Here is a 57671-nt window from a genome sequence, read left to right as displayed (position 1 = left end):
TGTCGATCGGCATCCTGGTGATGCGCAAGATGATGAACTTCGATGTCTAGAACGGGATGCGTTCGAATTGAACCCTGCATCCCGCTCTATCTGTTTTAGCCGTGCGACGCCAAGTGATTCACTTGGCTGCAAAATACTCCGGGATTGAGAGCGCATGACCGAACATGTCGTCAAAACCTTTACCGACCCGGCATTTCTCATTGCCATGCTGGTCGCCATCGCGGTGTTTGCGACCGCCCTCACACTGCTGCCGGCCTTCGGCGGGAACCAGCTCAAGACGCGCATGAAATCCGTGGCGCTGGAGCGTGACGAGTTGCGCGCCAAGCAGCGCGCGCGGCTGGCCGCGGAGGCCGATCGGCGTCGCAAGGGCCTGCGTGAGGAACAATCGATCGGCATGCGCAACATCGTCGACCGCCTCGATCTGAGGCGTGCTTTGGCGGATGAAGGCACGTTGCAGAAGCTGAAAGTGGCGGGCTTTCGCGGACAAAACCCGCTGACGCGCTTCCTTTTCTTCCGCCTGGTCCTGCCTTTTGTCGGCTTCGCGCTGGCTGCCGTATACCTGTTCGTGCTCGGCGGATTGCCCGAGCAGCCGCCTTTGATCAAGATATTCGTCTGCATCGTCGTTGCTTATGCGGGCTTTTACGCGCCGGTGCTCTATGTCAACAACCGGGCCACCAAGCGCAAGCAGTCGATCCAGATGGCTTGGCCGGACGCACTCGACCTGATGCTGATCTGTGTCGAGTCGGGTATGTCGGTGGAGGCGGCGCTCCACAAGGTCGCCGACGAGATCGGCGCACAGTCGGTAGCGCTCGCCGAAGAGTTCATCCTGACCAATGCCGAGCTTTCCTATTTGCAGGAACGCAAGCAGGCTTACGAAAACCTTGCGAGCCGCACCGGCCTGGAGTCGGTGAAATCGGTATCGCAAGCGCTGGTCCAGGCCGAGCGCTACGGCACGCCGGTGGCGCATGCGCTGCGCGTGCTTGCCGCCGAAAGCCGTGACATGCGCATGAACGCCGCCGAGAAGAAGGCCGCGGCCTTGCCACCCAAGCTCACCGTGCCGATGATCCTGTTCTTCCTGCCGGTGCTTTTTGCCATCATTCTAGGCCCGGCAGGCATCCAGGTCAGCCAGCGCGGCATCTTCGGCGACGCGTCGAAAACCAGCAGCCCGTAAGCAACCTGTCGAAGCCAAAGAGAAAGCCGCGCTGCCGACGCCGCGCGGCTTTTGATCTGAACGGGCGCCACCGCATCGGCCGGAAGTCGGAAGCGATTTTCGGAAAGCACGACGCGTGGATTCAAAGTGCTAGCTGTGAGCGTACTTTGTGCGTCCAGGTGGACGCACGTGGCTCTTGGTGCCCGTAGCTGCTATTGTCAGTTGGTGGCGGGCTTTGCCTTGTCCTGGTCCTTGAGCTGGCTCCAGGCATTCTGCTGGGCAAGCATCTGGCGAAGATAGGCCACGTTCGCCTGCGCCTGCTCGGGTGACAATTCCTGCGAAGCGATCTTCTCGGCCTCGTCGAAACGGCCCTGCAGGCCGACGACCAGCGCCAAATTCTGGCGGACCCGGCTGTCCGCGTTCGGCTGCTGGGCGGCCGTGCGCATATAGGTTTCAGCCATGCGCAAATCGCCCTCCAGCACATAGGACATGCCAAGGTTGGAAAGGATCGAGGGTTCGTTCGGCTTCAGCTCGAGCGCCTTGCGGTAATCCTGGCGCGCTTCGTCCTTCTGGCCGAGCTGGTCGAGAATGGCAGCTTCCGCCGATACCAGTCGCCAGTCCGGATACTCCGGCGTCTGCGCGCGGCGCACGGCATCGAGTGCCGGCTCGAACTGCCCATTGGCGGCGAGCGCCTTGCCATAGGCGGCAAGCACGTCGCGGTCCTTTGGCAGGGCGATCGCCAGCTTGCGCATCACCGCCAGCGACTGGTCGGCATCGCCATCCATCTGCAGCGCCGCTGCATAGTTCGTCGCGATCCGCTTGTCGTTGGGGTTCTTGGCATAGGATTCGCCAAGCCTGGTCGTTGCGCTGTGCAATTCGCCGGCCGACATGGTTTCCAGCGGTTTGCTGCTGAAACGCGCGATCGAGCCGGTGGTGAATTTGCTGGTTCCGCAGCCGGCGACGCTGGCTGCAAGCGCCATCATGAATGCCGTCGTGATCAGCCGTTTTCCCGTGGCGTTCATCATTCGGTTGGTCGGCATCAACATCGGCCTCTATCCGTGCGCGCGGCCATTGCGTAGCCGTCTTCCCACCCAAAGAAATATTCTGTTAACCCTAACGGACAGTTAAGAAACGCCGACTCGAAAGCCGGAGACCATTCCATGCCTGTCGAACTCATCGAGACGAAACCGAAGAACGCGCTGCCGGTGCATCTGGTCGCCAGGGACGGTCTGCAGGCAGCGGACCTTTCGCCATCGTCGATCGCCTGGGCGAGGGCCAACGGCTTCTCCGGCGAGGCTGGCAGGACGTTAATCGTACCCGGTGAAAATGGCGCGCTGGCCGGCGCGCTGTTCGGCACCGGCGATGGCGAGGGCGCGCTCGCCATCGGCGCCCTGGCGAGAGCCTTGCCGGAAGGCGACTGGCATTTCGCCTCCGCATTGGCCGACCCGGAACTCGCGGCGATTGCGCTGGTGCTCGGTGGCTATGTCTTCACCCGCTACGGTAAGAAACCGGGCAAGACGCTGCGCTTCGCGTTGCCGCACGGCGCCGATGCGGCGCGCATTCGCCGTATCGCCGACGGTGTTTTCCTGACGCGCGATCTCGTCAACACGCCGACCAGCGACATGGGGCCGGACCAGTTGGAGGCGGCGGTTCGGACACTGGCCGCGGCGCACAAGGCCGAAGTATCGGTGACCAAGGGCGACGATCTGCTGACGCAGAACTTCCCCATGATCCACGCGGTCGGCCGTGCATCGGCCGATGCGCCGCGCCTGATCGATATGGCCTGGGGACCGAAGAACGCGCCGAAGGTGACGCTGGTCGGCAAGGGCGTCTGCTTCGACACCGGCGGCCTCGACATCAAGCCGTCATCCGGCATGCTGTTGATGAAAAAGGATATGGGCGGCGCCGCCAATGTTCTTGGCCTCGCTTCGATGATCATGGCTGCCGGGCTGAAGGTTCGGCTGCGCGTGCTGATCCCGGCGGTCGAGAATTCGATCGCCGGCAACGCCTTCCGGCCCGGCGATGTGCTGGCGAGCCGCAAGGGCATCACCGTCGAGATCGGCAACACCGACGCCGAGGGGCGGCTGGTGCTGGCGGATGCCCTGGCGCTGGCCGATGACGAGAAACCGCAATTGCTGGTCGACATGGCGACCCTGACGGGGGCCGCGCGCGTCGCGCTCGGTCCCGACCTGCCACCTTTCTACACCGGCGACGATGCGCTGGCATCCGAACTGGCGGCGGCCTCCGTCGCGGCCGAGGATCCGCTGTGGCGTATGCCGCTGTGGCGCCCCTACGACGCAAAGCTGTCGTCGAAGATCGCCGACATCAACAATGTCACCACTGACGGGTTCGCCGGTTCGATCACCGCTGCGCTGTTCCTCAAGCGCTTCGTCGAGAAGACCCACCGTTGGGCGCATTTCGATATCTTCGCCTGGAATCCGGCCGATCGTCCCCATGGTCCAGCCGGTGGCGATGCGCAAGGCATCCGCGCGCTGGAGAGTGTCATCTCCAAACGTTTTAGCTCATAGCCAACGAAGATTCGCGACTGAAACGGAACCGAAACAATTTGCCGCCATGCTGGCCGGATGTCGATCGCGATGCGTCCGAGCCAGGCCATGCGACTGTGGCAGCAGGTGATGCTGTCGCAGGTGCGCGAGGGCGCGCCTGATCTTACCATGCGCCAGACGGCGATCCTGTTCACCATCTATCTCGATCCACCGCCGCATACGGTGCGCGGGCTGGCCGCGCGGCTCAACGTCACCAAGCCGGTCATCACCCGGGCGCTCGACACGATGGGCGGGCTGAAGCTGGTCTCGCGCCACCGCGACGAACTCGACAAGCGCAACGTGCTGGTCAAGCGCACGGTCGAAGGCGCGCTCTTTGTCGAGCGCTTTGGTGATGGTATCATCGCCAGAGCCCAGGAACTGCCCATCTAGGGCAAAAGATCAAACGCCAAATAAAACAGACAAGATAGAACAGAGTTGCCGATTTGACCGCCCGCGACGCCCGCCTCCACGCCTTCCGATCCGATCTCGCCGACGCCAGGCTGAAGGGCGAGGTCGCCGCCGAGCGCTTTATCGCCGGCCGGCCGGCGCGGATCACCGCGTCCGTGGCCGACATACGCAAGGCGCCGCGCCCCGACGCCGGCGTCAATACCCAAGCCCTGTTCGGTGACGATGTCCTCGTCTTCGAAAACGCTGAAGGCTGGGCCTGGATCCAGGCCGAACGCGACGGTTATGTCGGCTATGTCGCCGACACTGTGCTGGGAGCGCGGGATCACACGCCGACTCACGTCGTTTCGGTGCCGCGCACCTTCCTCTATCCCGGCCCGGATTTGCGGTTTCCCATCACCGGACAATTCTCGATGGGATCGGCGGTAACGGTGACCGGTGCTGCCGAAACGCGCGGCACGCACTATGCGCTGCTGCCATCCGGCGAGGCGATCATATCGGGCCATTTGCAGCCAGTTAGCGAGGTGGCCGCCGACTATGTCGCCGTCGCGGAGACGTTTCTCGGCACACCTTATCTGTGGGGTGGCGCCTCCAGCTTCGGCATCGACTGTTCCGGCCTCGTGCAATTGGCGCTTCGCATGGCCGGCAGGCAGGTGCTGCGCGATTCCGACATGCAGGCGGCGACCATCGGCGAGCCGCTCGACCCCGGCACGGATTTTGCCGGGCTCAGGCGCGGCGACCTGGTGTTCTGGAAAGGCCATGTCGCCGTCATGACCGATGCCAAGACCATGATCCACGCCAACGGCCACACCATGCTGGTCTCACGCGAAAGGTTCAAGGATGCCGTTGCCCGCATCGGCTATCTCTATGGCGAGCCAACGGGGTTTCGGCGTCCTTAGAGCGAATCTCGATCCCCATTTGTTCCGAATCTGCTTGGCGATTGCCCGCCGTCGCGCTACCTCTAGCGCGTGACAGAGCAGCCACGCCTCGCCGACCGGAATGCCGCCGTTCTCCTGCCCGAGCTATTCGTCAAATGGTTCGCGGAAAAGGGCTGGTCGCCGCGCGCTCATCAGATCGAGTTGCTGGCAAGGGCGCAAGCAGGGCAGTCGGTGCTGCTGATCGCGCCGACCGGCGCCGGCAAGACGCTGGCCGGGTTCATGCCGTCGCTGACCGAGCTGGCCAATCGGCCAAGGAGGAAACCGGGACAGGCGCATCGTGGCATCCACACGCTCTACATCTCGCCGCTGAAGGCGCTGGCCGTCGACATCGAGCGCAATCTCGGCAAGCCTGTGGAAGAGATCGGCCTGCCCGTCACGATCGAGACGCGCACCGGCGACACCCCCGCCCACAAGCGCCAGCGGCAGAAGCTGGTGCCGCCCGACATCCTGCTCACCACGCCTGAGCAACTGGCGCTGCTGATCGCGGCGCCCGATGCCCGGCGCTTCTTCGAGGATCTGTGCTACGTCATATTCGACGAGTTGCATTCGCTGGTGACCTCGAAGCGCGGGCATCTTCTGGCGCTCGGCCTGGCGCGGCTGCGCAACTATGTGCCTGGCCTGCAGACGATCGGGCTTTCGGCCACTGTCGCCGAGCCAGACGAATTGCGCAACTGGCTGGTCGGCCAGAACCCACCCAAGACCTTGAAAAGCCCCGCGATGGCCGGGCTGATCACCGTCGCCGGCGGGGCGAAACCCGACATCTCCATCCTCGACTCGCAGGAGCGCGTGCCGTGGTCCGGCCATTCGGCGCGTTACGCCATTCCCGAAATCTACGAGGCGATCAAAAAGCACCGCACCACGCTTCTGTTCGTCAACACCCGCAGCCAGGCCGAATTGCTGTTCCAGGAGCTGTGGCGGGCCAATGAGGACGCGCTGCCGATCGCATTGCATCACGGCTCGCTCGATGTCGGCCAGCGCCGGCGGGTCGAGAAGGCGATGGGCGAGAACGCGCTGCGCGCCATCGTCGCCACCTCGACGCTTGATCTCGGCATCGACTGGGGCGATGTCGATCTGGTCGTGCATGTCGGCGCGCCGAAGGGGGCGAGCCGGCTGGCGCAGCGCATCGGCCGCGCCAACCACCGCATGGATGAGCCGTCCAAGGCGATCCTGATTCCGGCCAACCGTTTCGAGGTGCTGGAATGCCGGGCGGCTCTCGACGCCAACTATCTCGGCGCGCAGGACACGCCGCCATTGATCAAGGGCGCGCTCGACGTGCTGTCGCAGCATGTGCTGGGCGTCGCCTGCGGCGCGCCTTTCAATGCCGATCTGCTGTTTGAAGAGGTGCGCGGCGCCGCGCCCTATGCGGCCTTGGAACGCGAGACCTTCGACCGCGTCGTCGATTTCGTCGCCACCGGCGGTTATGCACTGAAAAACTACGAGCGCTACGCCCGCATTCGCAAGACGGTCGACGGGCTGTGGCGTGTCTCTCATCCGCGCATCGCGCAGCAATATCGCTTGAATGTCGGCACCATCGTCGAAATGCCGGAGCTCAACGTGCGCTATGTCAGGCAGGGGCGGGGCATGGCCGGGCGCGGCGGCCCGGTGCTCGGCAAGATCGAGGAGTATTTCGCCGAAACCTTGCGCCCCGGCGACAATTTCCTGTTTGCCGGCAAAGTTCTTCGCTTCGAGGGCATCCGCGAGAACGAATGCGTCGTCTCCAACGGCGCCGGCGCCAACATCATCGTGCCGTCCTATGCCGGCGGAAAATTCCCGCTGTCGACCTATCTGGCCGACCAGGTGCGCGGCATGCTGGCCGATTCCGGCCGCTGGCAGGCGCTGCCCGAACAGGTGGCCGACTGGCTCAGGCTGCAGAAGGAAAAGTCGGTGCTGCCGAAGCGCGGCGACCTCTTGGTCGAGACCTTTCCACGCGGCAACCGGCATTACATGGTCGCCTATCCATTCGAAGGCAGGCTGGCACATCAGACGCTCGGCATGCTTTTGACGAGGCGGCTGGAGCGCGCCGGCGCCCGCCCGCTCGGCTTTGTCGCCACCGATTATTCGCTGGCGGTCTGGGCGCTGGACGATATGGCGGCGCTGTTCAAGGCGAAAAAGCCCTCGCTCGGCGCGCTGTTCGATGAGGACATGCTGGGCGACGATCTCGAAGCCTGGCTGAACGACAGCTGGATGCTGAAGCGCACCTTCCGCACCTGCGCGGTCATCGCCGGGCTGATCGAGAAGCGCTTTCCCGGACAGGAGAAGAGCGGCCGTCAGGTGACCGTGTCGGCCGATCTGATCTACGACGTGCTGCGCAGCCACGAGCCGGACCATATCCTGCTGCAGGCGACGCGCACCGATGCTTCGGCAGGATTGCTCGATGTCAGCAGACTTGCCGAGATGCTCTCGCGCGTACGCGGTCGAATCGTGCATAAGCATCTGGAGCAGATTTCGCCGCTGGCGATACCGGTGATGCTGGAGATAGGCAAGGAACCGGTCAATGGCCGCGCCAACGAGACCTTGCTGATGGAAGCGGCCGATCTGGTCGAGGAGGCCATGGGCCGAGGATAGAAGCAATTCCAGGAAAAGTGTGTAGCGGTTTTCCCGGGAAAAACGCGTAGCGCTTTCCCTGGGGAATTGCAAAAAACACAAGACAAGGGTGACGAGGGGATGAACTTTTCGCTGGCGCGCGCATCGCTGATCGCCGAGGCCGACATGGTCGGCATCGCCGGCGAGCGCGCGGTCTGTGACCCGCGCGGCGTGCTCTATTTCCCCGATCTGCGGCTGCTCGCGGTCTCCGATCTGCATCTCGAAAAAGGATCTTCTTTCGCCCGGCGTGGGGCGCTGATTCCGCCTTACGACACCGGCGCCACCTTGCTCAGATTGCAGGCGGTGATCGCCGATTACCAGCCCGCGATCGTCATCAGCCTGGGCGACTCTTTCCACGATGGCGGCGGCGCCGAGCGCATGCATCAAAGCTTCCGCGAACGCCTGGAAGCGCTGATGGCGGGCCGCGACTGGTTCTGGGTCGCCGGCAACCACGATCCGGAGGCGCCCGCCGATCTGCCCGGTGACACGGTGCGCGAACTCGCCATAGGTTCGCTGCTGTTCCGGCACGAACCCTCCAAGGTGCGTGTCGAGGGCGAAATATCAGGCCATCTTCATCCTTGCGCGAGAATCGTACAGCGTGGCCGTTCGGTGCGGCGGCGCTGCTTTGCCGGCGATGGCGGCCGCATGATCATGCCGGCCTTCGGCGCCTATACCGGCTCGCTCAACGTGCTCGATCGCGCCTATGCCGGGCTGTTTCGGCTGGAAACACTGATGGCTTATATGCTGGGCGCCGAGCGCATTTTTGCGATCTCCCGCTCGATGCTGCGGCCGGGCTGATACCGACCTACCGACCGTAGTAGAGTGTCACGGTATGCTTCGCCTCGGCGAAGAACAGCCAGCGCTCGACCAGCATGCCGACGAACTGGACCACAGCCGCGAGCGCCGACAACACCGGCGCAAACGGCCATGGCAAGACGAACGCGGTAACCAGAAGCAGGACAGGCAAGGCGAAAGCCAGCAATTGTATGATCTGTCGCAGCTTCGCGGCGTGCTTGCGCGCGATGCGAAAGCCCATTTCCTTGAGCAGATAGTTTTCCTCGGTGTGCGGCCATTCCAGCGACCGCACCGTGCCACCGGCCAAGCCCGTCGCGGTGTTGGCGGTGGTCGGGATTTCCAGCCGGCCATTGTAGCGCCAGGTCGCCAGCTTCCAGCCCCAGCCGACCAGGGTGAGGAGCAGCGAGAACGCCACCATAGCCTTTGAGCCGACGGCAAAGCCCTGCAGCAGCGCGTTCAAAAGCACGCTGCCGGTCATCGCCGAGAAGATGAGATAGGCTGGCAAGGTGAAACGGCTGTGCCATTGGGCGATCGGCTTCAGCGACGCATAGATCATGCCGGTGGTGCTGACTGTGACGACCGCGCCGACGGCCGCCAGCAATCCGGTGACAGCCACCCAGCCATCCGTGCGGCCGAGCAGAACCCAGCCCATGCCGAACAGCCCGGCCGGGACAAAGGTGGCGACCGACGCAACGCCTTCGCGCGACAACCAGGAGCTGCGCCATTGCGAGAAGGCGCGCCATGCCCGCTCCGGCCGGCCGAGGTGACCGGTCGAGGACAACAGGCCGGCGGCGATCAGGCCGAGCGCCAGCCCCATGCTGATGAGCCCGAGCCAGAAATCGGCCGGGATCGCACCGATGCCGGCAAGCACGCCGAGCAGCGCCAGCAGGCCGTAACCGGCGCCCGTGGCGGTGGTGAAGAAGACGACCGAGAAGGCTGGATGCATGGATGTCAGTTCGAAAGCATGCGGTCGACCCAGCCGAGGAAACCGCCTTCGGCCCGCACCGGCTCCAGCGCCGATGCCGTCACCGATGCGGCGTGCGTGGTGTGCGCGCGTGGCGGCAGATACTTGTTGGTCGGGTGATAGCCCATCTCCGGCATCAGGTCGACGCCGCCGCGCTCAGCAACCAGTTGCGACACCGCCGACAAGGGATCGCCAAGGTCGCCAAAATGCCGGGCGCTGGTCGGGCAGGCGGCGACGCAGGCCGGCACGCGGTCTTCCTCGGCCAGATTGTCGTTGTAGATGCGGTCGACGCAGAGCGTGCATTTCTTCATCACGCCGACATCGGTGTCGAATTCGCGCGCGCCGTAGGGGCAGGCCCAGCTGCACAATTTGCAACCGATGCATTTGTCCTCGTCGATCAGCACGATGCCGTCCGAGGCACGCTTGTAGGAGGCTCCCGTCGGGCAGACGGTGACACAGGCCGGCGTCTCGCAATGCAGGCAGGAGCGCGGGAAGTTCACCGTGCGTCCGCCCATCTCGGTCGTGTGCTCGTAGCTGTGGACACGGTTGAACCAGACGCCGTCGACATTGCCGCCATAAGGGTCGATGTCGGTCAGCGGGGCCATGTGGCCGCCGGTGTTCCACTCCTTGCAAGCCGTCACGCAGGCCTGGCAGCCGACGCAGGTGTCGAGGTCGATGACCAGGCCGAGCCTCTTGTCGGTATGGGTGGGAAGGCAGGTCATTCGGCGGCTTCTCTTTTCATACGGAACTCGGCGCCGAAACGGAGTATGTCGGGCGAGGGTTCGAAATGCGGCGGCTGCCGGAAGCGCTCGAATTGCGGCTCGGTGAAGCCGGCTTCCTCAGCCGCGCATTTGACGATGCGCACCCTGAGGTCGAACCATGCCGCCTGTCCCGTGACGGGGTCGGAGTTCGAATAGCGCTTGCCATTCGCATCGGCCGAGGTCTGGTCGCCGATGATATGATTGAGCAGGAAGCCGCGATTGCTTTCGGCGGCGTCGTCCTTCAGACCCCAACTGCCGCGCCGCTTGCCGATGGCGTTCCAGGTCCAGACCGTGTCGGGATTGACGCCGTCGACCAGCTTGATCTGCCCCTTCACCCGGCCGTTGATGCTCTCGACCCACACCCAGTCGTCATCGACGAGCCCGAGGCTTGATGCGGTCCGATGGTACACGAACAGCCTGTTCTGGCTGGTGATTTGTCTGAGCCACGCATTCTGCGAGCCCCAGGAATGATACATGTGCATCGGCCGTTGCGTCAGCGCATGCAGCGGATATTTCTGGAGGTCGACAGCCGCTTCCTCGAACGGCGCGTACCAGAAGGGCAGCGGGTCCATATAGGTCTCGATGCGGTCGCACTCGGCTTCCGGCGGCAGCACCCTGCCATGGCCACGCGCCGCCAGGCGGAAGCGCTGCATCGGTTCGGAATAAAGCTGGAAGACGATCGGCTCAGTCTTCGGGATAAAACCCATCTGCTCGGCGAAGTCGAGATAGGAGCGGTTGGCCATCTTGTAATAACGCTGGTCGGCGGAAAAGTCGTGGTGCCAGAAGCCGCCATTGTCGATGTAGCGCTGCAACTGGTTCGGATTGGGCTCGCCCTTGCCGATCGAAGCGCCGTCCTTGCCGCGCCAGCCGGCAAGCGGTCCGATGCCGGGCGTGCGCTCGTGATTGACGATATAATCGGCATAGTCGCGGTATCTGGCAGCGCCATCCTCGTCGACGAAACCGGGCAGTCCGAGCCGCGCGCCGAGCTCGATCAACACCGACTGGAACGGCCTGACGTCGCGATCCGGCTCGACCACGGGATGGCGGATGGCGTCGCCCGGCCCGTCGGCATGGCTGATCGGCCGGTCGAGCAGGCTGATGCAGTCGTGCCTTTCGAGATAGGTCGTGTCCGGCAGCACGAGATCGGCGAACGGCACGGTCTCGGAGTAATAGGCATCGGAATAGATGATGAAGGGGATCTTGTAGTTGCCGGCCTCGTCTGCGTCGGTCAGCATGGCGATGGTCTCGACGGTGTTCATCGAGGAGTTCCAGGCCATGTTCGACATGTACATCAGCAGCGTATCGATGGGGTAGGGATCACCCGCCCAGGCGTTGCGGATCACCGTGTGCATCAGGCCGTGTGCTGCGAGCGGCGCATCCCAGGAGTAGGCCTTGTCGATGCGAACAGGCGTGCCGGCTTCATCGACCAGCAGGTCGTCCGGTCCGCAGACGAAGCCGAGCGGCATGCCTTCCAGCGGCGTCATCGGCTTGACATGCTTGCCCGCGGGCTTCGGCCCCGGCGGCGCCGAGCGAGGATAGGGCGGCTTGAAACGGAAGCCGCCCGGCACGTCCACCGTTCCGAGCAGCACCTGCAAGAGATGGATGGCGCGACAGGTGTGGAAGCCGTTCGAATGAGCGGAGATGCCGCGCATTGCGTGCATGGCGACGGGCCGCCCCTTGATCGTCTCGTGGCGGCGCCCGGCCCAGTCGGTCCAGGCCACCGGCAATTCGATCGTCTGTTCGAAGGCAACATGCGCAAGTTCGGCGGCGATCCGGCGGATCGTGTCTGCGGGAATGCCGCAGCGTTCCGCGACGGCGTCGGGTGCATGGCTCTCATGTAGATAACGGTCGGCGATGAGCTGGAACACCGGAACGCAGCGGCGGCCGTCGACAGTGAAGTTGCCGGTCAGCGCAGGTTTCGCATCGGCGTCCGTGGCGTCGGCGGGGGTCTTGGCCACCCTGTCCCAGGCCAGCGGGTTACCGGCGCCGTCGCGCACGAACAGCCCGTCATCGGCCGCGCCCGGCTCCTGAATGACGAGGACATGCGCGTTGGTATAGCGCAGCAGATAGTCGAGATCGACGCGGCCGGCCTTCAGCAATTCATGGATGAGGGCGAAGACGAACAGGCCGTCGGTGCCTGGCCGGATGCCGATCCAGTCGTCGGCGATGGCGTTGTAGCCGGTGCGGCACGGATTGATCGAGACGACCTTGGCGCCGCGCGCCTTGAGCTTGCCCAAGCCGATCTTGATCGGATTGGAATCATGGTCCTCAGCGACGCCGAACAGCATGAAGTATTTGGTATTGTCCCAGTCGGGTTCGCCGAATTCCCAGAACGAGCCGCCGATCGTATAGAGGCCGCCGGCCGCCATGTTGACCGAGCAGAAACCGCCATGGGCGGCGAAATTCGGCGTGCCGAACTGGCTCGCCCACCAGCCGGTCAGCGATTGCGACTGGTCGCGTCCGGTGAAGAAGGCGAGCTTCTTCGGATCGGTCCGCCGAATAGCCGACAGCCGCTCCGTTGCGATCGAAAAGGCTTCCTCCCACTCGATCTCGCGGAATTCACCGGAGCCTCGCGGACCGGTGCGCAGCAAAGGCTTCTTCAGCCGCGCCGGGCTGTAATGCTGCATGATGCCGGAGCTGCCCTTGCCGCAGATCACGCCGCGATTGATTGGATGGTCCTTGTTGCCATTGATGTAGCGGACCTTGCCGTCCTTGATGTGGACGTCGATGCCGCAGCGGCAGGCGCACATGTAGCAGGTGGTCTTGGCGATGCTGTCGGAGACGTCGGGCGAGGTGTCGACGCCGTCGCCCTCGTCGGGCGCGCGCGTATCGGCGAGCGGCCGTTGGGACGGTGCGGAATTAGCGCCGCGCGGCGGTCCTTGGATCATGGGTTGCTTTTGTTGTCCGAGTATTTGGCTCGCGTCTTTGGCCCGGGACCACGCATGTAATGTTCTTCCGGGTGGTAGCCATCGCCCGCGAGCCGCCGCCGCAGGATGCGGGTCCAACTGGCGAACAGGGATCTGAAGCGCCCTATCAATTTCTAAGCCTTTGTCACTCGGCCGCGATTTTTTTCTAACTTCGCTTCAAAATTTAGAACAAACCAATCGATCTGTCTAACAACTTGCTCTTGTAATTCCAATCGAATTTGCTTCTTAATTCGGCATGACCCTGGATCAATTGCGCATCTTCGTAGCCGTCGCCGAGCGCGGCCATATGACCAAGGCGGCCGAGCTTTTGGGCATCTCCCAATCGGCGGCGTCTGCCGCTATCCGTTCCCTCGAGCAACAGCACGGCGTCCAGCTATTCAATCGGGTCGGCCGCAACATCGAGCTTGCCCAGGCCGGACACCGGTTCTTGCCCGAGGCCAAGGCCGTGCTCGAGCGCGCCGCTGCCGCCAGCAATGTGCTGGAACATGTCTCGCAGACGATCACCGGAAGCCTCTCCATCGCTGCCAGCCAGACCATCGCCAGCTACTGGCTGCCGCGCCGGCTGGCGTCTTTCCATGAGGCCTATCCCGCCGTCAGGCTGAGCGTCACCATCGGCAATACGAGACAGGTCGAGACCCACGTTCTCGATGGCACGGCGGACTTCGGCCTGGTCGAGGGGCGCACCGAATCCGACGTGTTGCGGCGCGCCAAGGTCGACGTCGACAGGCTGCTGCTGGTCGTGGCGCGATCCCATCCAAAGATGGCGCCGCACGGCACCCCCGATATCAGGGCGCTGCGCTGGATCATCCGCGAAGCCGGCTCAGGCACGCGCGAGGTGCTGGAGGATCTGGCGCGCCGCCAGGCGGTCTCGTTCGCCGATCTCCAGATATTCCTCGTCCTGCCGAGCAACGAGGCGATCCGCCAGGCGGTCGAGGCCGGCGCCGGCGCCAGCATCATTTCCGAGCTTGTCGTCGCCGGCGCGATTGCCGAAGGCAGCCTGCGCTCGGTGCCGATCGACCTGCCGCAGCGCGACTTCGCCATCATCACCCACCGCGACCGCCAGGCAAGCCTCGCCCAGATGGCGCTCAAGGCGCATCTCGGCGCAAAGCCCAAGGCGTCAGCGTAAGCGGATCAGCCGAACTTCCGCTGGGCGTCCAACGCCAGCCCAAGCCCGACCGAACCGAACATGTCGCCTTCGATGACGGACGCCTGCGGCACCAGCGCCAGGATCTCCTGTCTTGCCAGCGGGATCGCGGTCGAGCCGCCGGTCAGGAACACCGCGGTGATGTCGGACGGCTTCACCCGGGCATCCCTGATGGTCTGTTCGACCGTGGCCGCCACCTGCCCGATGTCTCGGGCAATCGTTGCCTCCAGCCCGGCGCGTGTGATTTCGGCCGCGAATTCCACTCCCGGCAGCGCAACCGCGACCTGCGCCGACAATTGCTCGGTCAGCTCGATCTTGGCCCGTTCGACCAAGGCGGCCAGCGCGTGCCCGTAGCGATGCTCGACGACATGAATGAAGCGGTCGACCAGATCGGCGCGTTCGGCCTCGTAGCGGATCTGCCTGAGATGCGACATCGCCCTGGCGGTGTAGACGAGGTTGATGCGCTGCCATGTCGCCAGGTCGATGAAGTAACTGGCCGGCAGATTGCGCTTGCCGTCCTTGGTTGGCGTCAAATAGCCGAGCTCGGGCATGACATGGACGATGCTCAGCAGCCGGTCGAAGTCGGTGCCGCCGATATGGATGCCGCGGCTGGCCAGGATATCGTCCTTGCGGTCGAGCGAGCGGGCGCGCTGCGGCGAGACCCGCACGATCGAGAAGTCGGACGTGCCGCCGCCCATGTCGACGATCAGCGCCAATTCTTCCCGCGTCACCTTCTGTTCATAGTCGAGTGCCGCGGCGATCGGCTCGAACTGGAAGGCGATATGCTTGAAGCCCTGGGCGCGGGCGGCGTTTTCAAGCTCGCCCTGCGCCCTCGCATCGGCTTCCGGATCGTCGTCGACGAACTGCACCGGACGGCCGAGCACCACGCTCTCGACCGTCTCGCCGGCATCCTCCTCCAGCCGTTTCTTCAGATGGCCGACGAACAGGCCGACGATCTCCATGAAGGCGATCGACCGCGCCTTGATGCGCGTCTTTTCGTGGGCGAGCGAACTGCCGAGCACGCTCTTCAGTGAGCGCATCAGCCGGCCCTCGATGCTGTCGGTATAGTCGGAAATCGCGCGGCGCCCGAAATGGGTTCGGTTGTCCTCGAAATTGAAGAACACGGCACTTGGCAGCGTCACCTGGCCGTCCTCAAGCGCCACCAGGCGCGGCCGCCCGTTGTCGACAACGCCAATCGTGGAATTGGACGTGCCGAAATCGATACCGCCGAATGCTGGTCGCATCGCAAGATCCTGTATTCTTGATGTGGGGAGCGACAGCTCGCGCTTCGGCCAGGCCGGGGATCGCGGTCTAACCCATGAAGCTCGAAAGGGGAACCGTCTTTCGGAAAAGATCAGTCCTTGCGGAAGACGAGCCTTCCCAGCCAGCCCGTCAGCATGGCCAGCGATACGGCGAAGACGCCGTAGAGGAAGGAATAGTCGTGCGCGACGCGGAAGATCGACTGTTCGAAGCCGGACTTGCGGATTTCGAGCTGGGCGGAGCTTTCCTTGATGAACAGGCCGCTCTTGAACAGGAAGGCGCGGGCCTTGTGCGTGCCGACCGGAACGTTGGGCGCGAGCCTGACGGTGGCGCGAAACAGGTTCTGCGACAGGAACTGCACGCCGCCGACATTCTCGCTGTAGAGGCCGGTCGCCGCCTTGCGCTCGCGCAGCGCCGCGGTGAATTCCTGGATCGTCGCCGGGCTGTCGCCGGCATCGGCCGGCTGCATGTAAAGGTTGGACGCGCCGAGCGACAATTGCTTGTAGCTGTTCGGATCGGTGACATCCTGCAGCGGGCGCGTCGTCGCCACCGAATAGGACACCGGCACGTTTTCGAAGGTCTCGGATTCCAGGTTGATCCAGATGCCGAGCACCCGGTCCTTGCGGCGCACGACAACCGGCCGGGCCGGTCCTTCCAGGACAACGATGACATCGTATCGCCCCCGGCGCGCGACAAGCGGGTCGGCGTTTTCCAGCGAGCCGAAAATGGTGAGATCGGCACCGGAAAAGTCGGCGGTGATCGAGACATTGTCGGTGGACAGGCCGATCTGGATATTTTCGACCGGTGGCGTCTGCGCCATCGCCGGCAACGCGGCGACGACCGAGAGCGTCAGCCAGGCAGCGGCAACGAACGCCCTCGCACCCGCCATCAGCCCAGATCCACGCCGGAGAGCGAATAGAGGTTGGGCGGAGTCACGAACAGATCGATGGCAAGCCGGATCGCGACCGCCAGCACCAGCAGCGCCAGCAACGCCCTGAGCTGCTCGCCGCGCAGCCTCTGGCCGGCCTTGGCGCCATATTGCGCGCCGGCGACGCCGCCCGCCATCAGCAGGAAGGCGAGCATGACGTCGACCGTCTGGTTGGTGGTGGCGTGGACCAGCGTGGTGTAGGCGGAGGTGAAGATGATCTGGAACAGCGAAGTGCCGATGACGACATTGGTCGGCACTTTCAGGAGGTAGATCAGCGCCGGCACCATGATGAAGCCGCCGCCGACACCCATGATCGACGACAGGAAACCGATGCCGGCGCCCAGCCCAAGCACCGGGATGACACTGACGAACAGCTTCGAGGCCCTGAAGCGCATCTTCAGCGGCAAGCGGTGGATCCAGTTGTGCTGGCCGGGTTTCTTCAGCACCGGGGCGGCACCACTGCGGGTGGCGCGCAGTGCATTGACGCTCTCGACCAGCATCAGCCCGCCGACAGTGCCGAGCAGCACGACATAGAGCAGCGAGATAAACAGGTCGAGCTGGCCGAGCCGGCGCAGGAACCCGAAGACGAAGATGCCGGCGGTGGAGCCGACGATGCCGCCGGCCAAAAGCACCCCGCCGAGCTTGAAGTCGAGCGTCCCGCGCTTCACATGCGACAACGCGCCGGAGAAGGAGGAGGCGATGACCTGGTTGGCGCCGGTGGCGACCGCGATCGCAGGCGGAATGTTGTAGAAGATCAGCAGCGGCGTGATGAGGAAGCCGCCGCCCACCCCGAACATGCCCGACAGGAAACCCACCGCCGCGCCCATGGCCAGCAGCACGAAGACGTTGACGGAAATTTCCGCGATCGGGAGATAGATGCCCACCCGTCAGTCTCGATCAGTATGCCTGTCGGCGAATGCAACCGTTGCGGGCATCTTGCGCCAAAAAAGCTAAATTGTTCTTGCGCCGGCCGGACGGCGAAGTCAAACCTCGCCGCGCCGCCGAAACAAAAAACAACTCAATCAGTTAACAGGCAAATGTGTGGCAAGGGCATCGTGTAAACGACGCATCTGCCGTTATTTGCGCGCCAGCAACGCCCTGATCAGCTTTTCGTCGACCGTACCGGTCGCCTTCATCTTGTTGTCGCTCTGGAAAGCCATGATCGCGGTCTTGGTTTTCCCGCCCATCACGCCGTCGGCGCTACCGGCCTCATAGCCGTTCTTGTTGAGGATGCGCTGGATGTTCTGAACCGCCTTTTTCATATCGACGCTGGCGGTGGTCTGGGGCGTGCCGTCCTGCCAGGATTCGGGAATGTCGGCCGAATTGGCCGCCGGATCGAGCGGTTTTGCCTTCCACAGTTCGGCGGCGGCGCGGGCGCGTTCCAACTGCTCGGGCCTGAGTGCGTTCGCGATCTCGTCGCGCTTTGCCGCCGCGTCCTTGTCGCCGGTCTTGGCGACGAGCGTGAACCATTTGTAGGATTCCTCGAGGTTCTGCTTCATGCCGACGCCTTTCGCCGCCAGGATGCCGAGATTGAACTGGCTGTCCTTGACGCCGAGATCGGCGGCGGCCTGGAACCACTTGGCGGCCGATTCATTGTCGGTCACCCCGTCCGCCGCCATGGCGAAGAGCACGGCCAGATTATGCATGGCGCTGGCGTTGCCCTGTTCCGCGGCCAGCTGGTACCAGGTCTTCGACTTCTTGACGTCGCGCGCGACGCCCACGCCCTTCTCGTAGAAATTGCCGATGCGGTACTCCGCCGGGGCGAAGCCGAGTTCGGCTGATTTCTCGTACCATTTGGCGGCCGCGGCCATGTCTTCCTTGACGCCGCGCGATTCGGCATAGCGCGAGCCGATCTCGAACAACGCCTTGGCGTCGCCGCCGGCCGCGGCGTCGCGCAACGCTGCCGGGCCGGCATCGGCCGGTATGTCGATCTTGGCAATGGCTGGCGTCGTCGAAGCATCCGCGGGTGGAACCGTGCCGGTCATGTCCTGGGCGCTCGGCGTGGTCGCCGGTGCATTGGCCATTGGCTCGGCAGCGGCGGGTTTCGCAGGTGCAGAGATAGTCGATTCTGGCGCCGCGGCCATCGGATCAGGCGATGCCGCCGAAGCCATGGGAGCAGGGGCCGTGGGAGCAGGAACTGGCTCTTCGGACACGGAATCCATCGGGAGTTCGGCGTTGGCCGGCTCGCCGAGAGCGGTCTGCGCCGGCATGTCGTCCTTGCTCCGGGGAGCGGATGGCTCCGCCTGCCTGACACTACGGTCCGGCTCGCTGTCCTGATCTGCGATTTGCGCAGCCGTCTTCGGCTCGCTGGTGGCGACGGCCGACGCGGTTTCCACCGGCTGCGCCGCCACGATCGGCGTCGCATCGTTGCTGGCCATTTCGACGGGATCCGAGAAAAAGGCCTTGCCCAACTGCAGGCCGGCGAGCGCCAGCATGACAGCGGCGGCGGCCATCAGGATCGGCTTGCGCCGCTTCTTGAGCAGGTCGCCGATTCTGAGCGCCTTCACCGGGCCGCTCTTCGTCGACTGCCGCTTGAGAACCTCGGCCTCGGCTGCTGCTGCCTGTGCCGCTCGTCTGGCCGCCGCGATGAAATCCGACTTCGCCGTACCGGTGTCGCCGGTCCTGGCGGCCGGCCCGCGCTCATCGCGAACGCGCTTCATGATGGCATTGAGGTCGGGCGCGCCGGAGCCGGGCTCCAGCGGCCGGTTGGCGAGCCTGGGGTCGAGCGGCTCGTCAAGGTCGACGCTTGGTATCTCGACACCAGGCGCCGAACCGGCAAGCGGCGGAATGTCCGCCTCCTTCTTGCCCTTGAAGGCACGCGCCAGTCCGCCGAACATCGATCTGCGGCCGCGGGCCTGTTCGTCCTGTTCTGGCAGCGTGTCGGAACCAAGCGCCGCCATGGCCGCCGCGGCGGCAGCTTCGGCCGGTGTGCGCGTGTTTGGCTCGTTGCGCATGATGGCAGCGGCACGGCTCTCGAGTTCGGCCATGTCGCCCGTCAGCGGCAGTGGCTGGTCGATATCCATGGACGGCGCAGCTTGAACGGTCATCTTTGACCGCCCCCCGCCACGCCAGCTGTTCTGATCGACCGGTTGCACATTCAGAAGTTCGCTCACCGCGTCGGTCGGCTCGCTGGTTTCCAGCGACCCCAGCCGGTCGACGATCTTCAGCAGCGTGTCGTGGATAGCCTCGAAGGTTCGCGAATTGCGCTCGTCGGAACGGCGCGTCAGTGATTCGAGGGTCTTCAGATCCTGGGCGAGCCCGGAAACGGCCGCTGTGTTGGCGCTGGAGCCGGCCAGCGAACTGACGGCGTTCTCGGCTGCCTCGCGCGCCACGGTGAGGATGGAATCGCGGGTTCCAGCCAGCGACTTCTCGATCTCGTTGAGGCGCGGGCTGATGTCCTCGAATTCCGGCAGTGGTGTGCCCGGCTTCGAAAGATGGGCCGACAGGCCCGCGACCTGCGCTTCCAGGCTGCGGATCAGCGCCGGGTCGATGCCGGCGACTTGTGCCGCGGACGAATCCAGCCGGTGAGAGATATCCTCCAGCCGGCTTTCCAGGCCACGGATCGCCGCCTCGCCGGCGGGATCGGGAGCGCGCGTCTCCATACGATTGGCGAGCGCGGTGAAGCGGGCATCGATGGCGTCCATGATGCCGGTGCTGTCGACCTGCGACGTGCGCTGGTCCAGCCTGTCGGCGACTTCGTCCAGCCGGCGTTCGAGATCGCGAAACAGCATGTTGCCCTGTTCGATGGCGTCGCCCTGGCGGCGTTCCATCATGCCGGACAGCACATCGAAGCGCTGTTCGAGGCCCTGGAAAATATATTCGGCGTCCGGCATGGCGGGCGCCCGGTCGATCTTGTCGGCAATGAGCGCGATCTGCTTGCCGAGGCGCTCCATCGCCTGCTCCGGCAGATTGGCGCGGCCGGCGAGATCGTCGACCCGGCTCGACAGCATGTTGAGCTGGTCGATCACCTGATTGCCGGGCCGGTCCTGCGCGACTTCCTCGATCTGCTGGGCAAGCGAGGCGATGCGCTTCTCGATGCGTTCGAAGGGTTCCGGATCGAATGAATTGGCTTGCGCCGCGACGGTCGAGGCGACGATGGCGCGGGAAATCTCGTCCAGCCGCTCGTCGATCATGCCGAATGTGCCGCTGCTGCGATTGTCCTGCTGGCTGGCGAAATGGTCGACGGCGCCGGCAAGCGTGCGGACCTTGTCTTCGAGCGAACGCAGCGACAGCGATTCCGGCAGATTGTTGACGGCATTGCTGATCTGTTCGAGCCGGTCGGTCAGCATCGCGAGGCCGGGCGCGTCCGACCGCTTCTGCTGATCGGCATCGACGCGATCTTCGAAAGCGCTCCAGCGGCGGTCGAATTCGTCCCAGCGGCGACCGACCGCCTGCACGCTTTCCTCGCGCGCCAGCGTATCGAGCGCGGCTTTGACCTGCTCCAGTTCGAGACGAAGCATGTTGACGCTTCGGTCGTCGCTCTTTTCGGCCAGGGTCTGGATGGCGCCGGAAAGCCGCTCGAACTCGACGCCGAGTTCGGCGCTGCCCTTGCCGCCTCCCGGCTGAGCGCTTGCCTGGAAGGCCCGCTCGATGTCCTTGCGCAGAGCGTCGAACTCGCGCTGCAAGCCGGCAGTCATCTGGTGGCGCAGTTCCTCGCGCAAACCGCGCAGTTCGCCGGCGATCTTGCCGACCACGGCGACGCCGTCCTCCTGGCCGCGCACGCGGTCGATGTCTCGGGCGATCGCCTGGTAATTCTGGTCGAAGGCGGCCGGCGCCGGGCCTTTCGGCCGCTGCTGCGCGGGGCGCGGCTCCTCATACCAGCGCTGCTGGCCATAGGGCTGGGCGCTGGCATAGCGCGGCTCCGCGCCCGGTCGGCGTGGATCGGGACGCACATTTGCATCCTCGCGCGTGCGCTCCAGCCGCTGCTCCAGCGTTTCCAGGGAACGGTTGAGCTCTTCAAGCGTGGTATGCGGCCGGCGCTGCCTGCCGGCGTTGAGTGTATCGAGATAGGACCGCTTGCTGTTCATCGATGCGCCCGTTTCAGAATTGCTGGCCCGTCTTGCTGGCGTATGGCCAGTTTCCCAAAGTCCTGCCGGGAACGAGGCGACCGCGCGGCTTTGCTGCGGTGGAAGGCGAACTTCCCGGGATTTCACCCGCGCTTCGAAAAACCGTGAAAAATTCGCTACAGGATAAACACGGGGTGCCGACATGCGCACATTTCGCCCAACGTGGTAAACAACGCGTTAACCAAGCTTAAGAAGTTGCAACGTTGTTGGGGCCGCCTGCTGCGCGAGGTGTCCGTGCGCCGGGGGGATGCGGCATAACGTTCCGCCCATACACGCCCCAACACAATGCCCTTGCGTCGTGAGACGGCTATCGGTATAGAATTGACGTAAACGTAAAAGGTGCACAGACCGCGTCTTTTGCGATTTGTTTGTTGAAACCACGACTGGAAGCACGCCCCCGCTTCCACTCAGGCGACGCAAGGTCCCGGACCGCGATGCCACCAGACGGGGAAAGCCAGTGACCATGAAACTTGTTTCGCCCGGCGAAGCCGCGGCCAATACCAATGATATGTCTGTCGAAGCCGGCGAGGACCTTGCCCGCATCGGTGAGATGGCCAAGAACTACGGAGTAACGCTGCGCACGCTGCGTTTCTACGAGGACAAGGGCCTTCTCAATCCGCAGCGCGACGGCTCGACCCGTCTCTACACGCGTCGCGACAAGGCGCGGCTGAAACTGATCCTGCTCGGCCGCAAGGTCGGATTCTCGCTGCGCGACGTCAAGCAGATGATGGATCTCTACGATCCGACCGGCTCCAACACCAAGCAGTTGCGGCTGGCGCTCGACAAGTCGGAGAAGCAGCTTGCCCGCCTGCAGAAGCAGCGGGCGCTGATCGAGGACGCCATCGGCGAGTTGAGCAACTCGATGGCGGCGGTGCGCCAGATGCTGATCGAGCGTTCGGCGCCTCAGGCCAGCGTCGCCAGCTAAATCCCTCCCGCCGGCCTCCGGCGAACGGCCGCCAGACAAGTAAGAGCCGCGTGGCCTTGCCGCGCGGTTCTTTGCGTTGCTCAAGGTCCTCCATACGGAGACATTCCGCGCTGGCTTACGGCGCATCACGCCGTTACGCTCACGTGCGTGGCGTCGGGAAAATTTGTCGCATCAAAAAATTGACGTTTACGCAAACGTCAATTTTTGCTATCCCGACTTCAACATTGGTCCGCCTGCCGTGCACGGCTTGATTCCGGGGCCAAGTCCGCATGGTGGAGGAAAAGCATGCCGATCTACAGGGCGCCGGTCCAGGACACGCTGTTCGTGCTGAACGAGGTGTTGGGCTACCAGCGCTATTCCAATCTTCCGGGCTTCTCCGATGCGACGCCGGACGTGGTCGAGGCGATCCTCGCCGAGGGCGCCAAGCTCGCCGAAAACGTCATGCAGCCGCTGAACCGCGTCGGCGACACGGAAGGCTGCGTGCGCCTTGACGATGGTTCGGTGACGACGCCGAAAGGCTTCAAGGAGGCCTTCGACCAGTATCGCGAAGGCGGCTGGATGGGGCTGGCCGCACCCGTCGAGTTCGGCGGGCAGGGCCTACCCTACGCGGTTCATACCGCTGTCGCCGAATATATGGTGTCGGCCAATATGTCGCTGATGATGTATCCCGGCCTGACGCAGGGCGCCATCGCGGCCATCATCACCCATGGCACCGACGAGCAGAAGGCGACCTGGCTGCCGAAGATGGTAGAGGGCGCCTGGACCGGCACCATGAACCTGACCGAGCCGCATTGCGGCACCGATCTTGGCCTGCTGCGCACCAAGGCCGTTCCCAACGGCGACGGCACGTACAAGATCTCTGGCCAGAAAATCTTCATCTCGGCCGGCGAGCACGACATGTCGGATAACATCGTCCATCTGGTGCTGGCCCGCATCGAGGGCGCGCCGGAAGGCGTGAAGGGTATTTCGCTGTTCATTGTGCCCAAGCTCAAGCTCGATACGTCGGGCAATCCCGGCAAGAGGAACACCGTCTCCTGCGGCTCTATCGAGGAGAAGATGGGCATCCATGGGAACTCGACCTGCGTCATGAACTATGACGAGGCCGAGGGCACTTTGCTTGGCGAGGCGAATGGCGGCTTGAAGGCCATGTTCACCATGATGAACGAGGCCCGCCTCGGCGTCGGCCTGCAGGGGCTTTCGCTGTCGGAGGTCGCCTATCAGAATGCCGTTTCCTACGCCAAGGACCGCCTGCAGGGCCGCTCGCTGTCCGGGGCCAAGGCACCGGACAAGAAGGCCGACCCGATCATCGTCCATCCCGACATCCGCCGCGGCCTGATGACCATGAAGGCCTTCAACGAGGCCGGTCGCGCGCTGGCGCTGTGGACGGCGATCAAGTCCGATATCGCCCACCGCTCCGCTGACGACAAGGACCGCCAGGCCGCCGACGACTACACCGGGCTGATGACGCCGGTGGTCAAGGGCGTGCTCACCGACAAGGGCTTCGACCACGCTGTCATGGCGCAGCAGGTGTTCGGCGGCCATGGCTATATCGAAGAGCACGGCATGAGCCAGTTCGTGCGCGATGCCCGCATCGCCATGATCTATGAAGGCGCCAATGGCATCCAGGCGCTCGATCTCGTCGGCCGCAAGCTTGGCTTGAACGGCGGCCGCGCCGTGCAGGCCTTCTTCAGCGAGGTCGGCGAGTTCTGCGAGGAGAACCGCACCGACGAGAATATGGCGCCCTTCACCAAGGCGCTGAAGAAGGGCCTCAACGATTTGCAGGCGGCGACCATGTGGCTGGTGCAGAACGGCATGGCCAAGCCCGACAATGCGGGCGCGGCCTCGACCGACTATATGCATCTCTTCGGCCTTGTGGCGCTGGGCTACATGTGGGCGCAGATGGCGAAGGCCGCCGGCGCGAAGCTGGCGAACGGCGCCAACGGCGCTTCGTCCTTCTACGACAACAAGCTGGTGACGGCGCGCTTTTTCATGGAGCGCATTATGCCCGAGACATCGGCGCACCTCGCCCGCATTTCCAGTGGCGCGGACACGCTAATGGCGCTGCCGGCTGAAGCGTTCTAGGGTTTGGCGGGCCGGCGCCGCCGGCCCACAATTGTCGGAACGCGGAGGAAATCGTGGCGACAAATCCAGCCGAAATTCTTGGCCTGCCGAAGCCCGCTTGGGCGGCGGACGAGGTCGGCATGCTCTACGACATGGCGTCTCGCTTCATGTCGGAAGAGATCGCGCCGCGCTACGACGAGTTCGAGAAGAACGAGATGGTCGACCGCGAAAGCTGGCTGAAGGCAGGTGCGGCCGGTCTGCTCTGCGCTTCGATGCCGGAGCAATATGGCGGCTCCGGCGGCACCTTCGCGCATGAGAGCGCCATCATCGAGGCGATCGGCCATGTCGGCGTCGATGGCTTCGGTATCGGCCTGCACAATTCGATCGTCGCCCCCTACATCCTCCACTATGGCTCGGAAGAGCAGAAGAAGAAGTGGCTGCCGAAACTCGCCACAGGCGAGCTGATCGGCGCCATCGCCATGACCGAACCGGGCGCCGGCTCCGACCTGCAAGGCGTCAAGACGCGCGCCGAGAAGGACGGCAATCGGTACAAGGTCAATGGCTCCAAGACCTTCATCACCAATGGCCAGCTCGCCAATTTCATCATCGTCGTCACCAAGACCGATCCGGCGAAGGGCGCCAAGGGCACCTCGCTGATCGTCGTCGAGACCGACGAGGTGGAGGGCTTCGAGCGCGGCCGCAACCTCGACAAGATCGGCTTGAAAGCCAACGACACGTCGGAACTCTTCTTCAACGACGTGCGCGTGCCGACCTCCAATTTGCTCGGCCATGAGGAAGGCCAGGGCTTCGTCCAACTGATGCAGCAATTGCCACAGGAGCGGCTGCAGATCGGCACCGGGGCCATCGCCATGATCGAGCGCGCACTGGCGCTGACCATCGAGTACGTCAAGGAGCGCAAGGCCTTCGGCAAGGCGATCATCGATTTCCAGAACACCCAGTTCAAGCTGGCCGAACTGAAGACCGAGGCGACCATCGGCCGCGTCTTCTACAATGACTGCGTCGCCCGCCACATCAATGGCGGCTTGGACCCGGTCACAGCCTCGATGGCCAAATACTGGCTGTCCGACCTGCAGGGAAAAGTCGTTGACGAATGCCTTCAATTGCACGGCGGCTATGGCTACATGAATGAATATCCGATCGCCCGCATGTTCCGCGACGCCCGCGTCCAGCGCATCTACGGCGGCACCAACGAGATCATGAAATTGCTGATCGGGCGCTCTCTCTGAGCAGCTTTTCAGCAAACCCAAGGAGCAGAAAATGGCCGAGGCTTATGTCTATGACGCCGTGCGCACGCCGCGCGGCAAAGGCAAAAAGGATGGCTCGCTGCATGAAGTGCCGGCGGTGCGGCTCGGCGCCAAGGTGCTCGAGGCGATCCGCGACCGCAACGAGCTCGATACCGGCGCCGTCGACGACATCATCTTCGGCTGCGTCGACCCTGTCGGCGAGGCGGGTTCCGTCATTCCGCGCGCCGCCGCTTTTGAAGCCGGTTACGACACCAGGGCGCCTGGCATGCAGATCTCGCGCTTCTGCGCCTCCGGCCTCGACGCCATCAATTTCGGCGCCGCCAAGATCGCGCAAGGGTCTGACGAGATCGTCATTGCCGGCGGCGTCGAATCGATGTCGCGCGTCGGCATGGGCGCCTCCGGCGGCGCCTGGTTCATGGATCCCTCGGTCGGCCTGCCTGGCTGGTTCGTGCCGCAAGGCATCTCGGCCGATCTGATCGCCACCAAATACGGCTTTTCGCGCGACGACGTCGACGCCTATGCCGTCGAGAGCCAGAAGCGCGCCGCCAAGGCCTGGGGCGAGGGCCGCTTCAAGAATTCGGTGATCTCGATCAAGGACCAGAACGGCCTGACCATCCTCGACCATGACGAGCACATGCGGCCCTCGACCGACATGCAGTCGCTGGCGGCACTCAATCCATCTTTCGTCATGCCCGGCGAAATGGGCGGCTTCGACGCCGTCGCCGTGCAGAAGCATCCCGAGGTCGAAGAGGTCAACCACGTCCACCATGCCGGCAATTCGTCCGGCATCGTCGATGGTGCGGCCGCCGTTCTGCTCGGCTCTAAGAAGGCGGGCAAGACGCTCGGCCTGAAGCCGCGCGCACGCATCCGCGCCTTCGCCAATATCGGCTCCGAACCGGTGCTGATGCTGACTGGCCCGGTCGATGTCACCGAGAAGCTGCTGCAGCGCGCCAGGATGAAACTGTCCGATATCGACCTGTTTGAGCTCAACGAGGCTTTCGCTTCGGTGGTGCTGCGCTACATGCAGGCTTTCGAGATTCCGCATGACAGGATCAACGTCAATGGCGGCGCCATCGCCATGGGCCATCCGCTCGGTGCCACCGGCGCCATGATCTTCGGCACGGTGCTCGACGAACTGGAGCGCCGCGATTTGAACACCGCGCTGGTGACGCTCTGCATCGGCGCCGGCATGGGCACCGCCACGATCATCGAACGCGTCTGACCGGGAGAAAGACGATGAGCTACACCAATTTCACCCTCGACATCGACGCTGACGGCATCGTGCTGGTCACCTGGGACATGCCCGGCCGCTCGATGAACGTCTTCACCGAAGAGGCGATGCTGGAACTCAATGCCATTGTCGACACGGTGGCGGGCGACGCCGCCATCAAGGGTGCGGTGATCACCTCCGGCAAGGACACTTTTTCGGGCGGCGCCGATATCACCTTGCTGCAGAAGATGCTGGCCACCTTTGCCGCCGACAAGGCCAGGAACGCCGAGCAGGCGACCAAGGCGCTGTTCGACAATGCCGGCAAGATGACCGGACTGTTCCGCAAGCTGGAAACGTGCGGAAAACCATGGGTGTCGGCGATCAACGGCACCTGCATGGGCGGTGCGTTCGAATTGTCGCTCGCTTGCCACGGCCGTGTCGCGGCCGATTCCGACAAGGTCAGGATGGCGCTTCCCGAAGTGAAGATCGGCATCTTCCCGGGCGCCGGCGGCACTCAGCGGGTGCCGCGGCTGACCGACCAGCAGCAGGCGCTGCAGATGCTGACCTCCGGCCAGACGCTGTCGCCGCAGAAGGCCAAGTCGATGGGCCTGATCCACGAGATCGCCGAGCCCAGGAAGCTGGTCGAGGTCGCCAAGGCGATGATCAGGAATGGCCTGAAAGCCGTCCAGCCATGGGACGAGAAGGGCTTCAAGCTACCCGGCGGCCCGATCTATTCGGTGGCCGGCGCCAATCTGTGGCCACCGGCCATCGCCATCCTGCGCCGCGAGACCTATGGCAACTATCCTGCCGCCGCCGCGATCCTGAAATGCGTCTATGAAGGCCTGCTGGTGCCGTTCGACACCGGCTTGCGCATCGAGCAGCGCTATTTCACCGAGATCATGCAGACCAGGGAAGCGGCGGCGATGATCCGTTCGCTGTTCGTCTCCCTGCAGGAACTCAACAAGGGCGCGCGCCGCCCGGCCGGCGTGCCGGAAACGAAGTTCAAGAAGATCGGCATTCTCGGCGCCGGCTTCATGGGCGCCGGCATCGCCTATGTCACGGCCAAGGCCGGCATCCCGGTGGTGCTGCTCGACCGCGACATGGAGTCCGCCGCCAAGGGCAAGGCGCATTCCGACAGCCTGATTTCGGATCAGGTGAAGAAGGGCCGCGCCAAGCCGGAGGAAAAAGACAAGCTCTTGTCGCTGATCACGCCGACGGCCGACTACGCCGATCTTGCCGGCTGCGACCTTGTCGTCGAGGCGGTGTTCGAGGATTCGGCCGTCAAGAAAGCAGCCACCGAACAGGCGGAAGCCGTGCTGAAGCCGTCGGCGATCTTCGCCTCGAACACCTCCACCATCCCGATCACCGCGCTGGCCAAGAATTCGGCGCGGGCGAAGAATTTCATCGGCATCCACTTCTTCTCGCCGGTCGACAAGATGATGCTGGTCGAGATCATCCTCGGCAAGAAGACCGGCGACAAGGCGCTGGCCACCGCGATCGACTTCGTCCGCGCCATCAAGAAGACGCCGATCGTCGTCAACGACACGCGCGGCTTCTACGTCAACCGCTGCGTGCTGCGCTACATGTCGGAAGCCTACAAGATGCTGATCGAGGGCGTTCCGGCGCCGATGATAGAGAATGCGGCAAAAGCCGCCGGCATGCCGGTCGGTCCCCTGGCGCTGACCGACGAAACGGCGATCGACCTTGCCCAGAAGATCATGAAGCAGACCATCAGGGATATCGGCGACAAGGCGGTCGACCCGAAGCAGATGGCGCTGATCGACACGCTGGTCGACACGCATGGCCGCTTCGGCCGCAAGAACGGCAAAGGCTTCTATGACTATCCGCAAAAGCCGGCCAAGAAGAAGCTGTGGCCGGGCCTCAGGGATCTCTATCCGCAGCTTGCGCCGGAAAAGGTCGACTATGAGGAGCTGAAGCAGCGGCTGCTGGTCACCATCGCGCTGGAAGCGGCGCGGGTGATGGAGGAAGGCATCGTCACCGATCCGCGCGAGGCCGATGTCGGCTCGATCCTCGCCTTCGGCTTCGCGCCTTTCACCGGCGGTGTTCTGTCCTACGTCGACGGCATCGGCGCCAAGAAGTTCGTCAAGATCGCCAAGGGCCTGCAGAAGAAATACGGCGCCGAGTTCAAGGCGCCGAAGCTGCTGCTCGACATGGCCGAGAAGGACGAGACCTTCTACCAGCGCTTCGATCCCTATGCGAAGGGCGAGGTGAAGAAGGCGGCCTGACGCCGCCTGGCTTGGGGGCGATGCCAAGAGCGGGTTGACGGCCAGCGCCGTCAACCCGGGAGAAAAGCGATGAACCTCGCCATCCGCACCCTGAAGTCGGCCATTATCGGCCTGCTCGTGCTCGCTGCCATCATCTTCGTGCCGGCGGGAACGCTGGCCTATTGGCAGGGCTGGGCCTTCCTCATTGTCTTCACGCTCTCGACCAACATCATCGGCATCTACCTCGCGCTCAGGAACCCGGCGCTGCTGGAACGGCGCATCAAGGCCGGTCCTGGTGCGGAAACCCGGGCGGCGCAGAAGGTCATCATCACGCTCGCCTTCGCCGGTGCGATCGCGCTGGTGATCGTCTCCGTGCTCGATTACCGCTTCCGCTGGTCGCATGTCCCGGCCTGGGTTTCGGTGTTGGGCAATTTTCTCGTGGCGCTCGGCCTCATGATCGATCTCGCGGTCTTCCGTGAGAACAGCTACGCCGCTTCCACGATCGAAAAGATGGCAGGCCAGACCGTCATCTCCACCGGCCCCTACGCACTGGTGCGGCACCCAATGTATGTTAGCGTGCTGATCCTAGTCATCGGCGTGCCGCTGGCACTGGGGTCTTACTGGGGGCTGCTCTTCATGCTGCTCAACGTGCCGATCCTGGTGCTGCGCATCCTGGACGAGGAAAAAATGCTGAGAGCGGAGCTCGACGGCTATACCGACTACACGCGAACGGTGCGCTACCGGCTCGTGCCCGGCTTATGGTGACCGCCCTCACGCCATCCACCAGCGATTGAACAGCTTGATCGAGGCAGGCGATGGACGCGCGCCCTTGTCCGGACAGCCGGTGGACAAACCGGCGATCGAAGACTAGAACGGGGAAGGTATTTTTTCCTGTTGCAGAGCGCCGGACCGAAAAAGTGTGCAGCGGTTTTCCGAATCCTCCGGGGCTCAAATTAAGAGGCAGAGCAAAAAGTGCTCTCGCATGATCGGGTATGGGCCGCCATCGACGCTCTGGCCGAGCGCTATTCGCTCTCGGCCTCCGGACTGGCTAAGCGCGCGGGCCTTGATTCGACCGCCTTCAACAAGTCGAAGCGGCTGTCCTCGGATGGGCGCCCGCGCTGGCCCTCGACCGAATCGCTGGCCAAGATCATTGAGGCGACCGGCGCCTCGCTCGACGAATTCACCGGTCTGGTCGAAGGCCGGGGCAGGTCCGATTCCGGATTGCTGCCGGTGCAGAAGTCTTCGGTGCCGTTGCTCGGCTTCGCCCAGGCCGGCGCCGGCGGCTTCTTCGACGATGCCGGCTTTCCGGCGGGGCAGGGCTGGGACCTGGTCGAGCTTCCGGCGCGGGCGACGGAAACATCCTATGCGCTGCAGGTCCAGGGCGATTCCATGCTGCCGCTCTACCGCAACGGCGACGTGCTGATCGTCGAGCCTGGCGCCGCCACCCGCAAGGGCGACCGCGTCGTCGTCAAAACCAACGCCGGCGAGGTCATGGCCAAGGTGCTCGACCGCCAGACGGCGAAGTCGATCGTGCTGGTCTCGCTCAATCCCGACCATCCGGACCGCGACATCCCCATGCGGGATGTCGAATGGGTGGCGCGGATTGTCTGGGCAAGCCAATAGGGTGCCGCCGATGCGCCCGCTTCAAGCTGCCGTCGCGATGTTGGTTATCCTGGCGATGGGGACAGCGATCGTCGCTGGCGGCCGCGTCGTTCGTCATGACGAGGACGCTAGCGCCGGTGATCAGGTGCAGGCCGGCTTGGAAGCCCGAGCCGAGGTGCCTGCCGCCGCTGCAATTCCGAGACACCAGGCGGCAAAGCCGGAGGCGGAGGCGCATTCCAGGGCCATCGATCCCAAGGTCGTCGCGCAGCCGCAGCTTCAGGCCGAGGAACTCGAACGGGTCGAGCCGCGCGCGCCGCTGAGTGAACTGGCGCTGGCCGCCCCGCCCAAGCCGCCCAAGACCAAAATGCCCGACGACTGGAAAGGGACAAAACTGTTCCAGCCGGTCGCGCCGGCTGCCGGCGTGATCGAGGCCAAAGGCTATTCGGTCGCGGTTTCCGGCATCGAAATTGTCAAGCAGGACGAAACCTGCACCGATGGCGGCAAATCCTGGGCCTGCGGTATCCGGGCGCGCACCGCGTTCCGCGCCTTTCTGCGCGGCCGGGCGGTGGTCTGCACGGTGCCGCCTGAGGGTGGTCGCGACCTTATCGCCGCCGAATGCCGGGTCGGCAAGCAGGACATCGGCCAGTGGCTCATCGAAAACGGCTGGGCGCGCGCCGCCAAGGGCAGCCCTTACGTCGAGGCCGGCGAGAAGGCGCGTGAGGCCAAGAAAGGCATTTTCGGGCCGGCGCCAAAGCTCTCCGGCCTGCCGCCGGTACCGGCTGTCGTGGCAGCACCGACGGCGGCGCAGCCGATACTCGATCCGTCGGCGACGACGGCCACGCCTTCGACCGAAACGACCGCTACGCCGCCAGTTGACCCGCCAGAGCCTTCTGAATGAGCGCGCGGGTCTCCTCGATGCCATAGAGCGCGACAAAGGAGCCGAAGCGCGGGCCGCGCTCCTGGCCGATCAGCACCTGGTAGATCATCTGGAAGAAGGCGACGGAGACGCCAGGCCCGCCTTCGGGGCTCTGCTTCGAATGGTCCTGGTAGCGCTCGATCCTGCGCGCGACATTGAGCGCCGCGTTCTGGATCGCTTCCCCGGTTGCTCCGGCTGGAAGCGAGGCAAGCGCTTGCGACAGCGCCGCCAGGGCCTCGCTCTCGACATTGTCGGCCGCGCGAAAGGTTTTCGTCGGCTTCACGAAATCGTCGAAATAGCGGATTGCATAGCCCGTCAGCCTGTCGAGCTCGGGATGCGTCTGAGGCGTTACACCAGGTACATGGCGCGAGATGAAGCCCCACAGCACATCCTTGTTCTGGGCGTTGGAGGCACTGACGAGATTGAGCAGCAGCGAGAACGGCACCGGCAGGTCAATTGCCGGCGGGTTGCCGTCATGCATGTGCCAGACCGGATTGCCCAGCCGCTCTTTCCAATCCTGCCTGGGATAGGCGGCGAGGAAGGTGTAATATTCGTCCACCGCCCTTGGGATGACGTCGAAATAGAGCTTCTTGGCCTGCCGCGGCCGCTGGTACATATAGAGCCCCAGGCTTTCGGTCGGCGCATAGGTCAGCCACTCGTCGATGGTCAGTCCATTGCCCTTCGACTTCGAGATCTTCTGGCCATTCTCGTCGAGGAACAGCTCATAGACGAAATGCTCCGGCGCCCGCCCGCCCAGAATGTTGCAGATACGGTCGTAGATCACCGCATTGGTCTGGTGATCCTTGCCGAACATTTCGAAATCGACGCCGAGCGCCGCCCAGCGCATGCCGAAATCCGGCTTCCACTGCAGCTTCACCTTGCCGCCAGTCACCGGCAGCGTGGTTTCTGTGCCATCATCGTCGAAGGTGATGGTGCCAGCCTTGGCGTCGACACGCTTCATCGGGACATAGAGCACACGACCGCTCTTCGGTGAAATCGGCAGGAACGGGCTGTAGGTCGCCTGCCGCTCCGGCCCAAGCGTCGGCAGCATCACCGCCATGATCTCGCTGTAGCGTTCGGCGGCGCGCAGCAGGACCGCGTCGAAGCGGCCAGCCTTGTAATATTCGGTTGCGCTGGCGAACTCGTAGTCGAAGCCGAACGTGTCCAGGAAGCGGCAAAGCATCGCATTGTTGTGGTCCGCGAAGCTCGCATAGTCGCCGCCAAACGGATTGGGGACCGACGACAGCGGCTGGTGCAGATGCGGTTCAAGCGCGGCGCGATCCGGGACGTTGTCGGGAATCTTGCGCATGCCGTCCATGTCGTCGGAGAAGCAGAGCAATTTTGTCTTGACCGTGTCCCTGGTCAGGACGCGGAAGGCATGGCGAACCATCGAGGTGCGCGCAACCTCGCCGAACGTGCCGATATGCGGCAGGCCCGACGGGCCGTAGCCGGTCTCGAACAGCACGGTCTCGGGAAAGTCGGTGCCTCTGTAGCGCTCGACGATCTTCTTGGCCTCCTCGAACGGCCATGCCTTGCTTTCGGCCGCTGCCGCCAGCACCTCGGGATTGAGATCGATGATGTTTGATCCCGCCATGTCACTGTTCCAGGTCGTTCATCCGGCAAAGCCGCTAGATTTTTCAACCGGTCTCTAGGCGTGCCTGTCTTGGGCGTCAACGATCGCCCGCTCTTTTTCCTTGCGGCACAGATACTGCGTTCCTAAGTTCGGAACCCGTTCAAGGAGTAAAAAATGCCGTTGCCGACGCCGCATGAAGCCCTGATCTATCTGATGGTCATCACCTCGGCGTCCGATCGCGACATGACCGATGTCGAACTGGCGCGGATCGGCGACGTCGTCCGCGCATGGCCGGTGTTCGAGGATTTCAACCATGACCGGCTGGTCGAGGTCGCTCAGGCCTGCCAGAAGATGCTGCATGAAAAGGGCGGTCTGGAAGGCGTTTTGGCCAATGTCGCCGAGGCCTTGCCCGAACGATTGCGCGATACGGCCTACGCCGCCGCCTTCGAAGTGGCGGCGGTCGATCTCGAAATGCGCATGGAGGAGGTGCGGGTGCTGCAGCTCATCCGCCGGGAGCTCGATCTCGATACGCTGACTGTCGCCGCCATTGGCCGTGCGGCGAAGGCCCGGCTTCGGACGCTGACCTAAAGCAGGATCGTCAGAAGAAGCTGACTGGACCGGATCAGAAAAAACTGACCGGGCCGGATCAGAAAAAACTGACCGGGAAATAGCGCAGATAGAATTCGGCGAAGATGCCCTTCACGGAAAGCTCCTGCAACGCGTAGTCGAATGCCGCGGCCAGCATCGGATCGTCGGTCCTCGTGGCGATGGCCATGCCCGAGCCCAGATATTCCGGCGCCAGATAGGGGCCGCCGGCAAAGCGGCAGCAGCCCGCGGCATCGGAGCCGCCCAGCCAGAAGGCGAAACGCATGCCGTCGCCGAAGGCGGCATCGATCTTGCCGGCCCTGAGCTCGGCGTAGAGGTCTTCCGGCCGCTCGAATGGAATGATCTGAACGGCGCCGAAATAGTCGCGCAGCATCCGCTCATGCGCGGAGCCGGCGAGCACGCCGACGCGCTTGCCGCGCAACCTGTCGAAGATTGGTTCCGCCAGCGCTTTTGTCTTTGGCATGATGAAGCGCGCCGGAAACTGCAAATAGGAGCGCGAGAAGGCATATTTCGATCGAGACTCCGGTGTGGCGGCGATGCCGGCGATGATCGCTTCGCCTTCGCCCTTCTGCAGCGCGCCTTCGAGCTCGGCCCAGGGCAGCGCCTGGATCTGACATTTTTCGGCGATGCCGAGTTCGGCGCAGATGGCCCGCGCCAGATCGACATGGAAGCCGGACAACCTGCCTGCCCCGTCAAGGAAATTGAAAGGCGGGAAATCTGTGGCGGTCAGGAAACGCAACCGGGGCAATTTGGAGAGATCCGGCTTCGGCAGCCGCTCCTTGGCATCCCACAAGACCGGCACTTGCGGCTCCGCGGCACGCGCGGTCAGCAACTGCGCCCCCATCAATGCCAGCATCAAAACGATGGATGTCCACCGAATTGCCACGCCCCAAACTCCGTTTTGTCCCGGTTATTGGCTTTTCGTACGAAAACGGCCCAGGTACAACGGTTTTTGATTTCATCAAGCTGATTTAGGGATATGATTAGTAAGCTTGCAAATGATTGCATCGCCTCGGCTGGGGGTTAACCGTGGGCGCAGCAGCGGGGCAGCGGGTTTGCATACGGGCCGATGGCAAGGTGCAGGTTTAAGCGCCGGACCGTCGATCTCAATGCGGAAGGCAACATGGGGTAGATGTTGCGATGGGTCACTTCGATCGCACACTGGAATTCATAGATCAGCTGCAGCACGCCAACACGGCGGCGTCGGTCTGCGAAAAGCTGCTTGGCATAACCTCGGAGTTCGGCCTGACGGCACTCATGGCCGGGACGGTACCGCAGCCAGGCACCCCAAGAGGCCAGCAAAAAGATCATGTGCTGCTTTGCGAGTGGCCGGTGGAATGGCTGGAGCGCTATGTGTCGCGCAACTATGTCGACCACGACCCTGTCGTCAGCCATATGAAGCAGCTTCAGGCGCCGTTCCAGTGGCGGGAGGCCGCTCAGGGCATTCGCATCGACGAGAGCAGCGGCGAAGTGATGGGCGACGCCGGCGAATTCAAGCTGCGCGACGGACTGGCCTTCCCGCTGATTACGCTGGACGGCCAGATCGTCATGGTATCGCTGGGCGGCGAGGCCGTCGAACTGTCGGGGGCCGAATTCGGGCTGGTGTCGCTGGTGTCGACCTATGCCGTCGGCCGCGCCATGCAGCTCCACACGATGGCCAACAAGACCATCGATCACATTGAGCTGACGCCGCGCGAGCGCGAATGCATGCAATGGGCGGCCGTCGGCAAGTCCGAGTGGGAGATTTCGCAAATCCTCGGCATCTCGGAACACACGTCCGAGAAACACCTTCTTAACGCCAAGAGCAAACTCGGTGCCGTCAACCGGGTGCAGGCGGTCGCGGAAGCGATAAGGCGCGGCTATATTAGCTAGGTCGGCCGCGCCGGCCTAGAAATTCTTGCCTACGTGATCACGTAATTTTCTCGGGACAGCCCGGCCGTATCTTCCTCTTAAAACCAGGAGACGGCGAATGCTTTTTTCCCTAAATACTCAGGAATTGATGGAACGCCCCGACCTTTGGGAGGCGGTTCATCGCTTACGTTACAAGATCTTTGTCGAGGAGATGGGCTGGACCGATCTGCAGCGTCCCGATGGCCTTGAGATCGACCAGTTCGACCACGACGAAGCGGTACATCAGCTTGTCATCCGCAATGGCGAACTGGCCGGTTATCAGAGGATGTTGCCGACGACGCGGGCGCATCTTCTGACTGATGTGCTGGCGGATCTCTATGAAGGCACGCCGCCTTCGGGGCCGAATGTCTGGGAACTGACCCGTTATGCGGTGGCGCCGGGCTTTCGTGACGGCAAGCGCGGCGTGTCGACGGTCGGCACTGAGCTGATCGCCGGTTTCGTCGAGTGGGGGCTGAAGCGCAACGTCAACCAGGTGATCATCGAATTCGAGCCGATGTGGGTCCTGCGTGCGTTGCAACTGCACTTCCTGGCCACGCCGCTCGGCTACCAGCGCACTTACGGCAACCAGCAGGTCGTCGCCACGCTGCTCACCTTCAACGACCATACGCTGGACGTGGTGCGTTCGCGTCGCAACCATTACGCGCCGGTGCTGGCCAGGGGATATCCCGACATGCTCGGGATGAGGCGGGCATCGTGATGGAGACGGTCATGAACATCCACGCGCAAACCGAGTTCCGCAATCATACTCTGATTGTCACAGTGTCGTCGGACGACGGCCGGCCGGTGCTGGACAGGCGGGCCTATGAAAGCCTGGCGAGAACCTTCCACGAGGCCGCCGTCGACGATGAGGTACGGGTCGTGGTGCTGCGTGGCCTTGACGGCTGCTTCTGCCTCGGCGGCGATTTTTCCGAGTTCCTCGATGCCACCAAGCATCAACGGTTGATCGCCGCCGTCACCGACATGTTCCGCACGTTGGCGACGTTTCCAAAACCGGTCCTTGCCTGCGTCGACGGCGACGCTGTCGGTGTCGGCTGCACCATCCTGTTCCATTGCGACATGGTGCTCGCCTCTGATGAAAGCACGTTCCGGGTGCCGTTCGTCGATTTCGGCCTCGTGCCGGACGCCGCGACCAGCATTCTGGCGCCGCGGAAGCTCGGCTATGCCGGCGCCTTCCGCTTCTTCTGCCTGGGCGACACGCTCCGCGCCGAGGATGCCAAGGCGCTCGGTCTGGTCACGGAGATCGTGGCGGGCGGCAGCGTCGAGGAAGCGGCGCTTGGCAGGGCCAGGCAACTCGCCAAGAAGCCGGTCGCCGCACTGCTGCAGACGCGCGACCTGCTGAAGGGCGACACCGGTGTGCTTTGCGACCGCATCGATCAGGAGATCTCGCTTTTCCAGCAGGCTTTGCAGGACGACGTCACGCTAAAGCGGCTGCAGCGGATCGCCAGGCTGGCGGCTTGAACGGCCACGCCGAAGAGCGATCGATGGATCTGGCGCCGCGCGGCAAAGAGGCCGCGCGGCGCTTGAAATGTCAGTCCTGTTTTCCCAGGAATGACGGCCCTTCGCCGATGATCTTCTTGTCTTCGTTGCCGATGGCATCGAGGTCGCGGCCTTCATAGGGCAGCGACAGCAGGATGCGCCGGATGACGGCAAGCCGCGCGCGCCGCTTGTCGTTGGCCCGCACGATGATCCACGGCGCGAACTCCTTGTGCGTGCGTTCGAGCATCTGGTCGCGCGCCCTGGTGTAGTCGTCCCACTTCGTGATGCCGGCGACGTCGATCGGCGAGAATTTCCAGTTCTTGAGCGGGCTCCAGCGGCGATCGTGGAATCGTTCGAGCTGGGCTTCCCGGCCGATGTTCAGCCAGATCTTGAAGAAATGGATGCCCTCGTTGCAGATCATCCGTTCGAAATGCGGCGTCTCGTCCAGAAATTTCTCGTGCTGTTCCGGCGTGCAGAAACCCATCACCGGTTCGACCCCGGCGCGGTTGTACCAGGAACGGTCGAAAGTGACGAATTCTCCCGCCGTAGGGAAATGATCGACATAGCGTTGGAAATACCACTGTCCGCGTTCGGTCTCGGTCGGCTTGGTCAGCGCCACATTGCGCGCGGTGCGAGGGTTCATGTACTGGTGCAGCACGAAGATCGTGCCGCCCTTGCCGGCGGCGTCGCGTCCCTCGAACAGCACCATCACCCGCTTGCCGGTCGACTGCAGCCAGGCCTGCGCCTTGACCAGTTCGATCTGCAACCGCTCGAGCGGCTCGTCATAATCCTCGCTCTTCATTTTCTTGTCGTAGGGATAGCCGCCCGAGCTCAGCTTGTTGTCCTCGACCCAGTCGGGAAGCCCGGGATTCTCGATGTCGAACTCCCGCTCCCTGCCGTCGATCCTGATCTTCAGCGGACCTGATGCGGGTGTTGCGGGACTTTCCTGGGGCTTTTTCATCGAGACGAACCTTTCCAGCTTCGGGACTCATGCTATTGGGAGCCTTACTGCATCGGCCCGAAAATCGGAATCGATTTTCGGAAACAGGATGCCAGGGCACGAGGTGCGCGCGAATGGCTGACAATGGCTGAGATGGGCGCGGAGCAGCAAGGCGCGGCGCAAGCCATCGCTATCCGGCTGTGGAACAGCCGCTGGCTGCTTGCTGCCGGCATCGTCGCGGTTCTGGCGGTTTATTGGTTCGCAGGCATGTCCGGCTATGTGGTGCTGCTGGCCTGCGCTGTGCTGCTTGCCGCCGCGATGCTGCAAACCGACGCTGCGCGCCAGTCCGCCGAGAGCGCCGCGGCGATAGAGGCCGGTGGGCTGCAGCGGCTGTCGGGCGAATATCTGGCGGCGGCGGTTGCCGATCCGCTGATCATCTTCGACCGCACCGCCGTGATCGTCCATGCCAACGCCGCTGCCTTCGCCGCTTTTGGCGGTATCGCGCCGGGCCTGTCGCTGTCGCTCAAATTCCGCGCGCCCGAAATGCAGACCCTGCTGGACAGCATCTTATCGGGAGATGTCGCATCGGATGTCGTCGACTATACCGAAAAGCTGCCGGTCGAACGGGCCTACCGGGTGAGCGCCTCTTCGGTCGGTCACGGCACCGATCTCTATGTCCTGGTGTTCAAGGACCAGAGCGAGGCGCGCCGGATCGACCGGATGCGCGCCGATTTCATCGCCAATGCAAGCCACGAACTGCGCACCCCGTTGGCCTCGATATCGGGCTTCATCGAGACGCTGCGCGGGCCGGCCCGCAGCGATCCGGCGGCGCGCGAACAGTTTCTGCAAATCATGCAGAACCAGACCGGCCGCATGGCGCGCCTGATCGACGATCTCTTGTCGCTGTCTCGACTGGAGATGAAGCCCTATCTGAAGCCGGGAACCGAGGTCGATCTCCGCCAGACCCTCGGCAGTGTCATCGATTCGCTTGGGCCGCTTGCCAGGGAAAACGGCGTCGCCATCGAGCGGGATTTCGCGGAAGGGTCGCTCGATGTGCCAGGCGACCGGGACGAACTGTTCCAGGTTTTCGAAAACCTGCTGGAAAACGCCTGCAAATACGGACAGTCGGGCGGCCGCGTCGTGGTGTCGATCGCTCGCAGCGATGTTCCCGAACCGGGCATCGACGTCACCATCAGGGACTACGGTCCCGGCATTGCCGAAGAACACATCCCGCGCATCACCGAGCGCTTCTACCGGGTCGACGTCGAGAACAGCAGGACCCAGAAAGGCACGGGCCTCGGCCTGTCCATCGTCAAGCATATATTGACACGCCACAATGCCAGACTTTCGATCAAGTCTGAGGTTGGCAAGGGCGCAGCCTTCTCGGTTCATTTGCCGACGCGCTGACGCCGCACTATGTGCTAACTGCCGATTTCTTTTTTCTGTCATCGCGCTAGCGTATCAGCGGAGGATTCGGGAAGACGACTCAGTCTGAAGACCATGGGAAGGCATTTCATCCATGCAGTCCGTGCACATCGTCAGCGCCTATGACGAGGAGCTGAAATACCTGTCGAAGCGCATCGCCGCGATGGGCGGGCATGCCGAGCGCATGGTCGAACAGGCGATCGCGGCGCTGGTCAACGCCGATCCCGGCCTCGCCCAGAAGGTCATCCGTGACGACCTGGTTCTGGACGAGGGACAGCGCGAGATCGACGACAAGGCGATTGTCATCATCGCCAAGCGTCAGCCGATGGCGACGGATTTGCGCGAGATCGTCGGCGCGATCCGCATCTCGGCCGACCTCGAACGGGTCGGCGACCTTGGCAAGAATGTCGCCAAGCGGGTGGTTTCCGTCATCGAAGGGCGCCAGCCGACCAGCCTGTTCCGTGGCCTCGAGGCACTGGCCGACCTCGCCTTGACGCAGCTTAAGGAAGTGCTCGACGTCTACGCGTCGCGCTCGGTGGAAAAGATCGGCTTCGTGCGCGACCGCGACGACCAGATCGATGCCATGTACACCTCGCTGTTTCGCGAATTGCTGACCTATATGATGGAAGATCCGCGCAACATCACGCCTTGCACGCATCTGCTGTTCTGCGCCAAGAACATCGAGCGGATCGGCGATCACGCCACCAACATCGCCGAGACGATCTATTACATCGTCACCGGCGACCAGATGCCGGCCGAGCGGCCGAAGGGCGACAAGACGGACAAGGTCGTTCTTCCCGCAACGCTGCCGGTGAAGTGAACGCACCACCTCTCGTACGTTCTGCTAATATAGGCTAAGCTTTCCCCCCTTCCTGGTCCGAAGCCATGCATTCGGGAGGTTGCGATGGAAAACGTTCGAAACCTGACCCCAGCCCCGACGCCGACCTCCGGCATCGTCGCGTCCAGTGTCTATACCGCCGGCCGGCGCATCGCCGACATTCCGATCGAGGAAGCTGGCGAATGGGCTGGCAAGCCGGGCCATGTCGTCTGGATCGGCCTGCTGGAGCCCGACCGCAACCTGTTGCTCCGCGTCCAGGCGCAATTTCATCTGCATGAGCTGGCGATCGAGGACGCCGAGCATCCGCATCAACGGCCGAAGATCGAGCAATATGGCGATGCCTTGTTCATCGTTGCCCGCACGGCTCAACTGATCGACGGCCGCGTCACCTTCGGCGAGACGCATCTGTTCGTCGGCGCCGGCTACATCGTCAGCGTCCGGCACGGTCCATCGACCTCTTATGCCGCCGTCCGCCAGCATTGGGAAAGCTGCCCGCATTCGCTGGCCAAGGGCGAGGATTTCGTCCTCTATGCCATTCTCGATTTCATCGTCGACAACTACATGCCGGTGCTCGAGCAGATCGAGGACGAGGTCGAGGCGATCGAGGACAAGGTCTTGCTAAGGCCTATGATCGGGCCTGATATCGAGCGGCTCTATATGCTGCGCCGCGATCTGTTGCGCTTGCGCAATGCGGCGCTGCCGCTGGTGGAGGTCTGCCGCCGGCTGACCAGCGCCGACCTGCCGCAGATCCATGCGGCCATGCATCCGCTGTTCCGCGACGTGACCGATCATATCCGCACCGTCCAGGAAAAGATCGACAGCTTGCGGGAGGTTCTCGCCTTTGCTTTCGAAGCCAGCCTTCTGGTGGGCCAGAGCCAGGAAACGGCGAACACCAAGAAGCTCGCCTCGTGGGCTGCCATCTTGGCGGTGCCGACGGCGCTCGCCGGCATCTACGGCATGAATTTCGACGACATGCCGGAACTGAAGATGGAATATGGCTACCCGATCGTGCTGGCAGCGATCGCTTCGATCTGCTGTTTCCTGTACTGGCGGTTCAGGAAGAACGGCTGGTTGTGATGGTAGGGCAGTAGGGAATAGGGCAGTAGGGCAGTAGGGCAGTAGGGCAGTAGGGCAGTAGGGCAAGAAAACACATCTCAAGCGCAGCCCAAACATACTGCCCTACTGCCTTACTCCCCTATTCCCCTAACTACCTGCTCCGCCGCCGCTCCGAAGCCGGCTGGAAAGCCACGCGGGCGTGGTATTTGCAATAGGGCCCGGTTTCGGCAGCGTCATTGCCGCAGAAATGGAATTCTTCCGAAAGCGGATCGCCATTCGGCCATTTGCAGGTCCGCTCGGTCAATTCTACGAGCTGCAGATGCCGCGAGATCGGTACGACGACGTTCTCGACCGGGCGGATGTAATGACGCGCCACCGGTTCGGCGTCGAATTGCGCCTGCAACGCGGTCGCTCCGATCGACGTGGTCATATGTCGCGCCGCGCTTGCCGCCCGCGATACCGATTTCTGTACGCTCGATCCCTGCACGCTCTTCTTCTGGCGTGCCGGCGAGGCGGTCGAGCGTCCGCGGCCCGACAATTTCAGCCGGTGTACCTTGCCGATGACCGCATTGCGGCTGACGCCCCCGAGCTGTGCGGCGATCTGGCTTGCGCTCAGTCCTTCCGACCACAGTTTTCTAAGAAGTTCGACTCGCTCGTCAGTCCAGTTCATGAGACCGCGCTCCTGCTGAGGCGTGCGGCGATCGGAATCCTTTCCCGACCCGGCTCCCGCCGGGCAAACAACACCACATATACCGGGTGATTAGGTCCGCCGCACGAAATCTAGTTATTTCTCGACTACAAATACCTTATGCGCTGACTCGGTGACAAGAGTCCCAAGGGCAACACGAATCGGTTTTTTCGGTTTTCCCCAACTTGCCCGGTCGCTTATGAGCCGGCGTCTCGCTGAGGGGCTTGGCGCGCGTCCTTGCGCGACGTTTTCGTTGACTTCATGGCCGAAAAACACGATAAGCCGCAAAGGCCGCCGCTTTGGCGGCTTTTTTGATTTTCCGGTTCCGGAGAAGCATATAATGAGCGGTTCGGCGCTTTTCGAGACCTTTGCTCGCGCACCCCTGGCTTTCGACCACGGGGAAGGCACTTGGCTGGTTACCGACAAGGGCGAGCGATATCTCGATTTCGCTGGCGGCATCGCCGTGAATTCGTTGGGCCACAGCCATCCGCATCTGGTCGCCGCGCTCACCGACCAGGCGGCCAAGCTCTGGCATGTCTCCAATCTCTACGAGATTCCGCAGCAGAGACGGCTGGGTGAGCGGCTGATCGACGCCACCTTCGCCGACAAGGTGTTCTTTACCAATTCCGGCGCCGAGGCGCTGGAGTGCGCGATCAAGACGGCGCGGCGCTACCACTTCGTCAAGGGTCAACCAGAGCGCTTTCGTATTATCACCTTCGAAGGCGCTTTCCATGGCCGCACCCTGGCGACGATAGCTGCGGGCGGCCAATACAAATATCTCGAAGGATTCGGCCCCAAGGTCGAAGGCTTCGATCAGGTCGGTTTCGATGACATCGATGCCGCCGAAAAGGCGATCACGCCGGAGACGGCGGCGATCCTGATAGAGCCGGTACAGGGCGAAGGCGGCATCCGTCCGGTGCCGACACAGTCGCTGAAACGGCTGAGGCAGCTTTGCGAACAGCATGGCCTGCTGTTGATCTACGACGAGGTCCAGTGCGGCATCGGCCGCACCGGAAAACTGTTCGCGCATGAATGGTCCGGCGTCACGCCCGACATCATGGCCATCGCCAAGGGCATTGGCGGAGGCTTTCCGATGGGCGCCTGCCTGGCCACCGACGAGGCTGCGGTCGGCATGACCGCTGGCGTGCATGGCACCACCTTCGGCGGCAATCCGCTGGCGATGGCGGTCGGCAACGCCGTGCTCGACGTGGTGCTGGAAGACGGTTTCCTGGAGGATGTCCAGCGCAAGGCGCTGTTGCTGAAGCAGGGCCTGGCGGGTGTCGCCGATGAATTCCCTGATGTCATCGAGGGTATCCGGGGGACCGGACTGATGCTTGGCCTCAAATGCGCCATGCCCAACACCAAGGTGAACATGGCGCTGCGCGGCCAGCATCTGCTGACGGTTCCGGCCGGCGACAACGTCATCCGCCTGCTGCCGCCGCTCACCGTCACCGATGCCGAGATCCATGAAGCGCTCGACCGCATCCGCGCCGGTGCCCGGGGCCTGGCGGACGCCATCGCCGCGGCTGCCGCGAAGTAATCCTGGAACCAGTCCTGATGTCACTTCGCCATTTCACCGATCTCTCCGCCGTTTCCGCGGGCGACCTGCGCTTCATGCTGGACGACGCGGTGGTGCGAAAGGCGCGCCTCAAGGCCGGCGAGCGGACGAAGCCGCTCGAAGGCAAGGTGCTGGCGATGATCTTCGACAAGCCGTCGACACGCACGCGCGTCTCCTTCGACGTCGGCATGCGCCAGCTCGGCGGCGAAACCATCATGCTGACCGGCACGGAGATGCAGCTCGGCCGCTCTGAAACCATCGCCGACACCGCCAAGGTGCTGTCGCGCTATGTCGATGCGATCATGATCCGCACCACCTCGCATGAGCGGCTGCTGGAGCTGACCGAGAATGCCACCATACCCGTCATCAACGGGCTGACCGACGACACCCATCCCTGCCAGTTGATGGCCGACATCATGACCTTCGAGGAACATCGCGGTCCGGTGGCCGGCAAGACAATCGCCTGGACCGGCGACGGCAACAACGTGCTGCATTCCCTGCTGGAAGCTTCGGCGCGGTTCGCCTTCAACCTCAATGTCGCGGTGCCCGAAGGCAGTGAGCCGGGCGAGAAGCATGTCGACTGGTCGAAGCGGCATGGTGGCAGGCTGAACTTCACCCGCTCGCCCGAGGAGGCGGTCCACGAGGCCGACTGCGTCGTCACCGACTGCTGGGTGTCGATGGGCCAGGAACACCGCGCCCGCGGCCACAACGTCTTCCTGCCCTACCAGGTCAATGCGGCGCTGATGGCGAAGGCCAAGCCCGACGCGCTCTTCATGCACTGCCTGCCGGCGCATCGCGGCGAGGAGGTCACCGACGAGGTCATCGACGGGCCGCATTCGGTGGTGTTCGACGAGGCCGAGAACCGGCTTCATGCCCAGAAGGCGGTCCTGGCCTGGTGTCTGGGCGCTTGATCCGGGCCACCTTGATCTGGGAATGCGTGGTGCCTATTTCAGGCCCATCACGCAAAATGAGCGCGTTTCGACGCATGCGCCCCGCAGGGCGGCATGGCCGCGCCCCGGAGCTTTGTCATGTTGGAAACCCGTCAATTGGCTGAACATCAACCCAAACTCGGCGAATTCGGCTACGCCGGCGACGATCATGTCGTACCCTTCGAGGTCGACCCGCTCGATGTGCGCGGCCGCACCGTCCAGCTCGGGCCGATGCTCGACGCCATCCTTTCGCGTCACGATTATCCCGAGCCGGTCGCCCGTCTCCTGGCGGAAGCCTGCGTGCTGACGGTGCTGCTTGGCACCTCGCTCAAGTTCGAAGGCAAGTTCATCCTGCAGACCCGCACTGACGGGCCGGTCGACATGCTGGTCGCGGATTTTTCCACGCCGTCCGCATTGCGGGCCTACGCGCGTTTCGATGCCGACCGGCTGGAGGCGCTGACGGCCGCCGGCGAGACGTCGCAGCAGACGCTGCTCGGCAGCGGCGTGCTGGCGCTGACCATCGACCAGGGCGCCCACACGCAACGTTATCAGGGCATTGTCCAACTCGACGGCGAGACGCTGGAGGAGGCTGCGCGCACCTATTTCCGTCAGTCGGAACAGATCCCGACCGATCTCCGGCTTTCGGTGGCCAAGCTGTTGACGCCCGGCATCGGCGGCGCCCGCGAGCAGTGGCGCGCCGGTGGTATCCTGGCGCAGTTCCTGCCGCAGTCGCCCGAACGTATGCGCGTGCCCGACCTTCCGGGCGGCGACGGCGATCCGCGCGAGGAGGTCCATGACCCGGCCGACAATTCCTGGCAGGAACTGCTGGCGTTGCTCGGCACCATCGAGCCGACCGAACTGATCGATCCGACGATCGGCGCCGAGCGGCTGCTCTATCGCCTCTTCCACGAGCACGGCGTGCGTGTCTTCGGCGGCGTGCCGGTCGCCGACCAATGCTCATGCTCCAGGGACAAGATCCGTGGCATTCTCGAAGGCTTCTCCGCCGACGAGATCAGCGATAGCACCGAGGAGGGCGGCATTCACGTCGCCTGCGAATTCTGCTCGAAGCAATATGACTTTGACCCGGCGGAGTTCGCGGCGGCTCAGTGAGGGGGACGCGAAAGCGCGGATCAGTTCACCGTGCGCCGCGTGCCTGGCAAATCGAGCGAGAAGGCGGGGATGGCGATGTTGAACGTCTCGCCCCGCGCGTTGCGCATCGTGTAGTGGCCGACCATGATGCCGGACGGTGTCGGCAGCGGGCAGCCGGATGTATATTGATAGCTGTCGCCGGGGTTGAGTTCGGGCTGGTCGCCGACGACGCCGGCGCCGCGCACTTCCTCGACGCGGCCGGCGCCGTCGGTGATATGCCAATAGCGCGACAGAAGCTGCACGAATTCGTCCGACTGGTTGTCGATGGTTACGTGGTAACCCCAGACATAGCGGTTCTCCGACGGGTCCGAGCGATCTTCCAGGTAGAACGGCCTGACCAGCACTTCGATGTTGCGCGTAACGGCGCGGTACATGGACTACTCCGGTTGCTGCGGCAGGGAACATTTGTCCCGCTGCGCGGTTGAATGCGGGAGCGCGGTCCCCGTTTTGCTGGCCTTAAAGCGCACGTGCCGAAAAACAATGTCATTTAAGTGACACATGACAATGTTGGTGTGCACAGACTGTGCCGGGCGACTCGGGCGCTCTGTCGGCTACCGCATCGGCCCGAAAATCGAATTCGATTTTCGCAAAGTACGATGCGTAGACTGCGTTAGAGCATCCTTTGCGCGTCCAAATGGACGCGCGGCGCTCTAATGAAACGGCCGCGGGCGGCCTTTCCGGAGTGACCAGATCTCGATGGAACTGACTCTCGCAGCCGCCTTCGCTTCTTCAGCCCTTCTTCTTTCAAATCTCGCCAGCATCATGCTCGCCTCGTCGCGGCTGAAGGCGCGGCGGGTCATCGCTGTACCCTCCGGGAAGCAGCCGCCTCTCTCAATCGTCGTGCCGTCGCGTGGTGTAGAGCCGTTCACCGAGGAGACGCTTCAGCGCGCCTTCTCGCTCGACTGGCCGCACTACGAACTGATCTTTTGCGTCGCCCATGCCGACGACCCGGTGGTCAAGCTCATCAACGCCGCGATCGCCCGCTATCCCAATGTACCGGCGCGGCTGCTCACCGGCGATGACCGCATCAGCGCCAATCCCAAGCTCAACAACTGCGTCAAGGGCTGGGAAGCCGCACGCCACGATTGGGTCATCCTCGCCGACTCCAACGTGTTGATGCCCAAAGACTATGTCCAGCACCTGATGGCCGCCTGGCGGCCGGACACAGGCCTTGTCTGCTCGACCCCGACCGGCTCACGGCCGGATGGCTTCTGGGCCGAAGTCGAATGCGCCTTCCTCAACACGCTGCAGGCGCGCTGGCAATATGCCGGCGAGGCACTCGGCCTCGGCTTTGCCCAGGGCAAGAGCATGCTGTGGAACAAGCCGATGCTTGACGCGAACGGCGGTATCCACGCGCTCGCCGCCGAGATCGCCGAGGACGCTGCTGCGACCAAGCTGGTCAATGGGCTCGGCTTGCGCGTCAACCTCGTCGCCTCGCCCTTCGAGCAGCCGCTCGGCCAGCGCACATTTGGCGAAATCTGGTCGCGCCAGGCCCGATGGGCGCGACTGCGCCGCGTCACCTTCCCACTGTTCTTCGCGCCCGAGATATTAACCGGCGTGGCAATGCCACTGCTGTTGGCACTGGTCGCGGCGGCAAGCGCCGGTATCAGCCTGCCCACCACGGCTTTATGCGTGCTGCTGATTGCCTATGTGCCGGAATGCATGCTCGCCTGGGCCAAGGGCTGGTATCTCTCGCCACGCACCATAACCGCCATGATCGTGCGGGATGCAATGCTTCCCGCGATTTGGGCACGTGGCTGGCTGGGCGGTGCTGTCGAATGGCGTGGCAACGCCATGATCATCCGCACCAAGGCGATGACCGAGCTGGAAGAAAGCGTCTGAGCAAATCCTGTCGCCCGGCGGCTGCTATCTGGCTGATTTCAGCGCCTGCTCGACATCCGCGAGCAGATCATCCGTATCTTCAAGTCCGACCGAAAGCCTGAGCGTGCCGGGTCCGATGCCGAGTTCGGCGCGGGCTTCGTCGCTCAGATTCTTGTGCGTCGTCGTCGCCGGATGGGTGATCAGGCTCTTGGCATCGCCGAGATTGTTGGAGATCAGCACGATGTCGAGGGCGTTCTGGAAGGCGAAGGCCGCCTGCTTGCCGCCCTTGACGTCGAGGCAGATCAGCGTCGAGCCGCCTGTCATCTGCTTCTTGACGACGGCGGCCTGCGGGTGATCGGCGCGGCCGGGATAGATGACGCGGGCGATTTCCGGCCGCTCGGCGAGGAAATCCGCGATCTTGCCGGCGCTCTCCGTCTGCTGGCGCACGCGCAACGGCAGCGTCTCCAGGCCCTTCAGCAGCGTCCAGGCATTGAACGGCGACAGGCTGGGGCCGGTGTGGCGGAAATAGTCGTGCAAATTCTCGTCGATCCACTTCTTGTCTGACAAGATGACGCCGCCGAGGCACCGCCCCTGGCCGTCAATATGCTTGGTCGCCGAATAGACGACGATGTGGGCGCCGAGTTGCAACGGCTTCTGCTGCAAGGGGGTGGCAAAGACGTTGTCGACGATCAGCCGCGCCCCGATCGAATTGGCGAGCGTTGCCACGGCGGCGATGTCGACCACCTCCAGCGTCGGATTGGTCGGGCTTTCCAGGAAGAACAGCTTGGTGTTCGGCCGGACCGCCTTTTCCCAGTTGGCGATGTCGGTGCCGTCGACCAGCGTCGCCTCGATGCCGTATTTCGGCGCCAGCGTCTCGACCACCCAGCGGCAGGAGCCGAACAGCGCGCGTGCCGCCACGATATGGTCGCCGGCCCTGGCGCTGCACAGAAGGGCAGCGGTCACCGCCGACATGCCGGATGCGGTGGCGCGCGCATCCTCGGCGCCTTCGAGCGCACACATGCGCTTCTCGAACATGTCGACCGTGGGATTGGCGTAGCGCGAATAGATGAAGCCCGGTTCCTCGCCCTTGAAGCGGGCTTCCGCCGCCTGTGCCGTCTCATAGACGTAACCCTGGGTGAGGTACATTGCCTCGGACGTTTCGCCAAAGCCGGAACGCAGCGTCCCGCCATGCACGAGTGCGGTTTGAGGCTTCCAGTTGCGCTTCTTGCTTGTCATCACTTTGTTCCAGACACAAAAAACCGGCCGCGAAAGTCGCAACCGGTCCATACGGCCTTGCGGCCCGACGGTCCTTTAGCGACTTGTTTAACGTGGCTGCAAGCCGACCGGCCAAATCACCACGGGATAACGACCCTTTAGACCGGCGCCGCGCTTGCGTCAATTGCCGGCTTGATTAAGAGGTTTGTACCAAGCAGGTTCCGCAAAAGTGTTCCCCGGTTTTGCGACAAGAACCTGCGACAAAAAAGCCTCGGCGTTGGAGCGGAGCCAGCCTTTGCGGCAGACAGGCATTCTTCCCGATCAGGATATTTCCGCGCTGTTCCAGTCGGGCGCGCTGAAGGCGTCTGCGCTCGATGCCGATCAGATCCAGCCGGCGAGCCTCGATCTCAGGCTCGGCGACAAGGCCTGGCGCGTCCGCGCCTCCTTCCTGCCTGGTCCGAACCATAAGGTCGCCGAAAAGCTCGACCGGCTGAAATTACACGAGATCAGTCTTGCCGAAGGCGCGGTACTCGAAACCGGCTGCGTCTACATCGTGCCGCTGCTCGAAAGCCTGGCACTGCCTGAAAACATTTCGGCCTCGGCCAATCCGAAGAGCTCGACCGGACGGCTCGACATCTTCACCCGCGTGATGACCGATCGCGGCCATGAGTTCGACAAGATCGCCGCCGGCTATACCGGCCCACTCTATCTCGAGGTCAGCCCGCGCACCTTTCCGATCGTTGTCCGCACCGGCTCGCGGCTGTCGCAGATCAGGTTCCGCACCGGCAACGCGCTTCTGTCGGAAAGCGAGCTTAGCGACCTGCATCGCGCCGAGACGCTGGTTGCCACCGAGCCGCCGAACATTTCCGGCGGTGGCATCGCACTCTCGATCGATCTCGACGGCGACAAGGACGGGCTGGTCGGCTATCGCGGCAAGCACCACACCGGGCTGGTCGATGTCGACAAGCGCGCCGCGCAGGATGTCGTCGATTTCTGGGAGCCGCTCTACAAGAGCGGCGCCGGCGAGCTGGTGCTCGATCCGGACGAATTCTACATCCTCGTCAGCCAGGAGGCGGTGCATGTGCCGCCGCTCTACGCCGCGGAGATGACGCCCTTCGATCCGCTGGTCGGCGAATTTCGCGTCCACTATGCCGGTTTTTTCGATCCGGGCTTTGGCCATTCGGCGGCCGGCGGCACCGGCAGCCGGGCGGTGCTCGAAGTGCGCAGCCATGAAGTGCCGTTCATCCTCGACCACGGCCAGATCGTCGGGCGTCTGGTCTACGAGCATATGCTGAAGCGGCCGCAGGCGCTCTACGGCACCGACCTCGGCTCGAACTACCAGGCACAGGGCCTGAAACTGTCCAAGCATTTCCGCGCCGCGCGCTGATCCTTCCGCAACCTCAGACTGCGCTTGCCTGACCGGGCGCGCCATGCTTGGCTATGCCAACCCGTCAAATTGACCAGCTGCAAGGGGAACAAAAAATGCGGATTTCGAGATGGATCATATCGGCAGCGGCGGCTGCCATGCTGGTGGCCGGCGCCGGCCTCTCCTCGGCGCCGGCACAGGAAAAACTGAAGATCGGCACCGAGGGAGCCTATCCGCCGTTCAATACCATCACAGCGGACGGCAAGCTGGTCGGCTTCGATATCGACATCGCCGATGCGCTTTGCGCTCAGATGAAGGTCGAATGCGAACTCGTCACCCAGGACTGGGACGGCATGATCCCGGCGCTCCAGGCCAAGAAGTTCGACGCCATCATCGCCTCGATGAGCATCACCGAGGAGCGCAAGAAGCAGGTCTCCTTCACCAACAAATATTATACGACGCCACTTTCGCTGGTGGCGCTGAAGGACACCGACATCACCTCGACCGAGGCCGCGGCGCTCGACGGCAAGACGGTGGGGGCGCAGGCCTCCACGACCCAGGCCGACTATGCCCAGAACGTCTATGGCAAGGCCGGCGCCGAGTCGAAGCTCTATCCGACCCAGGAAGAGGCGATCACCGACCTCATGAACGGCCGTCTCGACGCCGTCCTCTCGGACAAGTTCGTGCTGATGGACTGGATGAAGAAGGCGAGCGACGGTTGCTGCAAGATGGTCGGCGACGTCAAGGGCACCGAGACCGAAGCCGGCATCGCCGTGCGCAAGGAAGACAATGCGCTGCGCGAAAAGCTCAACGCGGCAATAGACGCCATCGTCGCCGACGGCACCTACAAGAAAATCCAGGCCAAATATTTCGACTTCGATATCTATTGAGAGGTCGAAGCGTGATCTCCCCTACAAGGGCCTACAAGGGGGAGATCACGCTGTCATTGCCCCGCTTAAAGCGCCTTCACCGCCACCTTCACCGGCTTTTCGATTTCGAGCGGATTGCGCAGCGGCAGGCCGAAATCCCCGGCCTCGATCTCGAAGACGTCGCCGGCCTCGGTCCGGATGCCGTCGGCGAAGGACAGCGTCGCCGTGCCGAACATGTGCACATGCACGTCGCCCGGCTGGCGGAAGGCCGAATATTTGAAATGGTGGTGCTCTAGATTGGCAATGGTGTGCGACATGTTCGCCTCGCCCGACAGGAACGGCTTTTCCCAAAGCAGCTTGCCGTCGCGAAGGATGCGCGAGGAGCCCTTGATGTCGGACGGCAGGTCGCCGATCAGGATCTCCGGCCCGAACGAGGCATTGCGCAGCTTGGAATGCGCGAGGAACAGATAGTTCACGCGTTCGGTGACATGGTCTGAAAACTCGTTCGACAGCGTGAAACCGACGCGGAACGGCGCGCCGTCGTCGCCGATGACGTAGATGCCGGCGATTTCCGGCTCCTCGCCGGCATCCTGGGCGAAAGCGGGCGACATCAGTGCCGCGCCAGGCGCCACCGCCATCGTGCCATTGCCCTTGTAGAACCATTCGGGCTGCACGCCCATCTGGCCCTTGGCCGGCTTGCCGCCTTCCAGCCCCATGCGGAACATCTTCATGGAATCGGTGAGCTGTTCTGCGCCATCGGTATTGAGCTTCTTGTGCATGGAATCGCGGGTTGCCGCGGAGCCAAGATGCGTCAGCCCGGTGCCGGTGAGATGGAGATGCGCGGGATCGGGATGGTTGATCGGCGACAACAGCCGTCCCTTCTTGTAGGCGGCATCGAGGTCGACCGCTTCACCGAACCCCTTGCGCTCGATGAGGGCGGCGAGGCCGGTACCGGTGCGGGCGGCCTCCATCGCCAGCGAATAGACGCTGCGGGCGCCGTTGATGATCCGGGTCTTGCCGCCATTGCGGGCAACGACGCGGATCGTCTCGGCGTCGTCGAGGATCTGGGAGATCAGCATGATGTACCCTCTCTAGAATTGCCTTGGCGGCCTGCCGGTTCCGGCAAACCCTTCCAAGCGCGACCCGGACCAGGTCCGCGCCACGGGTGAAATTCTTCGTCCGGATTGCGCTCGCTGGCCTGGTCTCTCAGGAGACTTCTTCGCACCGGCCTCTTGCCGGCAGCCGCGATGTGACCCGTATGGTTTCCTCGTCCGGCCAGGTTTTTCCCGGCTCAACCCTTGTTCTTGTTGTAGACGTCGAAGACCACGGCGCCGAGCAGCACCAGGCCTTTCACAACCTGCTGCCAGTCGACATTGACGCCCATGATCGACATGCCGTTGTTCATGACGCCCATGATGAAACCGCCGACCACCGCGCCGATGACCTGGCCGACGCCGCCCATGGCCGAAGCGCCGCCGATGAACACGGCGGCGATGACGTCGAGCTCGCTGCCAAGGCCCGCCGCCGGCACGGCCTGCCCCAGCCGCGCCGCGATGATCAGGCCGCCAAGCGCCGACAGCACGCCCATATTGATGAACACCATCAAGGTCAGCCGTTCGGTCTTGATACCCGATAGCTGCGCCGCCTTTGCATTGCCGCCCATCGCATAGATACGGCGGCCGATCGTCATGCGTTTGGTGACGAAGACGAACAGGGCGATCAGCACGCCCATCACCATGAGGACGATCGGCAGGCCTCTGTAGGTGGCGAACTGGTAGACCAGGAACAGCGCCAGAGCGCTGGTCACCAGGGTCTTGACGACGAACAGCGTGAAGGGTTCGGCTTCGTAGCCATGCCGCTCGCGGCTGCGCCGTGCCCTGAGCCCGAAATAGGCATAGGCGAGCACGGCGATCAGGCCGATCACGATCGTCGTCATGTGCAGCGTCAGCCCGCTGCCGACAATGGTCTTGCCGGCGGCATTCACGACCGGCGGGATCAGCGTCAACGAGCCGATCACGTCGGGAATGAAGCCGGAGCTGAGCGCCTTGAAGCCGTCCGGAAGCGGCCCCACGGAAGACCCGCCGCCCAGCAGCGCCTGGCAGATGCCGCGGAAGATCAGCATCCCCGCCAGCGTGACGATGAAGCTCGGTATTCGGTGATAGGCAATCCAGTAGCCTTGAGCCGCGCCGATCGCGCCACCCACGATCAGGCAGATGATCGACACCACCAGCGGATTGCTCAAAGGGCCGAGCGGCCAGATGACCATCATCATCGCCGCCAGCGCGCCGATGAAGCCGGCGACGGAGCCGACGCTGAGATCGATATGGCCGGAGACGATCACCAGAAGCATGCCCAGCGCCATCACGATGATGAAACTGTTCTGCTGCACCAGATTGCTCAGGTTGACCGGCTTGAACAGCGTTCCCGACGTCGTGAACTGGAAGAACACCATGATGGCGATCAGCGCCAGGATCAGGCCGTATTCGCGCAGATTGGTGACCAGCGCCGAGACGGCAACGCGCGGCCTCTGGTCTACGTCTTCGGCGACGCCGGTTTTCGGCGCGGGAGCGCTTTCGGTGCTCATGATGCTTTTCCTTCTCCGCGGACGATGGCGCGCATGATTTTTTCCTGACTTGCGTCGCTTGCGGCCATTTCTCCCACGATGCGTCCTTCATTCATGACGTAGATGCGGTCGGTGATGCCGAGCAGTTCGGGCATTTCCGACGAAATGACGATGATCGCCTTACCCTCCGAGGCGAGACGCGCGATGATCGTATAGATTTCATATTTGGCGCCGACGTCGATGCCGCGCGTCGGCTCGTCGAGGATCAGCACTTCCGGATTGGCGAAGAGCCACTTCGACAGCACCACCTTCTGCTGGTTGCCGCCCGACAGATTGCCCGTCATCTGATAGACGCTGGACGAGCGGATGTTGGTCTTGGCCTTGTATTCGTTGGCGACGGCGAGTTCGCGCAGATCGTCGATCACGCTGTGACGCGACACACCGCCCAGATTGGCCAGCGTGATGTTGTGCTTGATATGATCGATCAGGTTGAGGCCGTAGGTCTTGCGGTCCTCGGTGACGTAGGCGATGCCTTGTTCCACCGCCTTGCTCACCGAGGAGACATCGATCGGCTTGCCCTTGAGCAGCACCTCGCCACTGATGCGGCGGCCGTAGGAGCGGCCGAACAGGCTCATGGCGAATTCGGTCCGTCCGGCGCCCATCAGCCCGGCGATGCCGACCACCTCGCCCTTGCGGACGTTGATGTCGATGCCCTTGATCACCTGCCGCTCGGCATGGATCGGGTGATAGACCGACCAGTTCTTCACCTGGAGCACGACCTCGCCGATCTTCGGCTCGCGCGGCGGATAGCGGTCGTCGAGCGAGCGGCCGACCATCGAGGTGATGATGCGGTCTTCCGAGATGTCTTGCTTGGTCAGCGTTTCGATCGTCCGCCCGTCGCGGATGATGGTGACCTTGTCGGCGACCCGGTTGACCTCGTTGAGCTTGTGCGAGATCAGGATCGAGGTGATGCCTTGCCGCTTGAATTCGAGCAACAGATCGAGCAGCGCCTGGCTGTCCCTTTCGGACAGGCTCGCCGTCGGCTCGTCGAGGATCAGCAGCTTCACTTCCTTGCTCAGCGCCTTGGCGATCTCGACCAGCTGCTGCTTGCCGACGCCGATATTGGTGATCAGCGTCTTGGGATCCTCCTTGAGGCCCACTTTCTTGAGCAGGGCGCTGGTGCGCGTCTCGTTGGCATTCCAGTCGATGACGCCGTATCTGGCGTGTTCGTTGCCAAGGAAAATGTTTTCCGCGATCGACAGCATCGGCACCAGCGCAAGTTCCTGGTGGATGATGACGATGCCCTTGTGTTCGCTGTCGTGGATGCCTTTGAAATGGCATTCCTCGCCACGGTAGACGATCGCGCCGTCATAGGTGCCGGACGCATACACGCCCGACAGCACCTTCATCAGCGTCGACTTGCCGGCGCCGTTCTCTCCGACCACGGCGTGGATCTCGCCTTCTTCGACGCGCAGATTGACGTTGGACAGCGCCTTCACGCCGGGGAACGTCTTGGTGATGTCGCGCATCTCCAAAATCGTCGAGGTCATCAGGAATTGAGCTCCTCCGAGATCGGCAAACATACCGGGCTCGCTGGTTAACGAAAAGGGGCCCTGCGTGGCGCAGGACCCCAGACTTTGCGACCGGGATTACTTCAGCTCGTCAGCCTTGATGTAGCCGGAGTCGACCACCAGCGCCTGGTAGTTCGACTTGTCGACCTCATACGGCGTCAGCAGGATCGAGGGAACGACCTTGACGTCGTTGTTGTAGGTCGTGGTGTCGAGGCCGTCCGGCTTGCCGCCCGAGAGCACCTTGTCGACGAGTTCGACGGTAGCCTTGGCCAGTTCGCGGGTGTCCTTGAACACGGTCGAATACTGCTCGCCGGCGATGATCGCCTTGACCGAAGCGGTTTCGGCGTCCTGGCCGGTCACCACGGGCCATGGCTGGTCGGCGGTGCCGTAGCCGACAGCGCGCAGCGAGGCGATGATGCCGCGCGACAGGCCGTCATAGGGCGAAAGCACGCCGTCGACGCGGCTGCCGTCCGAGTAATTGGCGGAGAGCAGGTTGTCCATGCGGGCCTGGGCGGTCGCGGCCAGCCAGCGCAGCGTGCCGACCTTGTCCATGCCCATCTGGCCGGACTTCACGACCAGCGTCTTGTCGTCGATAAGCGGCTGCAGCACCGACATAGCGCCGTTGTAGAAGAAGAAGGCGTTGTTGTCGTCCGGCGAACCGCCGAACAGCTCGACGTTGAACGGACCCTTCTTCTCCGGATAGCCGAGGCCCTTGAGCAGCGATTTGGCCTGGATGACGCCGACGCCGAAATTGTCGAAGGTGGTATAGTAGTCGACATTGGCCGTCTTCTTGATCAGGCGGTCATAAGCGACGACGACGACACCGGCGTCAGCGGCCTTCTGCAGCGCGTCCGACATGGTGGTGCCGTCGATCGAGGCGATGATCAGCGCCTTCGGGCCCTTGGTGATTTCGTTTTCCAGCTGGCTGAGCTGGTTCGGAATGTCGTCCTGCGCGTATTGCAGGTCGACCGTGTAGCCGAGCGCCTCGAGCTGGGACTTGACGGCGTCGCCGTCATTGATCCAGCGCTGCGAGGTCTTGGTCGGCATCAGCACGCCGACCAGGCCTTCGCCTGCCTGCGCAGGCAGCGTCATGGCCGCGATGCCAAGGGCCGCGACGGCGGCCAGTGTCTTGATGATTTTCACAGTAACTCTCCCTGGTTGATGGACGCGACACCTCGGGGCTTCGCGGGCCGCGCAGTCGAGCAGAAGCGCAAGCGCCGCTGTCGTCTATCGATCTCCGGTATCCTCCCAATCGGCCCCGGTACGCTTGTTTCAATCGATACGATTTTTCTCGTCATCGACCGACACGTCTCGGGACGCGCGGAGGGTGTGTCCCTTTGACATAACTGTCAAATGCGATCTCTGATGGTTGCTATATCGAAACTGATATATGGCTGAAGCAGTCCGAAACATTGGCGGAAGCTGGCGAAGATCATGGCGGCATTGCGGAATCCTGCTGGAATTTCCAGCAGTTACGACGACCTTCCGGGCGACGGCGAAACCTTGTTGCGCAGCGGCTTGAGCCTGCGCCACATGCGCATGATCGCCGCACTCGACGATCACGGCCGGGTGAGCGCCGCGGCGCAGGTGATGAATATCTCGCAGCCCGCCGCCTCGCGCATGATCGCCGAGATGGAAGCGGTGCTCGACGTCAAACTGTGCGAAAGGCTGCCGCGCGGCATCACGCTGACGCCCTACGGCAAGGCATTGGCCAGGCGCGCACGCTCGATCCTGCTCGAGATGCGTGAGGTCGACCGCGAGATTTCAGAACTCAAGGCCGGCAAGGGCGGCTCGGTGTTCCTCGGCGCGGTGACGGCGCCGGCGATCGAGCTGGCCGTGCCGGCGATCCGCGAAATCCGCCGCATCTATCCGCGCATCGAGATCAACATGCAGGTCGAGACCTCCAATGTGCTGGCGCGCGAGCTTATCGCCACGCGTCACGATTTCATCATCGCGCGCATCCCCGACGACCTCAACCCGCGGCTGTTCGAGTCGCGCGTCATCGGCGTCGAGAAAGCCTGCCTGATCGTGCGCCGCGGCCACCCGCTGAGCAAGGGCAAGGCGGTGCGGCTGGAGGAGACCGCCGCCTATGACTGGGTTTTCCAGTCGGGCGGCTCGCCGCTGCGCCAGGCGATGGAAAGCAATTTCCTGAACCGCAACATCGCTTTGCCGGACCGTATCCTCAACACCAGCTCGCTGCTGCTCACCCTGGTCATGGTCGCGCAGTCGGACGCGATCGCGCCAGTGTCGATCCAGGTGGCGAAGTTCATCCAGAACCCCGAGGGACTGGCAGGCGCCATCGACGTCGTCCAGACCGAGTTCGACATCGAGGTCAGGCCCTATAGCCTGATCACGGTGAAGAACCGCGTGCTGTCGCCGGCCGCCAAGATGCTGCACGATTTCATTTTGCGGGAGGTGGGTTGAAGCGCACTAAGGACAGTCGTCA

Annotated in this window: 48 protein-coding genes and 1 riboswitch (1 of these 49 running past the window's edge); of the genes, 30 read left to right on the top strand and 18 right to left on the bottom strand. The window is 63.4% G+C overall.

Going from position 1 to position 57671, the window contains the following annotated elements; all coding sequences use genetic code 11:
* Positions 1 to 50, top strand: the final stretch of a protein-coding gene (locus MESS2_RS01155) for a type II secretion system F family protein (RefSeq protein ID WP_008872191.1). 964 nt of this gene lie to the left of the window's left edge; the window shows 50 of its 1014 coding nt (coding positions 965-1014); the start codon falls outside the window, past its left edge; the stop codon is at positions 48 to 50.
* A gap of 104 nt (positions 51 to 154) precedes the next feature.
* Entirely contained in the window at positions 155 to 1171 is a 1017-nt protein-coding gene (locus MESS2_RS01150) for a type II secretion system F family protein (protein ID WP_008872190.1), read from the top strand.
* A gap of 197 nt (positions 1172 to 1368) precedes the next feature.
* Here MESS2_RS01150 and MESS2_RS01145 read toward each other — a convergent pair whose 3' ends face one another.
* Positions 1369 to 2190, bottom strand: coding sequence for a tetratricopeptide repeat protein (locus MESS2_RS01145; protein WP_040591803.1), 822 nt, complete (start codon positions 2188 to 2190; stop codon positions 1369 to 1371).
* Between the two features lie 120 nt (positions 2191 to 2310).
* Between MESS2_RS01145 and MESS2_RS01140 the strand changes: the two genes are divergently transcribed.
* From MESS2_RS01140 to pdeM, 5 genes are all read left to right on the top strand, one after another.
* Positions 2311 to 3678 (top strand): leucyl aminopeptidase family protein, encoded by a 1368-nt coding sequence (locus MESS2_RS01140; protein ID WP_008872187.1) that lies wholly within the window; start codon positions 2311 to 2313, stop codon positions 3676 to 3678.
* Between the two features lie 57 nt (positions 3679 to 3735).
* Positions 3736 to 4086: a MarR family winged helix-turn-helix transcriptional regulator gene (locus tag MESS2_RS01135; protein ID WP_008872186.1), complete on the top strand. Its 351-nt coding sequence runs from the start codon at positions 3736 to 3738 to the stop codon at positions 4084 to 4086.
* Between the two features lie 53 nt (positions 4087 to 4139).
* Positions 4140 to 5000, top strand: coding sequence for a C40 family peptidase (locus tag MESS2_RS01130; RefSeq protein WP_008872185.1), 861 nt, complete (start codon positions 4140 to 4142; stop codon positions 4998 to 5000).
* 69 nt (positions 5001 to 5069) lie between these two features.
* Positions 5070 to 7604 (top strand): ligase-associated DNA damage response DEXH box helicase, encoded by a 2535-nt coding sequence (locus MESS2_RS01125; protein WP_008872184.1) that lies wholly within the window; start codon positions 5070 to 5072, stop codon positions 7602 to 7604.
* Between the two features lie 99 nt (positions 7605 to 7703).
* A complete protein-coding gene (pdeM, locus tag MESS2_RS01120) occupies positions 7704 to 8420 on the top strand; it encodes a ligase-associated DNA damage response endonuclease PdeM (protein ID WP_008872183.1) in 717 nt (238 codons plus the stop codon).
* A 7-nt stretch (positions 8421 to 8427) separates the two neighbouring features.
* On the opposite strand, the gene MESS2_RS01115 is transcribed toward pdeM, so the two are convergent.
* From MESS2_RS01115 to MESS2_RS01105, 3 genes are read right to left on the bottom strand one after another with little or no spacing between them, the layout of a single operon-like run.
* Positions 8428 to 9363: a dimethyl sulfoxide reductase anchor subunit family protein gene (locus MESS2_RS01115; RefSeq protein ID WP_008872182.1), complete on the bottom strand. Its 936-nt coding sequence runs from the start codon at positions 9361 to 9363 to the stop codon at positions 8428 to 8430.
* 5 nt (positions 9364 to 9368) lie between these two features.
* Positions 9369 to 10103 carry a 4Fe-4S dicluster domain-containing protein gene (locus MESS2_RS01110; protein ID WP_008872181.1) on the bottom strand — a complete coding sequence of 245 codons (735 nt, stop codon included), beginning with the start codon at positions 10101 to 10103 and terminating at the stop codon, positions 9369 to 9371.
* A complete protein-coding gene (locus tag MESS2_RS01105; RefSeq protein ID WP_008872180.1) occupies positions 10100 to 13030 on the bottom strand; it encodes a molybdopterin oxidoreductase family protein in 2931 nt (976 codons plus the stop codon). The genes MESS2_RS01110 and MESS2_RS01105 overlap by 4 nt, the downstream gene beginning before the upstream one ends.
* Before the next feature lie 274 nt (positions 13031 to 13304).
* Between MESS2_RS01105 and MESS2_RS01100 the strand changes: the two genes are divergently transcribed.
* Positions 13305 to 14195: a LysR family transcriptional regulator gene (locus tag MESS2_RS01100; RefSeq protein WP_008872177.1), complete on the top strand. Its 891-nt coding sequence runs from the start codon at positions 13305 to 13307 to the stop codon at positions 14193 to 14195.
* Between the two features lie 5 nt (positions 14196 to 14200).
* On the opposite strand, the gene MESS2_RS01095 is transcribed toward MESS2_RS01100, so the two are convergent.
* The 4 genes from MESS2_RS01095 to MESS2_RS01080 all read right to left on the bottom strand — a co-directional run bounded on the left by MESS2_RS01095 (position 14201) and on the right by MESS2_RS01080 (position 21428).
* Positions 14201 to 15457: an Hsp70 family protein gene (locus MESS2_RS01095; RefSeq protein WP_008872176.1), complete on the bottom strand. Its 1257-nt coding sequence runs from the start codon at positions 15455 to 15457 to the stop codon at positions 14201 to 14203.
* Positions 15458 to 15567: 110 nt separating this feature from the next.
* Positions 15568 to 16362: a TIGR02186 family protein gene (locus tag MESS2_RS01090; protein ID WP_008872175.1), complete on the bottom strand. Its 795-nt coding sequence runs from the start codon at positions 16360 to 16362 to the stop codon at positions 15568 to 15570.
* Positions 16362 to 17285, bottom strand: coding sequence for a sulfite exporter TauE/SafE family protein (locus MESS2_RS01085; protein ID WP_008872174.1), 924 nt, complete (start codon positions 17283 to 17285; stop codon positions 16362 to 16364). Before MESS2_RS01085 ends, MESS2_RS01090 begins: the two co-directional genes overlap by 1 nt.
* Before the next feature lie 192 nt (positions 17286 to 17477).
* A complete protein-coding gene (locus MESS2_RS01080) occupies positions 17478 to 21428 on the bottom strand; it encodes a peptidoglycan-binding protein (protein ID WP_008872173.1) in 3951 nt (1316 codons plus the stop codon).
* A gap of 502 nt (positions 21429 to 21930) precedes the next feature.
* Between MESS2_RS01080 and MESS2_RS01075 the strand changes: the two genes are divergently transcribed.
* From MESS2_RS01075 to MESS2_RS01040, 8 genes are all read left to right on the top strand, one after another.
* Positions 21931 to 22392, top strand: a complete 462-nt coding sequence (locus MESS2_RS01075) for a MerR family transcriptional regulator (RefSeq protein WP_083918317.1) — start codon at positions 21931 to 21933, stop codon at positions 22390 to 22392.
* 285 nt (positions 22393 to 22677) lie between these two features.
* Positions 22678 to 24474, top strand: coding sequence for an acyl-CoA dehydrogenase (locus MESS2_RS01070; protein WP_008872170.1), 1797 nt, complete (start codon positions 22678 to 22680; stop codon positions 24472 to 24474).
* Between the two features lie 53 nt (positions 24475 to 24527).
* A complete protein-coding gene (locus tag MESS2_RS01065; protein WP_008872169.1) occupies positions 24528 to 25700 on the top strand; it encodes an acyl-CoA dehydrogenase family protein in 1173 nt (390 codons plus the stop codon).
* Positions 25701 to 25731: 31 nt separating this feature from the next.
* The gene (locus MESS2_RS01060) at positions 25732 to 26940 is read left to right on the top strand and encodes an acetyl-CoA C-acetyltransferase (RefSeq protein WP_008872168.1); all 1209 of its coding nucleotides are present in this window, start codon (positions 25732 to 25734) and stop codon (positions 26938 to 26940) included.
* A 14-nt stretch (positions 26941 to 26954) separates the two neighbouring features.
* Positions 26955 to 29174, top strand: coding sequence for a 3-hydroxyacyl-CoA dehydrogenase NAD-binding domain-containing protein (locus MESS2_RS01055; protein WP_008872167.1), 2220 nt, complete (start codon positions 26955 to 26957; stop codon positions 29172 to 29174).
* Between the two features lie 69 nt (positions 29175 to 29243).
* Positions 29244 to 29918, top strand: a complete 675-nt coding sequence (locus MESS2_RS01050) for a methyltransferase family protein (RefSeq protein WP_008872166.1) — start codon at positions 29244 to 29246, stop codon at positions 29916 to 29918.
* A 207-nt stretch (positions 29919 to 30125) separates the two neighbouring features.
* The gene (locus tag MESS2_RS01045; protein WP_008872165.1) at positions 30126 to 30776 is read left to right on the top strand and encodes a S24 family peptidase; all 651 of its coding nucleotides are present in this window, start codon (positions 30126 to 30128) and stop codon (positions 30774 to 30776) included.
* 10 nt (positions 30777 to 30786) lie between these two features.
* Entirely contained in the window at positions 30787 to 31653 is an 867-nt protein-coding gene (locus tag MESS2_RS01040; protein WP_008872164.1) for a thermonuclease family protein, read from the top strand.
* Here the strand turns inward: MESS2_RS01040 and MESS2_RS01035 are convergent.
* Positions 31616 to 33265 (bottom strand): lysine--tRNA ligase, encoded by a 1650-nt coding sequence (locus MESS2_RS01035; protein WP_008872163.1) that lies wholly within the window; start codon positions 33263 to 33265, stop codon positions 31616 to 31618. The genes MESS2_RS01040 and MESS2_RS01035 overlap by 38 nt on opposite strands.
* A gap of 153 nt (positions 33266 to 33418) precedes the next feature.
* On the opposite strand from MESS2_RS01035, the gene MESS2_RS01030 reads away from it, so the two are divergent.
* Positions 33419 to 33832 (top strand): tellurite resistance TerB family protein, encoded by a 414-nt coding sequence (locus MESS2_RS01030; protein ID WP_008872162.1) that lies wholly within the window; start codon positions 33419 to 33421, stop codon positions 33830 to 33832.
* Positions 33833 to 33890: 58 nt separating this feature from the next.
* Here MESS2_RS01030 and MESS2_RS01025 read toward each other — a convergent pair whose 3' ends face one another.
* Positions 33891 to 34736 carry a transporter substrate-binding domain-containing protein gene (locus tag MESS2_RS01025; RefSeq protein WP_083918316.1) on the bottom strand — a complete coding sequence of 282 codons (846 nt, stop codon included), beginning with the start codon at positions 34734 to 34736 and terminating at the stop codon, positions 33891 to 33893.
* 254 nt (positions 34737 to 34990) lie between these two features.
* On the opposite strand from MESS2_RS01025, the gene MESS2_RS01020 reads away from it, so the two are divergent.
* The 3 genes from MESS2_RS01020 (at position 34991) to MESS2_RS01010 (ending at position 37219) form a co-directional block, all read left to right on the top strand.
* A complete protein-coding gene (locus MESS2_RS01020) occupies positions 34991 to 35722 on the top strand; it encodes a helix-turn-helix transcriptional regulator (protein ID WP_008872160.1) in 732 nt (243 codons plus the stop codon).
* A 97-nt stretch (positions 35723 to 35819) separates the two neighbouring features.
* Entirely contained in the window at positions 35820 to 36458 is a 639-nt protein-coding gene (locus tag MESS2_RS01015; RefSeq protein WP_008872159.1) for an acyl-homoserine-lactone synthase, read from the top strand.
* 11 nt (positions 36459 to 36469) lie between these two features.
* Positions 36470 to 37219 (top strand): enoyl-CoA hydratase-related protein, encoded by a 750-nt coding sequence (locus tag MESS2_RS01010; protein ID WP_083918321.1) that lies wholly within the window; start codon positions 36470 to 36472, stop codon positions 37217 to 37219.
* A 70-nt stretch (positions 37220 to 37289) separates the two neighbouring features.
* Here the strand turns inward: MESS2_RS01010 and ppk2 are convergent, their stop codons facing one another.
* Positions 37290 to 38198 carry a polyphosphate kinase 2 gene (gene ppk2, locus MESS2_RS01005; protein ID WP_008872157.1) on the bottom strand — a complete coding sequence of 303 codons (909 nt, stop codon included), beginning with the start codon at positions 38196 to 38198 and terminating at the stop codon, positions 37290 to 37292.
* 123 nt (positions 38199 to 38321) lie between these two features.
* Here ppk2 and MESS2_RS01000 point away from each other — a divergent pair, with 123 nt between their 5' ends.
* The 3 genes from MESS2_RS01000 to MESS2_RS00990 all read left to right on the top strand — a co-directional run bounded on the left by MESS2_RS01000 (position 38322) and on the right by MESS2_RS00990 (position 41517).
* Positions 38322 to 39584, top strand: coding sequence for an ATP-binding protein (locus MESS2_RS01000; protein ID WP_040591757.1), 1263 nt, complete (start codon positions 38322 to 38324; stop codon positions 39582 to 39584).
* A gap of 112 nt (positions 39585 to 39696) precedes the next feature.
* Positions 39697 to 40422: a phosphate signaling complex protein PhoU gene (phoU, locus tag MESS2_RS00995; RefSeq protein ID WP_008872155.1), complete on the top strand. Its 726-nt coding sequence runs from the start codon at positions 39697 to 39699 to the stop codon at positions 40420 to 40422.
* Positions 40423 to 40506: 84 nt separating this feature from the next.
* On the top strand, positions 40507 to 41517 hold the full coding sequence (locus MESS2_RS00990; RefSeq protein ID WP_008872154.1) for a magnesium and cobalt transport protein CorA: 1011 nt from the start codon (positions 40507 to 40509) through the stop codon (positions 41515 to 41517).
* A 130-nt stretch (positions 41518 to 41647) separates the two neighbouring features.
* On the opposite strand, the gene MESS2_RS00985 is transcribed toward MESS2_RS00990, so the two are convergent.
* The gene (locus MESS2_RS00985; RefSeq protein ID WP_008872153.1) at positions 41648 to 42166 is read right to left on the bottom strand and encodes a GcrA family cell cycle regulator; all 519 of its coding nucleotides are present in this window, start codon (positions 42164 to 42166) and stop codon (positions 41648 to 41650) included.
* Between the two features lie 358 nt (positions 42167 to 42524).
* Between MESS2_RS00985 and MESS2_RS00980 the strand changes: the two genes are divergently transcribed.
* From MESS2_RS00980 to MESS2_RS00970, 3 genes are all read left to right on the top strand, one after another.
* Positions 42525 to 43724 (top strand): aspartate aminotransferase family protein, encoded by a 1200-nt coding sequence (locus MESS2_RS00980; protein ID WP_008872152.1) that lies wholly within the window; start codon positions 42525 to 42527, stop codon positions 43722 to 43724.
* A gap of 17 nt (positions 43725 to 43741) precedes the next feature.
* Positions 43742 to 44653, top strand: coding sequence for an ornithine carbamoyltransferase (argF, locus tag MESS2_RS00975; protein WP_008872151.1), 912 nt, complete (start codon positions 43742 to 43744; stop codon positions 44651 to 44653).
* Positions 44654 to 44746: 93 nt separating this feature from the next.
* On the top strand, positions 44747 to 45781 hold the full coding sequence (locus tag MESS2_RS00970) for an Hsp33 family molecular chaperone (protein WP_083918315.1): 1035 nt from the start codon (positions 44747 to 44749) through the stop codon (positions 45779 to 45781).
* A 20-nt stretch (positions 45782 to 45801) separates the two neighbouring features.
* On the opposite strand, the gene apaG is transcribed toward MESS2_RS00970, so the two are convergent.
* On the bottom strand, positions 45802 to 46194 hold the full coding sequence (gene apaG, locus MESS2_RS00965) for a Co2+/Mg2+ efflux protein ApaG (protein ID WP_008872149.1): 393 nt from the start codon (positions 46192 to 46194) through the stop codon (positions 45802 to 45804).
* Between the two features lie 322 nt (positions 46195 to 46516).
* Here apaG and MESS2_RS00960 point away from each other — a divergent pair, with 322 nt between their 5' ends.
* On the top strand, positions 46517 to 47662 hold the full coding sequence (locus MESS2_RS00960; RefSeq protein WP_008872148.1) for a ceramide glucosyltransferase: 1146 nt from the start codon (positions 46517 to 46519) through the stop codon (positions 47660 to 47662).
* Between the two features lie 24 nt (positions 47663 to 47686).
* Here MESS2_RS00960 and MESS2_RS00955 read toward each other — a convergent pair whose 3' ends face one another.
* The gene (locus tag MESS2_RS00955; RefSeq protein WP_008872147.1) at positions 47687 to 48877 is read right to left on the bottom strand and encodes an O-succinylhomoserine sulfhydrylase; all 1191 of its coding nucleotides are present in this window, start codon (positions 48875 to 48877) and stop codon (positions 47687 to 47689) included.
* A gap of 55 nt (positions 48878 to 48932) precedes the next feature.
* Positions 48933 to 49010: riboswitch (SAM riboswitch) on the bottom strand.
* A 141-nt stretch (positions 49011 to 49151) separates the two neighbouring features.
* Here MESS2_RS00955 and MESS2_RS00950 point away from each other — a divergent pair.
* Together MESS2_RS00950 and MESS2_RS00945 are read left to right on the top strand one after the other, a co-directional pair.
* Entirely contained in the window at positions 49152 to 50243 is a 1092-nt protein-coding gene (locus tag MESS2_RS00950) for a 2'-deoxycytidine 5'-triphosphate deaminase (RefSeq protein ID WP_008872146.1), read from the top strand.
* Between the two features lie 95 nt (positions 50244 to 50338).
* Positions 50339 to 51112, top strand: a complete 774-nt coding sequence (locus MESS2_RS00945; protein WP_008872145.1) for an ABC transporter substrate-binding protein — start codon at positions 50339 to 50341, stop codon at positions 51110 to 51112.
* Positions 51113 to 51177: 65 nt separating this feature from the next.
* On the opposite strand, the gene araD1 is transcribed toward MESS2_RS00945, so the two are convergent.
* The 4 genes from araD1 to chvE form a co-directional block, all read right to left on the bottom strand.
* Positions 51178 to 52170, bottom strand: a complete 993-nt coding sequence (gene araD1, locus MESS2_RS00940; RefSeq protein WP_008872144.1) for an AraD1 family protein — start codon at positions 52168 to 52170, stop codon at positions 51178 to 51180.
* Positions 52171 to 52382: 212 nt separating this feature from the next.
* A complete protein-coding gene (gene mmsB, locus MESS2_RS00935; protein ID WP_008872143.1) occupies positions 52383 to 53675 on the bottom strand; it encodes a multiple monosaccharide ABC transporter permease in 1293 nt (430 codons plus the stop codon).
* A complete protein-coding gene (gene mmsA, locus MESS2_RS00930; protein ID WP_040591754.1) occupies positions 53672 to 55204 on the bottom strand; it encodes a multiple monosaccharide ABC transporter ATP-binding protein in 1533 nt (510 codons plus the stop codon). Before mmsA ends, mmsB begins: the two co-directional genes overlap by 4 nt.
* A gap of 99 nt (positions 55205 to 55303) precedes the next feature.
* Positions 55304 to 56368 carry a multiple monosaccharide ABC transporter substrate-binding protein gene (gene chvE / locus MESS2_RS00925; protein WP_008872141.1) on the bottom strand — a complete coding sequence of 355 codons (1065 nt, stop codon included), beginning with the start codon at positions 56366 to 56368 and terminating at the stop codon, positions 55304 to 55306.
* Between the two features lie 291 nt (positions 56369 to 56659).
* Here chvE and MESS2_RS00920 point away from each other — a divergent pair, with 291 nt between their 5' ends.
* Positions 56660 to 57649, top strand: a complete 990-nt coding sequence (locus MESS2_RS00920) for a LysR family transcriptional regulator (protein WP_008872139.1) — start codon at positions 56660 to 56662, stop codon at positions 57647 to 57649.
* Positions 57650 to 57671 lie beyond the last annotated feature (22 nt).

This window comes from Mesorhizobium metallidurans STM 2683 (genome assembly GCF_000350085.1).
Taxonomy (GTDB): Bacteria; Pseudomonadota; Alphaproteobacteria; order Rhizobiales; family Rhizobiaceae; genus Mesorhizobium; species Mesorhizobium metallidurans.
Note: the sequence above shows the minus strand (reverse complement) of the source record. Positions and strands in the feature narration are given on the sequence as shown.

Excerpts from the sequence above, each read along its gene's own strand:
- MESS2_RS01060 (WP_008872168.1), top strand. The coding sequence starts at position 25,732 with ATGGCCGAGGCTTATGTCTATGACGCCGTGCGCACGCCGCGCGGCAAA.
- araD1 (WP_008872144.1), bottom strand. The coding sequence starts at position 52,170 with ATGCTGATCTCCCAGATCCTCGACGACGCCGAGACGATCCGCGTCGTT.
- ppk2 (WP_008872157.1), bottom strand. The coding sequence starts at position 38,198 with ATGAAAAAGCCCCAGGAAAGTCCCGCAACACCCGCATCAGGTCCGCTG.
- MESS2_RS01115 (WP_008872182.1), bottom strand. The coding sequence starts at position 9,363 with ATGCATCCAGCCTTCTCGGTCGTCTTCTTCACCACCGCCACGGGCGCC.
- MESS2_RS01100 (WP_008872177.1), top strand. The coding sequence starts at position 13,305 with ATGACCCTGGATCAATTGCGCATCTTCGTAGCCGTCGCCGAGCGCGGC.
- MESS2_RS01070 (WP_008872170.1), top strand. The coding sequence starts at position 22,678 with ATGCCGATCTACAGGGCGCCGGTCCAGGACACGCTGTTCGTGCTGAAC.
- MESS2_RS00990 (WP_008872154.1), top strand. The coding sequence starts at position 40,507 with ATGGAAAACGTTCGAAACCTGACCCCAGCCCCGACGCCGACCTCCGGC.
- MESS2_RS01105 (WP_008872180.1), bottom strand. The coding sequence starts at position 13,030 with ATGATCCAAGGACCGCCGCGCGGCGCTAATTCCGCACCGTCCCAACGG.
- MESS2_RS01000 (WP_040591757.1), top strand. The coding sequence starts at position 38,322 with ATGGCTGAGATGGGCGCGGAGCAGCAAGGCGCGGCGCAAGCCATCGCT.
- phoU (WP_008872155.1), top strand. The coding sequence starts at position 39,697 with ATGCAGTCCGTGCACATCGTCAGCGCCTATGACGAGGAGCTGAAATAC.
- apaG (WP_008872149.1), bottom strand. The coding sequence starts at position 46,194 with ATGTACCGCGCCGTTACGCGCAACATCGAAGTGCTGGTCAGGCCGTTC.
- MESS2_RS00945 (WP_008872145.1), top strand. The coding sequence starts at position 50,339 with ATGCGGATTTCGAGATGGATCATATCGGCAGCGGCGGCTGCCATGCTG.
- MESS2_RS00960 (WP_008872148.1), top strand. The coding sequence starts at position 46,517 with ATGGAACTGACTCTCGCAGCCGCCTTCGCTTCTTCAGCCCTTCTTCTT.
- mmsB (WP_008872143.1), bottom strand. The coding sequence starts at position 53,675 with ATGAGCACCGAAAGCGCTCCCGCGCCGAAAACCGGCGTCGCCGAAGAC.
- MESS2_RS01080 (WP_008872173.1), bottom strand. The coding sequence starts at position 21,428 with ATGAACAGCAAGCGGTCCTATCTCGATACACTCAACGCCGGCAGGCAG.
- MESS2_RS00985 (WP_008872153.1), bottom strand. The coding sequence starts at position 42,166 with ATGAACTGGACTGACGAGCGAGTCGAACTTCTTAGAAAACTGTGGTCG.
- argF (WP_008872151.1), top strand. The coding sequence starts at position 43,742 with ATGTCACTTCGCCATTTCACCGATCTCTCCGCCGTTTCCGCGGGCGAC.
- MESS2_RS01035 (WP_008872163.1), bottom strand. The coding sequence starts at position 33,265 with ATGGCGGGATCAAACATCATCGATCTCAATCCCGAGGTGCTGGCGGCA.
- MESS2_RS01040 (WP_008872164.1), top strand. The coding sequence starts at position 30,787 with ATGCGCCCGCTTCAAGCTGCCGTCGCGATGTTGGTTATCCTGGCGATG.
- pdeM (WP_008872183.1), top strand. The coding sequence starts at position 7,704 with ATGAACTTTTCGCTGGCGCGCGCATCGCTGATCGCCGAGGCCGACATG.
- MESS2_RS00920 (WP_008872139.1), top strand. The coding sequence starts at position 56,660 with ATGGCGGCATTGCGGAATCCTGCTGGAATTTCCAGCAGTTACGACGAC.
- MESS2_RS00955 (WP_008872147.1), bottom strand. The coding sequence starts at position 48,877 with ATGACAAGCAAGAAGCGCAACTGGAAGCCTCAAACCGCACTCGTGCAT.
- MESS2_RS00980 (WP_008872152.1), top strand. The coding sequence starts at position 42,525 with ATGAGCGGTTCGGCGCTTTTCGAGACCTTTGCTCGCGCACCCCTGGCT.
- MESS2_RS01020 (WP_008872160.1), top strand. The coding sequence starts at position 34,991 with ATGGGTCACTTCGATCGCACACTGGAATTCATAGATCAGCTGCAGCAC.
- MESS2_RS01055 (WP_008872167.1), top strand. The coding sequence starts at position 26,955 with ATGAGCTACACCAATTTCACCCTCGACATCGACGCTGACGGCATCGTG.
- MESS2_RS01030 (WP_008872162.1), top strand. The coding sequence starts at position 33,419 with ATGCCGTTGCCGACGCCGCATGAAGCCCTGATCTATCTGATGGTCATC.
- MESS2_RS01150 (WP_008872190.1), top strand. The coding sequence starts at position 155 with ATGACCGAACATGTCGTCAAAACCTTTACCGACCCGGCATTTCTCATT.
- MESS2_RS01095 (WP_008872176.1), bottom strand. The coding sequence starts at position 15,457 with ATGCGACCAGCATTCGGCGGTATCGATTTCGGCACGTCCAATTCCACG.
- MESS2_RS01015 (WP_008872159.1), top strand. The coding sequence starts at position 35,820 with ATGCTTTTTTCCCTAAATACTCAGGAATTGATGGAACGCCCCGACCTT.
- MESS2_RS01050 (WP_008872166.1), top strand. The coding sequence starts at position 29,244 with ATGAACCTCGCCATCCGCACCCTGAAGTCGGCCATTATCGGCCTGCTC.
- MESS2_RS01135 (WP_008872186.1), top strand. The coding sequence starts at position 3,736 with ATGTCGATCGCGATGCGTCCGAGCCAGGCCATGCGACTGTGGCAGCAG.
- MESS2_RS01140 (WP_008872187.1), top strand. The coding sequence starts at position 2,311 with ATGCCTGTCGAACTCATCGAGACGAAACCGAAGAACGCGCTGCCGGTG.
- MESS2_RS01010 (WP_083918321.1), top strand. The coding sequence starts at position 36,470 with ATGAACATCCACGCGCAAACCGAGTTCCGCAATCATACTCTGATTGTC.
- MESS2_RS01110 (WP_008872181.1), bottom strand. The coding sequence starts at position 10,103 with ATGACCTGCCTTCCCACCCATACCGACAAGAGGCTCGGCCTGGTCATC.
- MESS2_RS01090 (WP_008872175.1), bottom strand. The coding sequence starts at position 16,362 with ATGGCGGGTGCGAGGGCGTTCGTTGCCGCTGCCTGGCTGACGCTCTCG.
- MESS2_RS00970 (WP_083918315.1), top strand. The coding sequence starts at position 44,747 with ATGGCCGCGCCCCGGAGCTTTGTCATGTTGGAAACCCGTCAATTGGCT.
- MESS2_RS01075 (WP_083918317.1), top strand. The coding sequence starts at position 21,931 with ATGAAACTTGTTTCGCCCGGCGAAGCCGCGGCCAATACCAATGATATG.
- MESS2_RS01145 (WP_040591803.1), bottom strand. The coding sequence starts at position 2,190 with ATGCCGACCAACCGAATGATGAACGCCACGGGAAAACGGCTGATCACG.
- mmsA (WP_040591754.1), bottom strand. The coding sequence starts at position 55,204 with ATGACCTCGACGATTTTGGAGATGCGCGACATCACCAAGACGTTCCCC.